The organism is Mesorhizobium sp. ESP-6-4 (assembly GCF_020164735.1).
Lineage (GTDB): Bacteria > Pseudomonadota > Alphaproteobacteria > Rhizobiales > Rhizobiaceae > Mesorhizobium.
The window spans coordinates 55,996-111,424 of the sequence record NZ_JAIUGS010000013.1; the positions used below are offsets into that span (position 1 = coordinate 55,996).

Consider the following 55,429-nt stretch of genomic DNA (forward strand, 5'->3'; position numbering starts at 1 on the left):
GAGGTCGCCGGGCGGTCCGCCGCGCAGGCCCGCCTCGCCCTCATTGGCCAGCCGGATGCGGGTGCCGTCCTCGATGCCGGCCGGGATGTTGACCGACAGCGAGCGTTCCTCGGTGACGCGGCCCTGGCCGGCGCATTTCGGGCAGGGGTCCTTGATCGTCTGGCCGCGGCCCTGGCATTGCGGGCAGGTGCGCTCGATCGAGAAGAAGCCTTGCGTGGCGCGCACCTTGCCGTGGCCGTGGCACATCGAGCAGGTCACCGGCTGCGTGCCGGGCTTGGCGCCGCTGCCGGAGCATTCCGAGCAGGAGATCGAAGCCGGCACGCGGATCTGCGCCGTCTTGCCGGAAAAGGCTTCTTCCAGCGTGATTTCCATGTTGTAGCGCAGGTCGGCGCCGCGCTCGCGGCCGCCCGACGAACGGCGTTGGCGGCCGCCCATCATGTCGCCGAAAATATCCTCGAAGATGTCGGCGAAGCCGCCGGCGCCGAAACCGTGCGCTGCGCCGTTCATACCGCCTTCGAAGGCGGCGTGGCCGAAACGGTCATAGGCGGCGCGCTTCTGCGGGTCCTTCAGCGTCTCGTAGGCTTCGTTGATCTCCTTGAACTTGTGCTCGCAGGCGTGGTCGCCGGGGTTGCGGTCGGGATGGAACTGCATGGCGAGCTTGCGGAAAGCGCTCTTGAGTTCCTTGTCGTCGGCGCCTTTTTGCACGCCCAGCGTTTCGTAGAAATCAGCTTTCATTTTTTCCCGCTGTCCGGATGCTCAATGTCTTCAAGCATTGTTGGCGACGTTTGCCGGCACGTTCTTGGATTTAGGAGCGATGTTTCCCGGATGCTAGTACTAAGCCGGGCCGCTCCGGGTTTTTCTGTCACTTTTTCGACTGGGGTTGCAAAAAAGCCCGGCCTTCCGCCGGGCTTTTCGCATGATCCGCCGTCAGCCGGCTCAGGCCGACTTCTTCTTCTCGTCGTCTTCGTCGATTTCCTCGAAGTCGGCATCGACCACGTCCGAATCCTTGGCGGCGTCCGCCTTGGCGTCGGCTTCGGCCGCTTCCTTCTGCGAGGCCTCGTACATGGCCTGGCCGAGCTTCATCGACACTTCGGCGAGCGACTGCGACTTGGCCTCGATGTCGGCCGGGTCGTCGCCCTCGGCTGCGGTCTTCAGCGCGGCGATCGCATCCGAGATCGCGGTGCGGTCAGCCTCTGAGACCTTGTCGCCATAGTCCTTCAGCGACTTCTCGGACGAATGCACCAGCGCTTCGGCCTGGTTGCGGGCCTCGACGAGGGCACGGCGCTTCTTGTCCGCGTCGGCATTGGCCTCGGCGTCCTTCACCATCTTCTCGATGTCGGCGTCGGACAGACCGCCCGAAGCCTGGATGCGGATCTGGTGCTCCTTGCCGGTGCCCTTGTCCTTGGCCGAGACGTTGACGATGCCGTTGGCGTCGATGTCGAACGTGACCTCGATCTGCGGCACGCCGCGCGGGGCCGGCGGGATGCCGACCAGGTCGAACTGACCGAGCATCTTGTTGTCGGCCGCCATCTCGCGCTCGCCCTGGAAGACGCGGATCGTCACCGCCGACTGCGAATCCTCGGCGGTCGAGAAAGTCTGGCTCTTCTTGGTCGGGATCGTGGTGTTGCGCTCGATCAGCCGGGTGAACACGCCACCCAGCGTCTCGATGCCCAGCGACAGCGGCGTCACGTCGAGCAGCAGCACGTCCTTGACGTCGCCCTGCAGCACGCCGGCCTGGATGGCGGCGCCGAGCGCCACGACCTCATCCGGGTTGACGCCCTTGTGCGGCTCCTTGCCGAAGAACTGCTTCACGATCTCCTGGATCTTGGGCATGCGGGTCATGCCGCCGACCAGCACCACCTCGTCGATCTCGCCCGCCTTCAGGCCGGCATCCTTGAGCGCCGCCTTGCAGGGGTCGATGGTGCGCTGCACGAGATCCTCGACCAGGCTTTCGAACTTCGCCCGGGTGAGCTTCATCGTCAGGTGCTTCGGGCCGCTGGCATCGGCGGTGATGAAGGGCAGGTTGATCTCGGTCTGCGTCGTCGACGACAGCTCGATCTTGGCCTTTTCGGCGGCCTCCTTGAGGCGCTGCAGCGCGAGCTTGTCGGCCTTGAGGTCGATGCCCTGCTCCTTCTTGAACTCGGCCGCCAGGTACTCGACGAGGCGCATGTCGAAGTCCTCGCCGCCGAGGAAGGTGTCGCCATTGGTCGACTTCACCTCGAAGACGCCGTCGCCGATCTCCAGCACGGAAATATCGAAGGTGCCGCCGCCAAGGTCATAGACGGCGATGGTCTTGCCGTCCTTCTTCTCCAGGCCATAGGCAAGTGCGGCGGCCGTCGGCTCATTGATGATGCGCAGCACCTCGAGGCCAGCGATCCTGCCGGCGTCCTTGGTCGCCTGGCGCTGGGCGTCGTTGAAATAGGCCGGAACGGTGATGACCGCCTTCTCGACCTTCTCGCCGAGATAGGCTTCCGCCGTCTCCTTCATCTTCTGCAGGATCATGGCCGAGATCTGGCTGGGCGACTGCTTCTTGCCGCCGGCCTCGACCCAGGCGTCGCCATTGTCGCCCTTGACGATCTTGTACGGGACAAGCTTCTTGTCCTTCTCCGTCACCGGGTCGTCATAGCGGCGGCCGATCAGGCGCTTGACCGCGAAGATGGTGTTTTCCGGATTGGTGACCGCCTGGCGCTTGGCCGGCTGGCCGACGAGACGTTCGCCGTCGCTCGAAATGGCGACGATGGAAGGCGTCGTGCGCGCGCCTTCAGCATTCTCGATCACCTTGGGGTCCTTGCCATCCATGATGGCGATACACGAGTTGGTGGTGCCGAGATCGATACCGATAACTTTTGCCATTGTTCTAATCTCTCCTCTAAGCAGGCTCTCTGGACCCTTCAAAAGGCGTTCCGACGAAAGCCCCTGTTCACAAGAAATCCCGTCATGGTCCCCGCTTTTTAGGGCTGGACGGCTGGCGCGTATATAAGAACAGGCGACACAAGGCGCAAGCATCCTGCGCAAGCTGTCCGTCGTCTCGGCAGCGACCCGGAAGAGACCCGCAGCGCTCTGCGCCCGAGCCGGTCTGAGGTCGACCTATCTCACTGTTCTGGCTTGGTTTTTTTGAAACGGCGTCGCTTAGGGCACACAGATCTGCCGACCGCGAAGGTCAGGACTTGCTGTTTCGGGCGTGACTTTCGGTCGCGAAAGAGCGGAAAACCAGCATTGCGGCGACGCTTCGCGCATCCGGCGGCAAGCTGTGGGGAGCGCCTGGCGCTCGGGCAAACCCCTGCCGGGCGCGTGGCCCGGCAGGGGTTGCGGACTTCAAGCAATTCCACGAAAAGCCGCAGCGGTTTTCCGTTCGGAATTGCGTCGAACAGAACCTAGAGCCCGTTGTCCTTCAGGATCTTGGCGGCGTTGTCCTTGGTGATCTTTTCCGTCGGCAGGGTGATGGTCTTCTCGACCTTCTCCCCTTTCAGGAACTTGATCGCCTGGCGCAATCCCTCGGCGCCCGGCGTGACATAAGTGAAGGTCGCCGTCAGCTCGCCCTTGTTCACCATCTGCACGCCTTCATTAGGCAGGCCGTCGATGCCGATGAACTTGATGTCCTTCTCGCGCCCGACATCCTTGGCCGCGAGATAGGCGCCATAGGCCATCGGATCGTTGTGGCCGTAGACGAGGTCGATCTTCTCGTTGGTCTTCAGCGCGTTGGCCATGATGTTATAGGCCTGGTCCTGCTTCCAGTCGCCCGACTGCTGGTCGAGCAGGTACTTGATGCCCGGCTCTTTGTCGGTGAATTCATGGAAGCCGTCATGGCGGTCATGCGCCGGCTGCGTGCCCATGCCGCCCCAGATCTCGACGACGTTGCCGGCCGCCTTGCCCTTGCCGCCCAGGAGCTCGACAGCATATTCGCCAGCCGCCCGGCCGATCAGCTTGTTGTCGCCGCCGACGAACTGCGTGTAGTCCTTGGTTTCGACATTGCGGTCGAGCACGAAGACCGGGATCTTGGCGTCGATCGCCTGCTGCACCACGCCGGTCAGGCCGGCCGATTCCTTCGGCGAGACCAGCAGCGCGTCGACCTCCTGGCGGATCAGGTTCTCGACGTCGGCGACCTGCTTTTCGGTCTTGTCCTCGCCGTCGGTGATGATCAGCTCGACCTCCGGGTGCTTGGCGGCTTCCGCGATGATGTCCTTGTTGAACTGGGCGCGCCAGGGTTCGATGGTCGTCACCTGCGAGAAGCCGATCTTCCACTTCTTGTCCTGGGCAAAGGCATGGTTGCCGGAAAAGAGCGCGGTGGTCGTCACAAGCGCCGCCGCGAAGGTGGCGAGCTTCAGCATATCACGTCGTTTCATGGTCCTGTTTCCTCCGGATTATAGAGACGAGGTCTCCTGTGACGGCCGCTTTGCCGCGGCCGTTTCCTTTTGCGCCGCCCGTCCGCCGGGCAGGCGCAGATAGCTGAGAAGATCGCCGGCGTTGCGCTCCTGCACGAGCACGGTGCCGATGATGATCGCCCCCTTCAGCACCAGCTGAAGGTTCGAATTGATGTTGTGCAGCTGCAAGATGTTTGACAGCAGGCCGAAGATCAGCACACCGCAGAAGGTGCCAACCAGGCTGCCGCGCCCGCCCATCAGGCTGGTGCCGCCGATGACCACGGCGGCGATGGCGTCGAGCTCCAGTCCGGCGCCGGCATCGGGCTTGCCTTGGCGGTATTGGGCCACGTAGAGCACCGCCGCGATGCCGGCGAGCAGGCCCGACACCGCATAGGTGGCGATCTTGACGCGCCCGGCGGCGATGCCGGAAAGCCGCGCCGCCTCCTCATTGCCGCCGATGGCGTAGACATAGCGGCCGAAGGGCGTGAAGCGCAGCACCGCGCCGTAGATCACGACCGCGCCGAGGAAGAACAGGCCCGGCATCGGCACGATGCCGAACACCAGCGAGCGCAGGATCTCGAAATCGGCGGTGGCGTTCGAGCCGGTATAGACCGGCAGCACCGCGTTGTTCTGGCCGGCGGTGAGCCTGGCGATGCCGAGTGCCGTCACCATCATCGCAAGTGTCACGATGAAGGGCTGCAGCCGGCCGGCGACGATGATGAAGCCGTTGATGGTGCCGAACAGAAGGCCGACGCAAGGCGCCACCAGCAGCACGCCGAGCACGCCGAACTTGGTCTCGACCTGCGGCAGCAGGTACCACAGCGAAAGGCAGCACAGCGCCACGCCGACGACGCCCGGAATGATCAGCCCGCGCGCCTTGTCCAGTCGCGCGTCGCGCCCGGCTTCCGCCCCGGCGCGGGATTTCTCGATGTTGAGCAGGATGAAGCGGGTGGCCAGCACTCCGAGGCAAAGCGCCGCCAGCGCGGTCGTCGGCACGCCGAGCGCCGCCGACGGCGTGACGCCCGGCACGGTGAGCAGCATGGCGCAGACGACCGAGCAGATCGCCATCAGCGAGCCGACCGAAAGATCGATGCCGCCGGTCAGGATCACCGCCGTCATGCCGGTGGCGATGAGGCCGGTGGTCGACACCTGGCGCAGCACGTCGAGCAGGTTGCCGTAGGACAGGAAGATGTTGTTGCCCTTGGAGCTGATCGGCGAGCCGAACACGCCGATCAGGAAGATGGCGATCAGCCCCCAGTACAGCTTGGTGCGGGAAACAAGGCTGATAAGGTTCATGCGGCTGGTCTCGCTGCCCGTCTTGGTGTGGCAAGTCTTGGCGCGGCAAGCCGCATGATCGCCTCCTCGCTGGCCTCGGCGCGGGACAGGATTCCACGCTGGCGGCCCTCGGCCATGACCAGGATGCGGTCGGCCAGATGCAGAAGCTCGGGCAGTTCGGAGCTGATCACGGCAATCGCCAACCCGTCGCCGGCCAGCTTGAAGACGAGGTCGTAGATTTCGCGCTTGGCGCCGACATCGATGCCGCGCGTCGGCTCGTCGAGCAGAAGCACGCGCGGCCGGGTCGCCAGCCACTTGCCGATCACCACCTTCTGCTGGTTGCCGCCGGACAGCGTGCCGGCGGCCTGCTCGATGCTTTCGCAGCGTATGCCGAGCGCGCCGACCGCATCGCGTGCCAGGCCGCGCTCGCCCGAGCGCGAGCGCAGGCCGAAGCGCGCCAGCGCGCCGACCAGAGGCAGCGCGACATTGTCGGTGATCGAGGCTTGGAGATGCAGGCCTTGCGTCTTGCGATCCTCGGTCACCAAAGCAATGCCGAGCCGGCGGGCCTCGCGCGGCGAGCCGATCTCGACCGGCACGCCGTCGAGCCGAATCTCGCCGCCGGTGCGGCCGTCGCTGGAGCCGAAGATCGCCTCCAGGATCTCGGTGCGGCCGGAACCCAGCAGCCCGCCGATGCCGAGGATCTCGCCGGCCGCAAGGTCGAAGCTGACGCCGTCGATCATCGTGCGCCAGCCATGCCGGTCGGGCTTCGACAGCGACAGGTCCCTGACCGAGAGCACCGCTTCGCCGCCGGGGGCGCGCTCATGATCGGAGGAAGCGAGAAGGTCGCGCCCGACCATGGCCGTGATGATGGCGTCTTCGTCCAGCCTTGCCATGTCCCGCGTCAGCACGTGGCGTCCGTCGCGCAGCACCGTCACCCGACTGGCCAGATGCATCACCTCGTCGATGCGATGCGAGATATAGACGATCGCAACGCCGCTTGCCGCGAGCTGGCCGATGATGCGGAACAGTCTCTGGCACTCGGCCGGCGACAGCGCCGAGGTCGGCTCGTCCATGATCAGGATGCGCGCCGACTTCGACAGCGCCTTGGCGATCTCCACCAGTTGCTGCTCGCCAACCCTGAGCGTGCCGACACGCGCCTCGGGATCGAGTTCGATGCCGAGACGCTGCAGCAGCGCGCTGGCAGTGCGGCTGCTCGCCTTGCGGTCGACGACCAGCCCGGCGATCAGCTTTTCGCGGCCGAGGAAGATGTTGTCGGCGACGCTGAGCTCGGGAACGAGGTTGAGCTCCTGGTGGATGATGGCGATGCCGGCGTCCTCGGCGTCGCGGACGCCGGTGAAGCGGACTGCCTGACCGTCGATCGCCACGGCGCCTTCGTAGTCGGTATAGACGCCCGACAGGATCTTCATCAGCGTCGACTTGCCGGCGCCGTTCTCGCCCATCAGCGCATGCACCTCGCCGGGCCTGAGGTCCAGGCTCACATCGGACAGCGCGGCGATGCCGCCGAACCGCTTGGAAATGCCGGTCGCGCTCAGGACGACGGTTGGACCGTCGGCGGCCGCATTGCCAGTCGTGGTGGAATCAACGCGCTGCATGGCAAAGGACGGCCTCCCTCCGTCGTCTTCGATGGTTTGAGACGCTAATCTAAACGTTTCGAATGTGTCAAGCGCATATCTGGTTGCTGAGGATTGATGCATTTCAATTCTTGCGAAAAAAGCCGGGTTTGCGTAGGTTTGGCCAAATAGGGGCGGTTAAACGTTTCGAAAATGACGGTGTCAGGGCGGAAAAAACAGCGGAAATCCACGGCGCCGACCATGCTGCATGTGGCTGAGGCGGCGCGTGTGTCCGTGGCCACCGTGTCGGCAGTGCTCAACGGCACCGCCACCGTCAGTCCGGAGCTTACCCAGCGCATCGAGCAGGCGATCCGCGACATCGGCTACAAGCGCAACGCCATTGCCCGCAGCCTCAAGATGGGCACCACTCGGACCATTGGCCTGACCGTGCCGCATATCACCAACCCGTTCTTCACCGATGTCGTTTCGGTCATCCAGCAGGCGTTCGACCGCGCCGGCTACGCCGTCATGCTGTGCTGCACGGACGAGGACCTGAACACGCAGGACGACCAGATCCGGCTGCTGCTCGACCGCATGGTCGACGGGCTGATCGTGGCGCGCGTCGGCGACGGCGGCATCCTGAAGGGCATCGTCGGGGACGCCAACGTGCCGGTGGTGCTGCTCGACCGCCTCTGCGAAGGCGTCGACACCGATGCGGTGGTGCTGGACAACCAGCGCGCCGTGTTCGACGCCGTCACCTATCTGATCCATCTCGGCCATCGCCGCATCGGCTATATCACCGGCGCCTCCGACATATCCCCCATGCATGACCGCATGATCGGCTACCGCGAGGCGCTGCAGGCCGCCGGCCTGCCGGTGGCGGAGGAGCTCATACGCTCCGGCAATTTCCACGAGATCGACGGCTATAACGCCACAATGCAGCTGCTTTCGCTGCACGACCGGCCAAGCGCGATCTTCTCGGCCAACAATCCGATGGTGATCGGCACCATGAAGGCGATCCGCGACATCGGTCTCAGCTGCCCCGAAGACATTTCGGTCGCCTGTTTCGACGATTTTCCCTGGTCGGACGTGTTCGTGCCGCAGCTGACCACCGTGGCGCAGCCGGTGCAGGCGATCGGCGAGCAGGCGGCGAACCTCCTGCTCGACCGGCTGGCCGGCAACAGGGAGGCGCCGCCGCGCAAGCTCGTGCTGAAGGGCCGGCTGATGATCCGCAATTCCTGCCGGCCGCTCGGCGCGCTCGCGCAGAGCGTCAGCGCGTAAATCCGAAGGAGCTCTCGCCTAGCAGCTGCAGCCTTGGAAAGATGCCCCGGCCGCCGGCGACCACACGGGTGCCTTTGCCGATCACCGTCTTGGGATCCGCTTTCAGCACCGTGCCGCCGGCCTCTTCGACCAGCAGCATGCCGGCCAGGCAATCCCAGGCGTTCATGTGCTCCTCGAGATAGCCGAGCAGCCGGCCGGCCGCCGCATAGGCAAGCATGAGCGCTCCGGAAGCATTGCGGTAGAAGACGCCGCCCTCGCCCATGATCAGGCCGATGAGAATGACGACATTCGTGGTCGAGGCGCGGTTGGAGAGCCCGGTGCCGACGGCGCCGTCGGAAAGCGACGCCGCATTGCTGGCCTTGATCGGCTTGCCGTTGAGGAAGGCGCCGCCGCCGCGGCGGGCGTAGAACGTTTCGTCGGTCGAGGGTTCGTGGATAACGCCGACGATCGTCTCGCCATCCCTGGCGCAGGCGATCACCACGCACCAGGCGGGAATGCCGCGCACGAAATTGGCGGTGCCGTCGATCGGGTCGATCACCCAGACATGACCGGTTGTTCCGGTCACCGCCGCGTGCTCCTCGCCGACGATGCCGTCTTGCGGATAGGCCTCGGCAATCGCGGCGCGGATGAACAGCTCGACCTCGCGGTCGGCCTCGGAAACCAGGTCCTGGTGGCCCTTGCTCTCGACGGCCAGGTTGTCGAGGTCGCGAAAATATTTCAGCCCCAGCTCGCCGGCGCGCCGCGCCAGGTCGATGGCAAAATGCATGCGGTCGTCGAGATCATGGGTCATGTGCAGGCTCGCGCGTTGGCGGTGAGCCTGCCCTTAACAGATGGATATGTCAGAAGCCATGGCGCCGTCAGGCCGCCTTCGACATCGATTTGTGCACGTCAGCGAGGATCTCGAAGGAACGCACGCGCGCCGCATGGTCGAAGCACTGCGCCGTCACCATCAATTCATCGGCGCCGGTGCGGCTTATGAAGGCGTCGATGCCTTGGCGCACCGTCTCCGGCGAGCCGACGACGGCGCAGGACAGCGCCTGGGCAAGCATGGTTTTCGCCGCAGGGTCGAGGTCGCGGTCGTAATTCTCGACCGGCGGCGGCAATTGGCCGGGCCGACCGCTGCGCAGATTGACGAAGGCCTGCTGCAGCGAGCTGAACAGAAGCTTCGCCTCGGCGTCCGACGGCGCGGCGAAGACATTGAGGCCGAGCATGACATAAGGCTTGTCGAGTTGCGCCGACGGCTGGAAGCGCGTGCGATAGACCTCCAGCGCATGATCGAGCTCGGCCGGGGCGAAATGCGAGGCGAAGGCGTAAGGCAGGCCGAGAAGGGCTGCGAGCTGCGCGCCATAGAGGCTGGAGCCGAGGATCCAGACCGGCACGCTCTGGCCCTCGCCGGGCACGGCGCGGATGCGCTGGCCTTCTTCGGCTGGCTGGAAATAGCCCATCAGCTCGACGACGTCCTGCGGGAAATTGTCGGCGCTTTCGAGATTCCGTCGCAACGCCCGGGCGGTCAGCATGTCGGTGCCCGGCGCGCGGCCGAGGCCGAGATCGATACGGCCGGGGAAAAGCGCCGCCAGCGTGCCGAACTGCTCGGCGATCACCAGCGGCGCATGGTTGGGCAGCATGATGCCGCCGGCGCCGACGCGGATCGACTTGGTGCCGCCGGCGACATGCGCGATCACGACGGACGTCGCCGCGCTCGCAATGCCCGGCATGTTGTGATGCTCGGCCAGCCAGTAGCGCCGGTAGCCCAGCCGCTCGGCATGGCGGGCAAGGTCGAGCGAATTGGCAAGCGACTGCGAGGCGGTGCTGCCTTGCGTGATCGGCGACAGGTCGAGAACCGAAAGGGCCGTCATTGGTCAGGTCTCCACGATGCGTTTTTCCCGCAGTTTCGCCTCGAAGGCGGCGCGGTCGGGAATGACGATGGCGAGCTGCATCTCCAGCACGCCGGCGAGCTCAGTGGCCGTCGCGATCTCGCGCTGCTCGCTGCTACCGCCGGCATGATGTGTCGACAGCCGGTTGTTGCGCAGCGCATGGCGCCGGTCGGGCAAGGCGAGCGCAGCAACCAGGGTCGACAGGAAATGCGAGCTCGGATGCGTCGACAGGAAATGGCTTCCGACCAGGTAGTCGACCTCATAGGCCTGGCTCATGTCGAAGCGGTAGAGCGTGCGCCAATCGCTGCCAATGCCTGCTTGCAGGCGAAGATCGTCGCCGGTCTCGACGATGCGGAAGGCCTCGTGCGGTGTCTGCTGCACCAGCCCGGGCTCAAGCAGCAGCGGCGCCGTCAGCGTCAGGCCGCCGAAGCCGACATCGGCAATGTAGGTGCGGCCGCCGAGCTCGACGCACAGCAGCATATGGCTGCGCGCGGTGACGGCATCGTCGGGCTGGCCCCACAACACGCGCGCCGCCAGCCCGCTGGTCGTGAAGCCGAGCGCCTTCAGCGCATGCATGAAGATGAGATTGTGCTCGAAGCAATAGCCGCCGCGGCCCTGGCCAAGAATCTTGTCCTGCAGCGAGGCGATGTCGAGCCCGACGGAAACGCCCATCAAGGCGTCGATGTTCTCGAACGGGATCGCCTGCGGGTGGATTGCGTGCAGCCCCTGCAGCGTGGCGAGCGAAACGTCGGTCGGCCCGTCATAGCCGATGCGGGCGAAATAGCCATCGAGATCGAAGTCGCTCATTCAGGGGCAGGTCCGGCTTGACCGGCCCGATATAGGCACTGCCCGCCAACGCTGCAAATAACGGCCACGCTTTGCGATTGGGCCACATGCCAATGCATGTCGCCCGGAAGTGCGCAGCGGTTCTCGGACTTTTCAGCGCGACGTGCTTCAGGCCGGTTTGTGATTGTTTTCGGCCGGCTCTTCCTCGATGGCCATGGACTGCTGCGCCGCCAGGAAGTTGCCGACATGGCTCAGGCCCTCGAAATGGTCGCAGAAGACCTTGATGACGACCAGCAGCGGCACCGCCATCAGCGCGCCGACGAAGCCCCACAGCCAGGACCAGAAGGCGATGGCGATGAAGATCGCCACCGCATTGATCTCGAGGCGCCGCCCGACCACCGTCGGCGTCACGAACTGGCCTTCGATGATGTCGCACAGCACCACGAAGGCCGGCGCCAAGAGCGCATAGGCGATCGTGTCGAAGCTGATCAGCGCGATGATGGCGACAATCACGACCGTCATCAGCGCGCCGACATAGGGCAAGAAATTCAGCAATGCCGCCATCGCCCCCCAGACGAGCGGGTTGGGCATGCCGAGCCCCCACAAGCCCAGCCCGATCACCGTCCCGAGACTTACATTGATGATGGAGACCGTGAGCAGATAGTGCGAAATCTCGCGCTCAACGTCATAGACGATGCGCAGCGCCCGCTTCTTCTGCGTCATGCTGGCGAAGGATTGGACGATCTTCTCGTAGAACAGCGTGCCGGAGGCGAGCAGGAACAGCGACAGCACGAAGACGATGGTGATCGCGGTGCCTGCTTCCAGGATGTTGCTGGCCGCCGTGGACAGGATGCCGGAAGGCGCTACCGCGACCCGCTGAAGGCCGGGTTCCTGAGACGTCTCCGTCAGCGCCTCCAACTGATGTGCGAGGTCCGTCATTCGTTCGAGCGGCCGCTTGAACGGCGCCAGCCGCTCGGTGAGCTGCTGACCGATCGAATAGCTGTTGTTGATGAGGTCGATGACCGGACCGCTGAGCAGATAGCCTGCGGCGGCGAAGACGCAGATCGAAAGCAGCACCAGCAGCGTCGCCGAGACAACCTCAGGGATGCCGTGCTTGCGCAGCAAACGCACGATCGGCGTCAGCGTCAGCGCCAGCAGGAAGGCGAGTATCACCGGCATGAAGAAGGCGCGCGCGAAGTACAGCGCCGCCGCCGTCATCAGAATGAAGATCCCGATCACCAGCGACCGCGTCAAGCGCATGTCCGCCCGGGCGCTGGCACGCGGATCAGGGCTTTCGGCAACGCTCGCGCCCGAAACGATCGGCTCGGCTTTCATCGGTTCCCCTTGCAAGCCCACCACCCAAACAATGAATGCATGGCAGGCTTTCGGGCGAAACGCGGGAGTTCCGGGCAAGGTTCCATGAGCCGGCTGTCCGCGGCATCGCACATGCGGTCGCGCTATTACATGACGTGTAATTGAGCCGCTGCGCCGGCCAGGCCTAATACGGGCAGGCTTTTGCGACGACAGAGCAGAAGGCTGGCGCGGCGACGACTTCGTCCGCGCGATCACATCCGATTTTGCAAGAGGACGTTACAATGCAAAGGTTCAACCTCCAGACGATCGGCTCGGCACCCGAAAAATCCAGGCCTGCGCTCAAGGCGTTGGAAGAGAAGTTCGGCTTTCTTCCGAACGTCATGGCGACTATGGCCAACAGCCCGGTGCTTCTCAACGGATTCGTCGCCACTTTCGGCAGTTTTCACGGCGGCAGCTTCGATGAAATCGAAAAGCAGGTCCTGCTGCTTACCAATGCGGTGACGATCAAGTGCCCCTGGACCGTTGCCGCGCATTCGACATTCGCCATCGAAGACGGCATCGACGAGGGCGAAGTCCAAGCGATCCGAAAGGGCAGGCTGCCAGCCAACCCGAAATACGCGGCGCTCTCGGCGTTGACGAAGACGTTGATCGAAAAAAAGGGAAACGTCACCGATGCCGACATCGATGCCTTCACCGCGGCGGGTTACTCGAAAGCCCAAGTTCTGGAGGTGGTGACCGGCGTCGGCGTTTCGACAATGGCGGCAATCACGACCAACATGGCCGGTACGCCGACCGAGGAGCGCTTCCGGGCGCAGGCATGGTCTCCGCTCGCGGTGGCAGCCTGACCCGCATAAAAACCGAGACCTGGAGCGCGACGCACTTCAGCGTGATTGGCGGCGCATGGATCGGCACGATCCCTGCGCCGCCAAAACCTGAGCCGGATTGAAGCGTATCGCAGCGGCGGTGCCCGAGGATTGCTGACCATGAACCCGTCGAATATCAGGACAGGCATGACGCCCGATCTGGGTGTGCTCTTGCGCCACTGGCGCGATTTGCGCGGCACAAGCCAGCTCGATCTGTCGCTTGATACCGGCATCTCCCAACGACAGATCAGCTTCATCGAAAGCGGACGCAGCGTGCCCAGCCGCGAAACCCTGATGGCTATCGCCCGGGGGCTCGATGTGCCTTTACGCGAGCGTAACACATTGCTGCTCGCCGCGGGCTATGCGCCGATGTTTTCCGAAAGCGCGTGGGATTCGGTGGAAATGAAAAGCGTTACCGACGCCCTGACGCGCATCCTGCGGCAGCACGAGCCCTTTCCAGCAGTCGTGATGGATCGCTACTGGAACGTGCTCATGGCCAATGAATCCGCGCCGCGCTTCTTCGGCTGCTTCATCGACATGTCCGCCCGCCAGGGACCGCGCAACATGTTGCATCTGATGTTCGATCCGCAAGGCATGCGTCCGTTCATCGCCAATTGGTCCGATGTCGCCAGGAGCTTGTTCGAGCGTGTCTATCGCGAATCCATCGGCCGCGTTGTCGACGAGAAGACGAAGGCCCTGCTGGCGGAATTGCTCGCCTATCCGGATGTTGAAACCCAATGGAGAAACCCGGTGGCACTGGGCTTCACGCCAGTCATTCCGCTGGGATTCGTCAGGGAAGGCAGGGTTCTCAACTACTTTTCGATGGTCACCACGGTCGGGACGCCGCAAACCGTCGCTGCCCAGGAACTGCGTGTCGAGTGCATGTTCCCGGCCGACGAGGCAACCGAGGCGCTTCATGCCGAAATGATGGCCGTCGGCGCCGGGCATCCAGCGGCCTAGCATCTGGAGACCGGCGTCGACTACCGCTCAGTCGACCGGCGCCGCGATGGCGGGCGCGGTTTTGGCCGTCTCCTTGCGCACGATCGGCGCCACCCTGGTGCCGTAAAGCTCGATAGCCTTCATGATCTTGGCGTGCGGCATGGTGCCGATCGCCATCTGCAGCAGGAAGCGGTCGTTGCCGAAGATCTTGTGCTGGGCGACGATCTTTTCCGCCACGGCCTCAGGATTGCCGACGAAGAGGGCCCCACTGGGACCCCGCGCGTGATCGAAATGCGCGCGCGAGGTCGGGCCCCAGCCGCGCTCGCGGCCGATGCGGTTCATCACCTCGGCCTGCGGTCCGTAGAAATCGTCGGCCGCCTGTTCGGTCGTCTCGGCGATGAAGCCGTGCACGTTGATGCTCGTGGCGAGCCAGGCCGGATCGTTGCCGCCGCGCCGCGCCGCCTCGCGATAGATATCGAACAACGGCGCGAAACGCGCCGGCTCGCCGCCGATGATGGCCAGCGCCAGCGGCAGGCCGAGCACGCCGGCGCGCGCGGCGGATTGCGGCGTGCCGCCGATGGCGATCCAGACCGGCAGTTTTTCCTGCAACGGACGCGGATAGACGCCGCGGCCGTTGATCGGCGCGCGCAGCTTGCCCTGCCACGTCACTGTCACCTGATCGCGGATGGCCAGCAACAGGTCGAGCTTCTCGGCGAACAGCTCGTCATAGTCCTCGAGATTGTAGCCGAACAGCGGGAAGGATTCGATGAAGGAGCCGCGCCCGGCCATGATCTCGGCGCGGCCGCCGGACAGAAGGTCAAGCGTCGCGAATTGCTGGAAGACGCGCACCGGATCGTCGGAGGAAAGCACCGTGACCGCGCTGGTCAGACGGATGCGCTTCGTGCGCTCGGCCGCCGCGGCCAGCGCCACCACCGGCGCCGAGGCGGCATAATCTGGACGGTGATGCTCGCCAAGGCCGAACACGTCGAGGCCGACCTGGTCGGCCAGCTCGATTTCCTCGATGAGGTTGCGCAGCCGCTCATGCGGGCCGATCGCGCCGGGGCCCGGCTCCGGGCTGACATCGGCGAAAGTGTAGAGACCGAGTTCCATCTGGTTGCGTCCTCAATGTTCACGTGGGCTTTTGCTGTCGGCGCTAGAGGTAGCCATCCGCCGTTCTGCCCGCCAGACGCGCGATCTGTGAACAGTGCATCGTGCTGCCGGGCCGTATCCCTGCGGCAACAAGCCCGGATTTTTCATGGCTGCCATACCGTTTTGGCGCTTGAACTTACCGCTTTCACGCGTATGTAAGCGTCGCGAATAGACTGCAGGGAAGTACACTTGGCTATCTACAGGGAAAAAGACATTTTCGAGCGGCGCAATGCCGCGAACGAGGCAAAGAAGGCGCTGCTCGAGCGCTTCAAGGCAAAGCCGGCGGCGGATGATCCGACAGTGCTGGCTCGCCAGGCCGAACGCAAGGCGATCCTTGAGGCCCGCGCCATCCGCGAGGCGGAAAAGGCAAGGCTGAAGCAGGAAAAGCTGGCACGCGAAGCGGCCGAGAAGGCCGAGCGCGAGGCGATTGCCGAAGCGGCGCGTCTTGCCGCGGAAGCGGCGGCGGCCGAAGAGGCCAAGCGCCGCGAGGCCGAGGAATCCGAGCGCATCGCTTTCGAGCTTGCCGATGAGGCCGCGCGCAAGGCCAAGCGTGACGCACGCTACGCCGCCCGCAAGGCACGTGTCGGCCGTACGCCTCCGGGCTTCTCCGCCCGCTAGGTTCGGATTCGTTGGAACATTAAGTCAGGGTCGCCGAAAGCGGCCCTGAACGTGTTTGTGCTACGGATAGCAGGCTAGGCGACCAGTTTCAGCCCGACGATGCCGCAGACGATCAGGCCGATACAGGCGAGCCGGACGATCGTCGCCGGCTCGCCGAGCAGCCAGATGCCGAGCAGCGCCGTGCCGACGGTGCCGATGCCGGTCCACACCGCATAGGCCGTGCCGACAGGCAGCGTCTTCAGCGCCAGCCCGAGCAGGCCGAGGCTTACGATCATCGAGGCGATGGTGAGAAGGGTCGGCAGCGGCTTGGAGAAGCCGTCGGTATATTTGAGGCCGATGGCCCAGCCGATCTCGAACAGGCCGGCGAAGAAAAGAAAAATCCAGGACATCGAAGACACTCCGTCATTCCAGCATCGCCTGAGATGCTTGGCGGCGGGTCGTCCCGGCCGGTTTTCGGGGAAGCGAGGTCGTCCTCGCCCTTTGATATGGGGTGGCCTCGATCAACAAAACACCGGCAGCATTGTCATGCCGCCGGTTCAAAGTCAGCATTGAGCCGGGTCGGCCGAATTCGGCCGCTTACTTTTCCTTGATACGCAACGCCTTGACCGGCGGCGCCTTCGGAGCCGGGGCCGCGGCGGGCTTCTTGGCGTCCTTCTTCGGCTTGCGGGCTTCCTTGCCCGCCTTCATCGCACCTTTAGCCATGATTCGCTCCTCCGATTGTGGACGTGCGAGTGAAACAAGAGAAATGCCCGGCTGCAAGAGGCTGTGCTGCTTTGCGAAGCCGGTCGACCGGCTGTCAACCGATTTCCGGGCACAGCGCGGTTCGAAACCTCGCACGGGCTGGTGCATTGTCTGTGAGGCGGGCCGCTAGGCTCGGGCGCGGGGCAGCTCGGAGATCGCATGGCAGGACATAGCGGGTCGAGACGGGTGATCTACGCCGCGCTCGCCGGCAATTTGGCGATCGCGGCGACCAAATTCGCGGCGGCCGCCCTCACCGGTTCGTCCGCCATGCTGTCGGAAGGCGTGCATTCGCTGGTCGACACCGGCAACGGCGCGCTGCTCCTCCACGGCATGCGCCGCGCCGCACGGCCGCCCGACCGCACCCATCCGCTCGGCCACGGACGCGAGCTCTATTTCTGGAGCTTTATCGTGGCGCTTCTGGTGTTCGCGCTCGGCGCCGGCATTTCCTTCTATGAAGGCGTCATCCACATCATGGCGCCCGAGCCGTTCGTCAACGCCAAGGTCAACTACATCGTGCTTGCCCTCTCCTTCGTCTTCGAAGGCAGCTCATGGCTGTTAGCGCTGAAGGAGTTCCGGCAGCAGAAGGGCAAGCAAGGCTGGCTGCAGGCCGTGCAATCGAGCAAGGATCCCAGCGTCTACACGGTGCTGTTCGAGGACAGCGCCGCGCTGCTCGGGCTGGCAGTCGCTTTCGCCGGCATCCTGTCGGCCCAGCTTCTCAAAATCCCCGAGCTCGACGGCCTCGGCTCGATCGGCATCGCCATCATCCTCGGCGCGACCGCCATCTTCCTGGCGCGCGAGAGCAAAGGGCTGCTGCTTGGCGAACCTGCCTCATCCGAAGTGCAGAAGAAGGTGCTGGCGATCGTCCAGGACGATCCGGCGGTGCAGCGCGCGAACGGAATCCTGAGCGTCCATATCGGGCCGGAGGAAATCGTCGCGGGCTTGAGCATCGAATTCGAGGATCATCTCAGCGCGCCCGATATCGAGGCCTGCGTCGAGCGCCTGGAAGCCAGGCTCAAGAAGGAAATGCCGCAAATATCGAGGCTCTTCGTCAAGCCGCAGGCAACTGGCACATGGGAGCGGCGGCGCAAGGCCATGGCCGAGGCCTCGGAGGAGGGATAGATTTTGACAGCGCGAACTTGTCAGGAGGAAGGCCTATGAAGATCGACGGCGGATGCCATTGCGGCGCGATCGCCTATGAGGCGGAGGTCGATCCGGAAAAGACCTCGATCTGCCACTGCACCGACTGCCAGCAGCTGACCGGCACGGCCTTTCGCGTGACCGTCGGCGCGCCGGAAGAGCATTACCGGATTACCAAGGGCACACCGAAAGTCTATATCAAGACCGGATCCAGCGGGGCCAAGCGCGCACAGGGGTTTTGCGGCGAATGCGGGTCGCATCTTTATGCGACGTCGGTTGGCGACGGACCGAAAATCTATGGCATCAGGGTGGGGACGGCGCGCCAGCGCGACCAACTGGTGCCGAGAAGACAGGTCTGGCACCGCTCGGCGTTGCATTGGCTGCCGGAGTTTGAAGGCATGGCGACCATCGAGGAGCAGTAGCACTGTCGGATCGGCCCGTTGACGGAAGCCTCGGCGATTGGCTGACTGTTTCGCGCCTTCGTCATCCTCGGGCATGACCCGAAGATCCATGCCGTGACCGATATGAGGGGCTCGGCGGAGCAAAATTCTTAGCCGTCTCAATGCGTTAGCCTCATGGCATGCAAGTGATCGGCGTTCCAGACAATCTCCAAGGGATGCGACCTCGCCAGCGAAGGAAGAATCGGTCGTTCCAACGTCGGCGTCGAGCGACTACTCGTCGCCCTCGACGACGCGCAGCCTGAGCTGACCCGTCTTGGAGTCTGCTACCCGCGAACCGCCTTCGGCCTTTGGCGCGGCACCTCGTGCGGCCTCGGTCTCGCCTTCCGCGAATTCCAGCGCCTCGATCTTCTGGCCGCGCTTGGTCACCTTCGACGTCGACACCAGGATGTCGTCGATGTCGCGCGCCGCCTGGCCGAAATGTGTCTGCAGCCGACGTACCCGCTCGTCGACCCGACCCACATCTTCCATCAGGCGGATGACCTCGCCCTGGATCAGATGCGCCTGCTCGCGCATGCGCGCGTCCTTGAGGATCGCCTGGATCACCTGGATCGACAGCATCAGCAGCGAGGGCGAGACGATGACGACGCGGGCGCGATGCGCCTTCTGCACCACCGCCTCGAAATTCTCGTGGATCTCGGCAAAGACCGATTCCGACGGCACGAACATGAAGGCGGTGTCCTGTGTCTCGCCCTGGATCAGGTATTTTTCGGCGATATCGCGGATATGCACCTCGATGTCGCGGCGGAAAGCCTGCGCCGCCGCCTTCTGCATGGCCTCGCCCTCGGCGGCGCGGATGGCGTTCCACGCCTCCAGCGGAAACTTGGCGTCGATGGCGAGTGACGGCGCGCCGTTGGGCATCCGCACCAGGCAATCGGGCCGGCTGCCGTTGGAGAGGCTGGCCTGGAACTCGTAGGCGCCGTGCGGCAGGCCGTCGGCGACGATCGCTTCCATCCGCGACTGGCCGAAGGCGCCGCGCGTCTGCTTGTTGGAGAGGATAGCCTGCAGCTGCACGACCTGGCCGGCCAAGGACTGGATGTTGCCTTGCGCGGTGTCGATCACCGCCAGCCGCTCCTGCAGCTTGGCCAGGCTCTCATGCGTCGACCTGGTCTGCTCGGCCATGGTCTGGCCGAGGCGCCCGGTCATGGCGTCAAGCCGTTGTCCAAGCGACTGGGTGAGCTCGGCCTGCCGCGCCCCGAACACCTCGGCGATCGCCCCCATGCGCCCCTGCATCTCGGCCTGCGCTTGCATGATGTCGGCCATCCTCGCCTCAGCATCGCGGGCATGGTCGGCGGCTTCGGCAGCCGCCGCCGCGCGTACCCCGGCCGCGCGCCACAAGGCGACGACGAGCGCCACGGACAGCGCAAGCAGAAGGATCGCGCCGAAAGCCAGCGCCTGGCCAAGCGTCACGGTCGTGGCGCCAAGCCGCGCGATGGGCTCGGAAAGGACGGAGGTCATGTCGTTCATTTGGGCAGCATAACCGATTCGGCCTCCTGGCACAGATCAAAACGTGAACAGGTCAAAGATGCCCCGGTTGACGCTTTTCAAGCGAGGTCTTAGGTGAGACGCCATGTCGATCAAGCCGCTCATTATCCTTCCCGATCCCGTCCTGCGCCAGGTTTCCAAGCCGGTCGAGCGCGTCGATGCCGATTTGCGCAAGCTCGCAGACGACATGCTGGAGACCATGTATGACGCGCCGGGCATCGGCCTCGCGGCGATCCAGGTCGGCGAGCCGCGGCGGCTGCTGGTCATAGACCTTGCCAAGGAAGGCGAGGAGCCTCAGCCGCATGTCTTCATCAATCCGGAAGTGCTCGAAAGTTCCGACCAGCGGTCCGTCTATGAGGAAGGCTGCCTGTCGATCCCCGACTATTACGCCGAGGTCGAGCGCCCGGCTTCGGTGCGGGTGAAGTATCTCGACCGCGACGGCAAGCTGCAGGAGATGCAGGCAGAAGGCCTGATGGCCACCTGCCTGCAGCACGAGATTGACCATCTCAACGGCGTTTTGTTCATCGACCACATCTCGAAGCTCAAGCGCGACATGGTGGTGCGGAAGTTCAAGAAGCTCGCCAAGGACAAGGCGCCGGGCAAGATGGTGGGCTAGGCGACGCCTTTCCGCGCCTGAAAGAACCCTGGATCATGATATCAGTCGAAGGTTTCGATGGGCGACACCCCGATCAGCAACATTCCTGAACCTGGCCCAAAGCCACAAGTCTCCACATGGGATGCGATCCGCAGCGCATTCGTGTCTCAAGACGCGATCAGCGACGAGTTTGCCGATATGATGAATGAGATCGAGGCTCAGAGGAAGCGCGATTTCGGCCGCGATTTCGACGATTGATCGAGATTCGCGAAAGCAAGCGCCAAAGCGGGCGGTAGGAACAGGAGCACATCCGTCATGCCGCTTCGCGTCATCTTCATGGGCACGCCGGATTTCTCAGTGCCGACCTTGCGCGCCATCGCCGAGGCCGGCCACGAGATCGCGGCCGTCTACACCCAGCCGCCGCGCGCCGCCGGCCGGCGCGGGCTGGAACTGACGCCCTCGCCTGTGCAGCGCGAGGCGGAGCGGCTGGCGCTCGACGTTCGGACGCCGACGTCGCTGAAAAGCGAGACCGAGCAGCAGGCTTTCGCAGCCTTGCAGGCCGATGTCGCCGTCGTCGTCGCTTATGGCCTGCTGCTGCCGAAAGCCGTTCTGGACGCGCCAAGGCTGGGCTGCCTCAACGGCCATGCCTCGCTTTTGCCACGCTGGCGTGGTGCTGCTCCCATCCAGCGCGCCATCATGGCCGGCGATACCGAGACCGGCATGATGGTCATGAAGATGGAAGAGGGTCTGGACACCGGGCCGGTGGCAATGGTTGAAAAAGTCGCCATCGCGCCCGACATGACAGCCGGCGAATTGCATGACCGACTGATGATTCAAGGCGCTTCGCTGATGGTTGAGGCGCTTGCGCAGTTGGGGATAAATTGTCTGACATTTACCCAACAGGCAACGGCAGGGGTGACCTACGCCCGAAAGATCGATAAATCGGAGACACGCGTAGACTGGACGCGGCCTTCTGGCGAAGTCCACAATCACATTCGCGGCCTCTCGCCCTTTCCGGGCGCGTGGTGCGAGGTCGACATTGGCGGCCGCATGGAGCGGCTGAAACTGCTTCGCTCGACGCTCTCGGATGGCGTCGGCGAGTCGGGAGGAATTCTCGATGACCGGCTGACGGTCGCCTGCGGGACAGGCGCGGTCAGGCTGGTCGAAGTTCAACGGGCGGGCGGAAAGCCTGCCACCGCGCAGGAGTTTTTGCGCGGAGCCAAGATCGAAAAAGGAACGAAACTCACATGAGCATGATGTCGATACGCGCGGCGACGCCGCGGGATCGCGAGGCGATCCGCCTCGTCGAAGAACATGCCTTTGGCCAGCAGGCGGAAGCCGGCCTGGTCGACGCGCTTGTCACCGGCGGCGATGCCGTCGTCGAGCTGGTTGCAGAGGAAGACGGGCAGATCGTCGGCCATATTCTTTTCTCGCGACTGTTCGTTCAGAACGGCACCAAGCAGTTCGCCGCCGTCGCGCTGGCGCCGCTGGCGGTCGAGCCGTCGTTCCATGGCACCGGCATCGGGGGCGCGCTGATCCGCGAGGCGCATGTCCGCCTCAAGGAAGCCGGCGAGATGCTGGCCGTGGTGCTGGGCGATCCGGTCTATTATGGCCGCTTCGGCTACAGCCATGCCCGTGCCGAGAAGTTCGAGAGCGAGTACCAGGGCGAGGCGCTGCAGGCGCTGGCCTGGGGTGACGCGCCCGAGACCGGCAGACTGGTCTACGCTTCCGCCTTCACCGCCTTAGCCGCCTAGGCGAGCGGCAAGCGCCGCAGCATGCCGCGTTTTCGGCTCGATATCGAATATGACGGCAGCCAATTCGCCGGCTGGCAGCACCAGGCCGACCAGCCCTCGGTGCAGCAGGCGATCGAGCAGGCGATCGAGAAGTTCTGCGGCGAAGAGGTAAGAATACGTGCCGCCGGCCGCACTGATGCCGGCGTGCACGCCACTGCGCAGGTCGCCCATGTCGACCTGGCCAAAGCGTGGTCGGGCGACAAGGTGCGCGACGCCGTCAACGCGCATCTGCATGCGGCCGGCACGCGTGTCGCCATCCTGAAAGCTGCCGTCGTCGCCGACGGTTTCGACGCGCGGTTTTCGGCCACCGGCCGCCACTATCTCTATCGCATCCTCAATCGCCGGGCGCCGGCGGCGCTGGAAAAGGGCAAGGTCTGGTGGGTGCCGAAGCGGCTCGACGCCGAGGCCATGCATGAGGCGGCCAAGGTGCTGCTCGGAAAGCATGACTTCACCACCTTCCGCTCAACCCAGTGCCAGGCCGAAAGCCCGGTCCGCACGCTTGACCGCCTCGACGTCAGCCGCGATGGAGACTTCATCGAGCTGCGCAGCTCGGCGCGCTCTTTTCTGCACAACCAGGTTCGCTCGATGGTCGGCTCGCTGAAGCGCGTCGGCGACGGCTCCTGGAGCGCCGCCGATCTCAAGGCGGCGCTCGAAGCGCGCGACCGCGCCGCCTGCGGCCAGGTAGCGCCGCCGGACGGGTTGTTTCTTGTCGGGGTGGATTACCCGGAGACAGAGACGGCCAAGTGAAAGCCTCTCATTCCGCCAATGACGCGAGGCAATTGTTTCAGCTTCGAACTTGTGCTGGAGACGGGAATTGTCGGCGTCGGCGCTGCCCTCATCGCCCTGCCGGGCACTTCTCCCCGTATAGTGACGGGGAGAAGGGGCTGGCCGCAGCGCCGGCTTCCTTCCTGCACCGTTAGCAATTGGCGAAGCCGCGGATGACGGCGCTCCTCTCCCCGTCACCATACGGGGAGAGGATGCCGGCAGGCAGGTGATGGGCAGCGCTGACTTTGAATGGTGAAAAACGAGGGTGGATTCAAATCCGAAGCGACTGTTCTGGAAACAGCCGCCCCCGCTGCAACGTCAACCCGTCGTGCCGTCCGGTATGTCGATGCCGAGCAGCGCCTGCAGGCCGAACAGGACCAGCAGCGAGGCGACGAACATGCCGATGAACACGGCCGTGCCCACCGCGGCGCCTTTGCCGATGGTTGTGTTGGTCATGCGCCAGGTCAGCACCATCGACAGGGCGAACAGCGCCAGCGACACCAGGCTGCTGACCTCGCTGGCGGAAGGCAGGAGCAGCCTGAGCAGCGCCGAGGGCAGCATCAGCCAGGCGATGATTGCCGACGCCCAGTTGGACGCGACGACATAGTGGACGAAGCGGCCGCCGATGCCGGCGCGCGGCGCCACCAGCGCAAGCACGACCAGCGGCAGCACCCAGGAGCCGATATCGACGGTCGCCAGCCTTACCAGCATGCCGAGGCGCCCGGCGAAGGCATCGGGGTCGCCGACCTCATTGGCTATCCCGACCCAGCCGACGATCAGCGCCGGCGCCGCCACGACGATGGCAAAGAAGGAATTCCAGAAACCGTCGGCCGAAAGGTCGAGCAGGCGCAGGCCATCAGCCTTGCCGAACATCAGGCGCCAGGCGCCGGCCAGCGAAGCATAGGTTTCGTCTGCCGAAAGCATGGTCACGAAAGGCCTTGTCCGAACCAGTCTTCGATAAAGCGTTCGTAGATTTGCGTCAGCGTCTCGAGATCGGCAAGCGCGACGCGCTCGTCCACCATATGCATGGTCTTGCCGACCAGCCCGAACTCGACCACGGGGCAATAATCCTTGATGAAGCGCGCGTCCGAAGTGCCGCCGGAGGTGGAGAGCGCCGGCCTCTTGCCGACCACCGCCTTGACCGAACCGCTCAGCGTATCGATCAGCCTGTCGTCGCGGGTAAGGAAGACATGGCTCGGCCGGTCGCGCCAGACAAGCTCGTAGTCGACCGGCGCCTTCTTGCCCGGCCGGTATTTCTTGCGCCCGGCGGCCTGGTCGAGCCGGTTGTGGATCTCGGCCTGGACCGATTCGGCGTCCCAGGTGTCGTTGAAGCGGATGTTGAAAATGGCCGTCGCCTTCGCCGGGATGACGTTGGTCGCCGCATTGCCGACATCGATCGACGTCACTTCGAGGTTGGTCGGCTGGAAATCCTTCGTGCCCTTGTCGAACACCGGATGGAGCAGCGCGTCGACCAGGCTCATCAGGCCACGCACCGGATTGTCGGCAAGCTGCGGATAGGCGGCATGGCCCTGGCGTCCGTTGACGGTCACGCTGCCCGACAGCGAGCCGCGCCGGCCTATCTTGATCATGTCGCCGAGCGCATCGGGATTGGTCGGCTCGCCGACGATCGAGGCGTCCCACTTCTCGCCCTTGGCCGCTGCCCAGTCGAGCAGCTTGGTGGTGCCGTTGATGGCCGGACCTTCCTCGTCGCCGGTGATCAGCAGCGACACCGAGCCTTTCGGGCCGCCATTCTGCGCGACATGGCGCGCAACCGCGGCGATAAAGCAGGCGATGCCGCCCTTCATGTCGACGGCGCCGCGGCCGTACATCTCGCCATTGGCGATTTCGGCGGCGAAGGGCGGATGCGTCCAGGCCGCCTCGTCGCCCACCGGCACCACATCGGTATGGCCGGCAAACATCAGATGCGGCCCGTTGCCCGAGCGCCGCGCATAGAGGTTTTCGATGTCCGGCGTGCCGTCTTCCGAGAAGATTGGACGCTCGACCGAAAAGCCGAGCGGCTTCAGCATGTCTTCAAGGGCCGCAAGCGCGCCACCCTCGGCGGGCGTCACGGACGGGCAGCGGATCAGGGCGGCAAGATTCGCGGCGGGATCGGTAGGCAATGTCATGGGCAAAGCGATAGTCGAAAGCGTTTGTCGTGTCACGGTGGCAGATGATCGCCGCTCATGCCGCCGACAATATGGTTTTCATGGCGGTAAATGCATGTCGCCCGCAAGTGTGCGGCAGTTCTGGGAGAACGACATGCCTAATAGTAAGGTGGCGGCCAAGCGAGGACGAGTGCATGGTCCGTGAAACGAAGACGATCGCAATAGCCGGCGCCGGCAGCATCGGCTGCTATGTCGGCGGCTGCCTGGCGCTCGCCGGACGCAAGGTCGTCTTCCTCGGCCGCGGCCATGTCGTCGCGGCCATGCGCGAAAGCGGGCTGCGCGTCAGCGATCTTGATGGCCACGAACGCCGCATCGAAGCGCAAGCGATTTCGGCCACCGACGATCCGGCGGCAGCGCTCCCCGATGCGGATGTCATCCTGGTGACGGTGAAGAGCGGCGCGACCGGGGAGATGGCCGGGCTGATCGCCGCCCACGGACGCGCTGATGCCGTGGTGGTCAGCCTGCAGAACGGCGTCGACAATGCGGACAGACTGCGCGCCGCGCTTCCTGGACGGCGGGTGCTGACCGGCACGGTGATGTTCAACGTCGTCCTGTCGCCCGATGGCGAGGCGCCGTTGCGTGCGCATCGCGCCAGCCAGGGCGAGGTGATGATCGACCACGGCGTCGACGGCCTTGTCGATCTGCTCGACGTCGATGGGCTTGCCGTCGAAGCGCGCGCCGACATGAAGGCGGTGCAGTGGGGCAAATTGCTGATGAACCTCAACAATGCCCTCGTCGCGCTTTCCGACCTGCCTCTGGCGAAGCAATTGGCCGACCGAAGCTGGCGCGTCATCCTGGCCGGCCAGATCGATGAGGCGCTCGCCGCGATGCGAGCGGCGGGCATAGCGCCGGCGCGCATCACCGGCCTGCCGCCGTCGCTGCTGCCGAAAGTGCTGCGGCTGCCCGACTGGCTGTTCGGGCTTCTGGCGCGCCGCATGCTTGCGATCGACCCTCAGGCGCGCTCGTCGATGTGGGACGACCTGAAACGCGGCCGCCCGACCGAGATCGACGAATTACAGGGCGCCGTCATTCGCCTGGCCAGGCAAACGGGCACCCCGACGCCGATCAACGAACGCGTCACCGCGCTGGTGCGTCAGGCGGAAGCGGAAAAGCGCGGTCCGCCCGGGCTCGGGCCGGAAGCGGTCGGCGGCGGTCATCGATCAGCGTGATCTTCTGCCAGATCTTGCGCGACAGGTTGGAGCTAAGATTCTCGATATCGTTGACGGCATTGACGACCACATCGTCATTGACCGATTGCGCGAACAGCGCCGCGACCTTGCCGGCAATCGACAGCATTTCGGAGCAATAGTCGAGATAGCGCGCCAGGTCGGCCGCGTCGGTGATGCGGGCGGGCGAGTGCGAGGTCGGCTTGAAATCGGCCGACAAGGTTGCCGGATCCTTGGTCAATTGATGCATGTCGATGACATGGATCAGCGAGCGCAGCCCGTGCAGCTGCCGGAAAACCTTCTTGCGCTTGATCCGCTCCTCGGCGCGGATCAGCGCCAGCAGCCCGAGCGCGGCGAGGATGACCGTGTTGATCGTCGCCTCGATGCCTTGCATCGACTGCACGGCATCGTCGGCGCCCGAAATGCGGTCGAGCGGCAGGATGGTGCCGACGAACAGGAACATCGCCACGCCGGCGACGAAGGCCGCGACGATGGCGCCGCGCAGCCACCAGATCGGCGCTTCCAGTTCCTTGGCGGCCTTGGTGAGGTCTTGCGACAGCGACACCAGTTCGGCGGCAACGGCGCGCAGGCCCCTCTCCGGGAAACGCTCCGCGACGCGCTCCTCCAGCCTTTGCGCCGTCTCGATGATCCGCGCCGGGTCGAGCGTGCGATAGCGCATGCGACCTCAGCTATCACCCGGGGCGTTGGTGCGCCTGCCGTAGCGGTTCGGTCCGGGATCGCTGCGGAAACAGGCCAGGATGATGAGCAGGATGGGACCGATGATGAGCGAGATCAGCGCAAAATAGGTCGGCTTGCCGAAATCATGAAAGCGCTTCGCCGTCACCGCGAACGTGGCCCAGGCCGAGATCAGCAGCACGCCCCAGCATATCATGGCCCAGTTCTGGCTGGCGGTCGTGTTCAGCTCCACCCGCGCGAACTGGTAGAACGGGAAAAACTGGACAAGGACCAGCAAAATCCCGGCCAGCGCATAGGCGACCGGGCTCAGCCGCCCCGAAAGGCTGAAGAACAGCCAGAGGAATTGCGATCGTTCAGCCAATGGCTTCCGCTCCGTCGTGGAGGATCAATCGCGCAGCAATTCGTTGATCGAGGTCTTCGACCGGGTCTTGGCGTCGACGCGCTTGACGATGACGGCGCAGTAGAGGCTCGGGCCCGGCTCGCCATTGGGCAGCGGCTTGCCGGGCAGCGATCCGGCGACGACCACCGAGTTCGGCGGCACCTCGCCGTAAAAGACCTCGCCGGTGGCACGGTCGACGATCTTGGTCGACTGGCCGATGAACACGCCCATGCCGAGCACCGAGCCTTCGCGAACGATGCAGCCTTCGACCACTTCGGAGCGCGCGCCGATAAAGCAATTGTCCTCGATGATGGTCGGGCCGGCCTGCATCGGCTCCAGCACGCCGCCGATGCCGACGCCGCCGGAAAGATGCACGTTCTTACCGATCTGGGCGCAGGAGCCGACCGAAGCCCAGGTGTCGACCATGGTGCCGGTATCGACATAGGCCCCGACATTGACGAAGGACGGCATCAGCACGGCGCCCGGCGCGACATAGGCCGACCGGCGCACGATCGAGGACGGCACGGCGCGGAAGCCTGCCTTCTCGAAATCGACGGCGCTCCAGCCGTCGAACTTGGACGGCACCTTGTCCCACCACACGGCTTGGCCGGGACCGCCCTTGATGATCTCCATCGGGTTCAGCCGGAAGGAGAGCAGCACCGCCTTCTTCAGCCACTGGCTGACGTGCCACTTGCCGTCGTCCTGCCGTTCGGCGACGCGGGCGACGCCGCGGTCGAGCAGGTCGAGCGCCGACTGGATGGCGTCGCGCGTCTCGCCGCGCGTCGCGGTCGAAATCGCGTCGCGCTCCTCGAAGGCCTTCTCGATGGTTCTTTCGAGGCTCGCCAGATCGGGCTTCGACATGATTTCGCTCCATTACCAAGCTGTTAAGGGGCCACGCCTTAACCTGTTTAAAAGTCGCGCGGACCCTATGTTAAGGCTCAATGGGGGTCAATCGCGCCTGCGGCACGGGACGGCGCAAGTGAAGGAATTGGACGGGTGGATTCGATGACTCCCATGGAAAAGGCAGGGTGGACGCCGCTGCCGCATTCGGACGAGGATCTGGAGCGCTCGAAAGGCGTGCCGGATACCCCGCAGACGCGTGCCGAGACCTACCGGCTGGCCTGGAACGATCCCGAGTTCATGACGCGTCGCGAATTGCGCGCCGTGCGGCTGCAGCTCGAGCTCCTGAAGCCGGAAATGATCCTGGCCGAACGCGGCATTCATTCGACGGTCATCCTGTTCGGCGGCGCCCGCCTGCCGGAACCCGGCGGCGAAGCCTGGGCGGCCAAGAACGAGACACAGAAGAAGAACCTCGAGGCGAACAGCAAATATTACGAAGAAGCGCGCAGATTCGCGCGTCTGTGCTCGCAGCAGTCGGCCACCTCCTATTATCGTGAATATGTCGTCGTTACCGGCGGCGGGCCCGGCGTCATGGAGGCAGGCAACCGCGGCGCCGACGATGTCGGCGCGCCGTCGATCGGGCTGAACATCGTATTGCCGCACGAGCAGGCGCCCAACGCCTATGTCACGCCGGAGCTCTGCTTCAACTTCCACTACTTCGCCGTCCGCAAGATGCATTTCGTTATGCGCGCCAAGGCGGTCGCGGTGTTTCCGGGCGGCTTCGGCACGATGGACGAGTTCTTCGAGACGCTGACGCTCATCCAGACGGGACGCATGGAGCGCGTCCCGGTCATCCTATTCGGCAAGGCGTTCTGGCAAAGGGCGATCGATCTCGATTTCCTCGCCGAGCAGGGCACGATCTCGCCCGGCGACCAGGACATCATCGATTTCGTCGACACGGCCGAAGAGGCCTGGGAGATCATCCGCCGCTTCTACAAGCTTTAAGGGCGGGAAGACAAACCTGCCCGGTCTGCCTACGCCGGCAGCTCGACCAGCCAGCCATTCGAGTGCGCGAAACGCACGATGGCCGCCCGTGAGTGCAGCGCGAGCTTCTCGGTTGCCCTGGTGCGGTAGGTCTCGATCGTCTTTATGCTGAGGTTGAGCCGGGACGAGATTTCCTTGTTGCTGTAGCCGAGCGCCACCAGCTGGATGACCGACCGTTCCCGTTCGCTGAGATTGCCGGGACCGCCCTGGGTGGCGCCGCGCGGGCTCAATATACGCGCGGCGAGCGCCGGATCGACATAGTTGTCGCCGGCCAATACGCAGCGGATGGCCTGCAGCAGGTCCGTCGCCGTCGACCGCTTGACCACGAAGCCGCGTCCGCCGGCCGCAAGCACCTGGCGCAGGCAGCCTGGGTCCTCATGCGCCGTCAGCGCTATGCAGCTGACCTCGGGAAAGCGTTCGCCAAGCCGTTCGATCAGCGTGACCCCGTTGACGCCCGGAAGCGATATGTCGACCACGGCGACATCGGGTAGCGTCTTGCCGATCCCTTCAAGGGCATCCTCGGCATTTCCGGCCAGTCCGACGATCGTCAGATCGTCCTGGCTGTCGATCATCGCGCCGACCCCCGACAGGATGATCGGATGGTCATCGACCACGAATATGCGCCTGCAGCACACCTTAACCTCCATCAGTCTGCCAAAGGCCCTGTCACGCGGAAAGGGTCCTCTTGTCCTTGATGGTCTAGGCAACTGGCCCGCCTGGCGCGGGACGCCCGTCTGTTCTGGCGGCCTGAACGGCCGCAACGGGTAAGCCATCCCCCGCCTAACCCAATGAAGCCGGACTGTAAGCCACCGCTAATGTCCGGGATGTGCAGCGCTTCACGTAACCCCACCTGACGCCGAAGATGCCGTTTCAGACTTGTTCGCGTCTTGTCGGCCGGACCGCCGATCAGCAGGCCAGAGGCACATCGGCGTAAATGGTGGTCCCCTTGCCCCTGGCGGTTTCAACCGACAATTTGCCACCGACCAGCGCCAGCCGCTCCCTCATTCCGGCAAGGCCCAAATGGCCCGGACCCGGTTCGGCGCTGGCGTCGAAGCCGCGGCCGTCATCCTCGATCGTCAGGCGTATCCGATCGTCCTGGATGTGCGCCGTGACGCTTACGCGGCCCGGCGCGGCATGCTTGCCGATATTGGTGAGCGCTTCCTGCGCAACGCGGTACAAAATGAGCGCGATCTCGGCAGGCGGCGGGCTCGACAGGGCTTCAAGATCCATCTCGCATGCAATGCCAAGTTGACCGCAAAGCATGGTAGCCAGGTCCTCGACCGAAGCTCTGAGTCCTTGGCGATCGAGGTCTGCGGGTCGCAGGCTCCAGGCGGCGTCATGCACCCTGGCACTCAGCTCGTCGATAAGCATCGCGGCGCGCTCGAGGCGGACGTCCATCTCCGGCGAACCGGCGCGAACGATGTGCAATTCGAGCGCGACGCTGGCGAGCAGCTGGCCAAGATCGTCATGCAACTCGCGCGACAGGCGCAGGCGCTGCTCTTCCTGCACGGCAACCAGATGCCGCGCCAGACCACGGCGCTTTCCCGAGCTTTCACCTTTGCCGGTGTCGATGCCACCCTCCACCGTCAACGCCGCGCCCGCGAGGAGAGGCACAAGGGTTGATGCTGCGCGCAATATACACCCAGCATACGCCTTTATGCCTGTCAGTTTTTTCCCGATTGCTTCAACTTTTCCTGACACGGGGTCAGCAGAAAAACCGGCGGCACCTGCCGATCAGCCCGAATTCATGGGCGCTATTTCCGCGTGCATCCTTAGGGCGTCCTCCCGGTCACCTTGAACTGGCCGGGAAGCTCAACACCAACCAAGGAGAACGTCATGAGAAAGATCATCCTGGCCGCGGCCGTGCTGTCGGCTCTGACCGGTTCGGCATCCGCATTTTCGGTCGGTAGCGGCAACGGCAACGGCAACGGCAATGTCGGCGTCGGCAACGGCAATGGCAACGGCAACGCCAACACCGGCGCCTTCAATGGCAACTTCAACGGCAACGGCAATTTCGGCTTCGGCAACGGCAACGGGAACGGCAACGCCAATATGGGCGCCTTCAACGGCAACTATAACGGCAACCTCAATGCCGGCGCCGCCAACGGCAACGGCAACGGCAACGGCAATTTCGGCCTCGGCAACGGCAACCTGAACGGCAACGGGAACTGGGGTATCGGAAACGGAAGCGCCAACGGCAACGGCAACGCCGGTGTCGGCAACGGCAACGGAAACGGCAACGGGAACCACTAGTCCCGCCCAACCGCCGGCGTCGCCAAGCTTCAGTTTGGAAAGACGCTGATGGCTCTGGGACCGTCGAGCCAAGCGCCCGTCCCCCGCGCAAGGCTACCGCGACATGTCGCCGACGGTCCCAGTCCTTTTCGCCCAATCCTTTTTGCAACAGATCCCAATTTCAAAAGCTAAGCCATGGAAGGAGCTCGCAGATGAAACGCTACGTCATACCGGCGCTATGCCTGGGGTTGTTGAGCGCAACCGCGGCGAAGGCTGACACCACGACGGGCAGCCAGGCCTTCGGCATGTCGGCCGTCCAGGGAGCGGTCGGCAAATACGGCCAATCCATCGGCGCGAACGTCAGGGGCATGAACCCGCTCGGCAATTTCGGCGGCAATGTCGGCTACAAGAACAGCGGTACGGGCAATGTCGGCGCCTTCAACAGCGGCACCGGCAATGTCGGCGCTTTCAACGGCAACAACAACACCTCGCCGACAAGCGGCAACGGCAACATTGGCGCCTTCAACGGCAACTCCAACACCGGCCAATATAACGGCAACAGCAACATCGGTGCCGGCAATGGCAACTTCAACGGCGGCAACTTCGACGGAAACGGCAATGTCGGCGCCTTCAACGGCAACTCCAACGGCCGGGGAAACCGCTGATGACTGGCTTGAGCTCATCCACCCGGCCTCGCAGGCGCCGGGTGGCGGCGAGGCTGCTTGACGGCAACCGCCTCGCGCTGGGCACGCTGCTTGCCGCGTTCCTGGCCGCCGACGCCTCGACCCTGGTCAGGATTGCCGAGCTTCCAATCGGGGCCGGTGTCGCAAACGGTCTTGGCGATACCGGAAATTTCAACGGCAACGGAAATTCCGGCAACTTCAACGGCAATGGCAACAGCGGCAATTTCAACGGCAACGGCAATGCCGGAAGTTTCAGCGGCAACTTCAATGGCGGCAGCTTCAACGGCAACGCCAATTGCGGCAATGGCCACGGCAATGGCTATGCGTCGGACGGTAATGGCAACAGTACGAGAGCAGCAGGCAATCCGGACCTGTGCCGGTTTTTGAAGGAGCTGAACGGCCGACTGGGACTGCCGCCCGGCACGATTCCGGATTTCGATTAGAGCAATTCCAGGAAAGTGCGCAGCGGTCTTCCGCCCGGAATTGCGTTTCGCCGTTTCCGTGAGACGGCCCTAGGTCTTCGATACAAGGTCGCAGGCCTAGGCCAGATATTCACCGCCCATTTCCGAAATCAGCGCAAACGCCGGCGATTGGCTGAAGTCGCCCGAACCTCGTCATTCCAGGGCGGAGCAGCCGCGAAGCGGCGTCGCGGAGACCCTGGAATCCATTCCGTGACCCTGATCAAAGAGTGCAGTGGAGCAGAATTCTGCGGCAGCGCTCATACGTCACGGAATGGATCCTCGGGTCTACGCGCGTCGCTTCGCTCCTTGCTCCGCCCGTGGATGACGATCGCGATGGGCGTTTCGGCCAATCGCCGAGGCATGCCTAGGCAAACACCGTTCAAGCCACGACGTCGACGATCGCGGTCAGGAAGCCCGCGAGGTCGTCGGTGACGAAATCGACGTCGTCCTCGTTTGCGGGGTCGCGTTCCCAGATCTCCGAGAAGGTCGGCTCGAAATTGCGCGGCACCACCAGCACGGTCGTCATGCCGAGCGTTTTCGGCACGGCCAGATTGCGCGCCAGATCCTCGAACATCACCGCATTGTGCCCGGTCACCGAGTGCAATTCGGCAAAACGCTCATAGGTCTGGCGCTCCGGCTTGGGGCTCAGCCCCGCCGCCACGATGTCGAAGATGGCGTCGAAATGTTCCAGTATGCCGAGCTGGCGCGCGGTGCGTTCGGCGTGCCTGCGGTCGCCATTGGTGAAGATGAACTTGCGCCCGGGAAGCTGGCGGATCGCCGCGCCCAGCACCGGATCCGGCACCAGCCGCGAATAGTCGATGTCGTGCACCTTCTCGAGGAAATCGTCGGGATCGATGCCGTGCCGCTTCATCAGCCCGTTCAGCGTCGTGCCGTATTCCAGGTAGAGCTCCTTCTGCAGCTTGCGCGCGTCGTCGCGCGAAAGCGTCAGCAGCTCGCCGACATAGGCGGTCATCTTCACGTCGATCTGCGCGAACAGGTTCGAGTGATGCGGATAGAGCGTGTTGTCGAGGTCGAATACCCAGTCCGTGACATGGGCGAAGCGGGCGGGATCGGGTGTCGTTGTCATGGGTTTCTTATGGCATGCCGACGCTGGATTTATCCACAACTTATGCGCGTCACGAAATGTGAAAATGGCGCCTCGCTTCAAATTTTAAAAGTCCTGGAAAGGTCGCCTTTAACGCTTGCTGGCACACAAGCTGACCCTTGGGAGCAAGTGATGAGTCGCATAATTTTGAGGGCCGCTGCCGTGGCGTTCGCTTCGGTCGCTGCCTCGCTGTTGTTGACGCTGATTGTGATGCCGGCGATGGGCTTTCCGATGAGCCGCACGGTCTGGCTGGCGTCGACGGTTTGTCCGCTCGTGCTCGCCTGGGCCGCCAGCGCCAGCAGCTTCTGGCAGAGCGATCGGTTGCAGAACGCTCATCGCGAGCTTGCCCGGGCTCACGCGCAGCTCGCGGCGGCGCACAGGCGCCTGTCGGAAAAGGCAAGCCGGGACGACATGACCGGCATGCTCAACCGCGAGACCTTTTTCGCCGCGCTCGACGGTTCGCGGCGCAAGAGCGATCGCGGCGCGCTCCTCATCATCGACGCCGATCACTTCAAGAGGATCAATGACAGTTATGGTCATCTGACCGGAGACGAAGCGCTGCTTTTGATCGCCGGCGCCATCGAACGCGGCATTCGCAGCGGCGATCTGCTCGGCCGCATCGGCGGCGAGGAATTCGCGGCTTTCCTGGTTGGCGCCAGCGAACCGGAAGCCAAGCATATCGCCGAACGCATCCGCCGCGAGGTCGAGCTGATCCGTTTCCGCCCGGTCGACGAGCGGACCGTGCCGCTCACGGTTTCGATCGGCGGGGTCTGCTGCGGCGAGAGCGCGACCGTATCCGATTTGATGCGCGCCGCCGACCGCAGGCTTTACGAAGCCAAGAGCCGCGGCCGCAATCTTTCGATCCTCGACCGCGAATTGCCCGAGGCGGCATGAAGCCTCGCCGCAGGCGTTAGGAATGCCCTAACCATGTCCATATTCAACCGCGCTAAACTTCCTGGTGTAACGCCGTTTTCACCTGGGTCTGGCACGGAATTGGCCTCCCAGGCGGCACATGTGCCGTTGAGGAACGGCATGCGTGGATCGAGGCCCCAGTCGAGAGCAGGTTCATGAGAAAAATGTCGCGCCGCGCGATCGTGCACGCGCTGATCGCGCTGCCTGCCCTGTCGCTGTTCCGCAGCCAGCAACCCCTGGTCGATGCCGATGATATCGTCGAGATCAATGGCTGGATCCTGCGGCGAAGCGACCTCGCATGATCTTCGACAGCTACGAGGCCTACAAGCAGGCCGGCTTCAGACCCAAAGCCTGCATTCTCGGCTCCGGCCCGGCCGGCACGACGATCGCCAGGAAGCTCGGCGCAGCCGGCATCCCGGTGGTCGTGCTGGAGGCGGGTTCGCGCGAGTTCAGCGATGAGTCGCAGGATTTCTACCGCGGCAAGACGGTTGGCGATTTCTATTTCGACCTCGACATCACCAGGCTGCGCTTCATGGGCGGCTCGTCCAATCACTGGGCCGGCTGGTGCCGCGTGCTCGACAAACAGGACTTCGAGCCCAAGGCCTGGGCGCCGGACACCGGCTGGCCGATCGGCCGCGCCGACATCGAGCCCTATCTTGGCGAAGTTCACGATATCCTCGAGCTGCCCGATTTCCGTCCCGACGTCCCGGTTTCGGACGACATCCGCTGGGTTCAATTGATCAAGAGCCCGGCGGTTCGCTTCGGCGAGAAGTTCGCCGACGAGCTCGACAAGAGCAGGAACATCGCCGTCGTGCTCAATACCTACGCGACCGAGCTCACCGGCGACGGCAAGCGCGTCACCGGCGCGAAGCTCTGGTCGAACGGCCAGGATGCCGGCACCTTCGCGGCGGATTATTTCGTCACCTGCACCGGCGGGCTGGAGAACTCGCGGCTGCTGTTGTGGTCGAATGAGCGCTCGAATGGCGGCGTGGTGCCGAACGCGGCGGCGCTCGGCCGTTACTGGATGGAGCATCCGACCTTCCAGGGCGGCAATGCCATCCTCGCCAATTACTCGGAGTTCGAGGTCGACGCCTCGAAAGAAGCCTTCTTCTCGCCGACGCTTGCCGCGATGGAGCGGCTGCAGATCATGAATTTCGGTATCCGCCTGATCGAGAGCCCCTATCCCAATGTCAAAAAATTGATCGCCGATCTCGCCTGCACGGCGCCCAATATGGCGGAATGGATGTCTTCCCAGCTGGACCAGAGGCTGCACTGCGCCGCCCAGCTTTACGTCGCCTGGGAACAGGCGCCGCTTGCCTCCAACCAGATCGCGCTGTCGAAGTCCGATGTCGACCACGCCGGCGTGCCGCGCATCGAATTGCACTGGAAGAAATCGCCGCTCGAGCGCCGCACGCTGCTCGAAGGCCTCAGGCTTTTCGGCACGACCATGGCGCAGAAGAATCTCGGCCGCGTCCGCATCGACGACTGGATCGGCAATGGCGGCGATTACCCGACCAATGAGGAAACGGCCGGCCACCACCATATGGGCGGCACCCGCATGGGCACCGACGTCTTGAAGAGCGTCGTCGACGCCAATTGCAAGGTGCATGGCATGGACAATCTCTATGTCGGCGGCTCGTCGGTGTTCTGCACGTCGGGCCAGTGCAATCCGACGACGACCATCACCGCGCTCGCCTGCCGCCTCGGCGAGCATCTGGGCAAGCTGATCGTCGTCTGATCTCGACCGTGCTGCGCATTCATCAATGCGGCACATGCCCTGCAGAGCGAGCAGCTGGCCAGGATCAAGCCCGAGCCTGACAAGGCATAGCCAGAGGATCAGCGCAGGATTTTGAAAAATTGCCGTTTATCGACGGGCACGATTTTCACCGTTTCTTTCGGTGACGTTGGCGATTGGCGGAAGCCTTCCAACCTCGTCATTCCAGGGCGGAGCAGCCGCGAAGCGGCGTCGCGGAGACCCTGGAATACATTCCGTGGCTCTGATCAAAGAGTGCAGCTGAGCAGAATTCTGCACCGCGGCAGCGCTCATGCGACACGGAATGGATCCTCGGGTCTGCGCGCGTCGCTTCGCTCCTTGCTCCGCCCGTGGATGACGACTGGGTGGGCGTTTCGGCTACCGCCAAGGCATGGCATCTGCCAACGCAAACATAGCCAACCGGTCAAAATCCCTGTGCTGGGGAACTAATTGCAAAAAGGCACAAAGCGGCCCAGCCGCCTGTCGGCAGCTGAACCGCGCTGAATGTCGGTTGGGCGAAAACCGACCTCAGATTGTTGACGGGTCGAGCGCCGGCTGGCCCTTGAACCGCGCCACGATGCCGGCGAGGTCGCCATGGGCGAAAGCATCGCGCAGCGCATCGAAGGACGGCAGCACGAAATAGACGCGCTGGAACTTGTCGATCTCATAGCCGGTGCGCATCACCGTCTCGAGGTCAAACGGCACATGGTGCGCGTCCTTGCTCTCGACCGCGAATTGCAGCTCGGTGAAGGACGACATCAGCCCGGCGCCGAAAGCTTTCAACGGCTGGCCGGCTTCCTGGATGAGGCCGTATTCGGCGCTGTACCAGTAAAGCCTCGTGATCATCTCGTCGCCGCCGAGCGCGATCAGATCTTCCGCCTTCCGGCCATACATCTGCATGAAATCGGCGAACACCGGCTGGGTCAGGATCGGCACATGGCCAAAGAAATCGTGGAACATGTCCGGCTCGACGATGTAGTCGAGCTCTTTCTTCGTCCGCAGCCAATTGGTCACCGGGAAGCGCCGATTGGCGAGATGATCGAAGAAGGGGCCGGCCGGAATGAGGCCGGGCACCGCAACGATCTCCCAACCCGTCAGCTTGGCAAGCTTTTCGCTGACGGCATCGAAATCCGGAATCCTGTCGAGCAGGCCGAGCGCCGCGACGCCGTCCAGATACGAGTGGTGCGCGAGCTTCCGCGTCAGCTTCGTCTGGCGGTCGCAGAGCGTGCGCCACACCGCCTGCTCCTCGGCGGAGTAGCCGTAGCCCTGCGCCACGGTGAAATCGCTGCGGCAGACCGAATAGTCGCCCCGCAGACCCTGCGCCGCGCATTCGGCGGCATAATCGGCAACGCTGATCGTCATCATATCCTCCTCAAGATCGTGATCGGCGGATCGTGAAGGGGAGTTTAGAAGCGACCGCTGAGGCAAATCAGCTTTGTTTATGGCACCCTAGCTGTTTTGGGGGTAAAAACGCTCAGTTCAACGCAAGCCTGAGAAAAAATGCCTCAATTCGACGATTTCGAGATAAGGATGCTCGACATCCTGCAGCGCGACGGCCGCAAGCCCGTCTCGGAGCTGGCGCAAGAGATCGGCCTGTCGACCACGCCTTGCGCGCGCCGCTTCGAGGCCCTGCAGGAAGCCGGTATCATCAAGGGCTTTGCCGCCGTGCTCAGCCGCCGCGCCGTGGGCTTGACCGTCGAGGTGTTCATCCAGGTGCGGCTGGTCAGCCACAGCGACGGCTCGCCCGAAAGCTTCATCGCCGCCGTGCAGCGCATGGACGAGGTCTCGTCCTGCTGGACGATGACAGGCGATTACGATTTCCTGCTGCATGTCTTGGTGCCGTCGGTGGACGACTTGAACGCCTTCGTCATGCACCGGCTGATGCGTCTGCCCGGCGTGCGCGACGTCCATACGCAACTGGTGCTGCAGAACATCAAAGGACCCGGCCACGTGCCGCTCAGCCATCTACGGCGCTGATCCGGTCAAATCTGGCGAAAAGCTGCGTGGAAACTGCTGAACCGCGCCAAGGCGGCTTCGGCATTTGTCATTAGCACAAGCGGACCAATATGGAGGTCCGCCTTGAACATCGTGCTTATCAATCCGCCGCACACCGCCATCGGCAGCCGTGTGCCCGACGACCACCTGCCGCCGCTCGGTCTTTTGGCGATCGGCGGGCCGCTGATCGATTCCGGCCATCAGGTACGCCTGGTCGACGCCGAGTTCGGTCCGATGCCACTTGCGGCGGTGGTGGACGAGGCGCTGCGCGGCGATCCGGATTTCGTGCTGATCGGCCATTCCGGCTCGACCTCGGCGCATCCGACCGCCTTGAAGATCGCCGAAATGATCAAGGCCCGCGCGCCGGGCGTCGTTGTCATCTATGGCGGTGTCTTCCCGACCTATCACTGGCGCGATATCCTCGCAGCGACCGACGTCTTCGATTTCATCGTGCGCGGCGAAGGCGAGGCGACCGCGACGGCGCTGGTCGAGGCAATCGAGATGCGCCAGCCGGTGGCAAGCGTCGCCGGCATCGCCTATCGCGACGATTTCGGCGGTCCTGTCGCGACGCAGGCGGCGATGACCATCGCCGACCTCGATGCCTGGCGGGTCGGCTGGGAGCTGATCGATCACCGCCGCTACTCCTATTGGGGCGGCAAGCGGGCCGTGGTCATGCAGTTCTCGCGCGGCTGCCCGCATCTGTGCAACTATTGCGGCCAGCGCGGTTTCTGGACCCGCTGGCGCCACCGCGACCCGGTCAAATTCGCCAGGGAGATTGCCCGGCTCTATCGCGAGCACGGCGTCGAGCTGATCAATCTGGCCGACGAGAACCCGACTTCCTCGAAAAAGGCCTGGCGCGCCTTTCTCGACGCCATGATCGCCGAGAACGTGCCGGTGCTGATCGTCGGCTCGACCCGCGCCGACGATATCGTGCGCGATGCCGATATCCTGCATCTTTATCGCAGGGCCGGCGTCATCCGCTGGCTGCTCGGCATGGAGAACACCGACGAGCAGACGCTGTCGCTGATCCGCAAGGGCGGCAGCACGAAGTCCGACCGCGAGGCGATCCGGCTGCTCAGGCGGCACGGCATCCTGTCGATGGCGACCTGGGTCGCCGGCTTCGAGGACGAGACCTTGCGCGATCTCTGGCGTGGCTTTCGCCAGCTCATCGCCTATGACCCCGACCAAATCCAGGCGCTCTATGTCACGCCGCGTCGCTGGACGCCGTTCTTCCGCATCGCCAAGGACCGCAAGGTGATCCAGCAGGATGTGCGCCTGTGGGATTACAAGCACCAGGTTCTGCACATGACCAGGCTGAAACCCTGGATGCTGTTCTTCGCCGTCAAGCTGATCGAGGTGGCGGTGCAGTCGCGGCCGAAGGCGCTGGCGCGCATCCTGTTCCACCCCGATCCCGAGCAGCGCCATTCGATGCGCTGGTACACGAAGATGGGCCGCCGCGTCTGGTTCCGCGAGGTCTGGGGATTTCTGGTCCGCGACGGCCGCATCACGGATGGGCCGACATTAGCCGAATTCTGGGGCGCGCCGCAGGACGCCGAGGAGGAATCGATGATCGTCGGGCGTCAGCCACGCAAGTCCGTCGCGCCGGTCATTGAAGATCGAGGCGCGCCGGCGACAAGAAAGTTAGCCGGCTGACATGGCGGCTCACCATTGCATGGAAATGGTGAACTTGCCTTCCTTACGGAACGATCAGCGTGCCGGCGCCGTGCTCGGTAAACAGCTCCAGCAGCACCGAATGCGGCGTCTTGCCGTTGAGGATGACGACGCCTTCGACGCCGCGCTCGATCGCCTCGATGCAAGTCTCGACCTTCGGGATCATGCCGCCCGACACCGTGCCGTCCTTGATCAGCGCCCTGGCCTCGGCGACGGTCAGCTCGTCGATCAGCTTCTTGTTCTTGTCGAGGACGCCCGGCACGTCGGTGAGGAAGAGCAGGCGCGAGGCGCGGCAGGCGCCGGCGATGGCGCCGGCAAAGGTGTCGGCATTGATGTTGTAGGTGTGGCCGTCGCGGCCGGGCGCCACCGGTGCCAGCACCGGGATCATTTCCGAGCGCGCCAGAAGGTCGAGCAGCGTGCGGTCGACCTCGACCGGCTCGCCGACGAAGCCGAGATCGAGCACCCGCTCGATGTTGGAATCCGGATCGACCATGGTCTTGCGCGCCTTTTCGGCGAACACCATGTTGCCGTCCTTGCCGCAGAGCCCGATCGCCCACTCGCCCTCGGCGTTGATCAGCGCCACGATCTCCTTGTTGATCGAGCCCGCCAGCACCATCTCGACGATCTCGACCGTCTTCTGGTCGGTGACGCGCAGGCCGCCCTCGAACTTGGATTCGATGCCCATCTTGGTGAGCATCGCGCCGATCTGCGGCCCACCGCCATGCACGACGATCGGATTGACGCCGGATTGTTTCAACAGCGCGATGTCGCGGGCGAACGCCTTGCCGAGCTCCGTATCGCCCATGGCATGCCCGCCATATTTCACCACCACCGTCTTGTTCTCGTAGCGCTGCATATAAGGCAGCGCGCGAGAGAGCAGCGCGGCCTGCATTTCGGCGTTGGCGGCGATGTCCGTCATCGGTATCGATCCCAGCTAGCGTGAATGGCGGCCTCTTAGCTGGAATTGCCGCAGGTCGCAAACGGCTTTGCGGTCACAATAACGATATCTGCCAGTTCCCCAGCACACGGATTTTGACCGGCCGGCTGCCTTTGCGTTGCAAGCGGCATGCCTTGGAGACTCGCCGAAACGGCCCTGCCTCGTCATCCACGGGCGGAGCAAGGAGCGTAACGACGCGCGCAGACCCGAGGATCCAATTCCGTAACGTCCGAGCGCCGCCGCGGTGCAGAATTCTGCTCCGCTGCACTTTTGACTAAGGTCACGGAATGGATTCCAGGGTCTTCGCGACGCCGCTTCGCGGCTGCTTCGCCCTTGAATGACGAGGTTGGAAGGGCTTCAGCAATCGCCGGCGTTTGCGCTGGTTTCACCGACACAATGACGAAATCTGCTAGCTCCCAGCACAGTAATTTTGCCCGGGGTAGGCCGTGTTGGTGTTGGCAGGCGGCATGCCTTGGAGATTGGCCGAAACGGCCCAACCTCGTCATCCACGGGCGGAGCAAGGAGCGAAGCGACGCGCGCAAACCCGAGGATCCATTCCGTAACGTCCGAGCGCCGCTGCAGTGCAGAATTCTGCTCCGCTGCACTTTTGACTAAGGTCACGGAATGGATTCCAGGGTCTTCGCGACGCCGCTGCGCGGCTGCTCCGCCCTGGAATGACGAGGTTGGGAGGCTTCAGACAATCGCCGGCGTTTGCGCTGGTTTCACCGACACAATGACGAAATCTGCTAGCTCCCAGCACAGTAATTTTGCCCGGGGCAGGCCGTGTTTATGTTGGCAGGCGGCATGCCTTGGAGATTGGCCGAAACGGCCCAACCTCTTCATCCACGGGCTGAGCAAGGAGCGACGCGACGCGCGCAGACCCGAGGATCCATTCCGTAACGTCCGAGCGCTGCCGCGGTGCAGAATTCTGCTCCGCTGCACTTTTGACTAAGGTCACGGAATGGATTCCAGGGTCTTCGCGACGCCGCTGCGCGGCTGCTCCGCCCTGGAATGACGAGGTTGGGAGGCTTCAGCCCGCCGCTTCAGCCGTCCTGAAAGCTTCTCCATCGAGCCGCGTAGGATCGGCCCGTGGCCGCTGGTGGACAACGCTTCCGCCGCCGTTGCAATTAGATCGCAATCTTCTAATTTGCCTGCATGGCGCCGCAGGATATCAGCAAGCTGATCGTCCGGACTTCGATGAAGGACCGGGCGGCGTTCGATCTGCTCTACAAGCAGACCAGCGGGAAACTTTTCGGCGTCTGCCTTCGTGTCTTGAGGGACCGGGGTGATGCGGAAGAAGCGCTGCAGGAGGTCTTCGTCAAAATCTGGACGAAGGCGGATCGTTTCGCGGTTTCCGATTTGAGCCCGATTTCCTGGCTGGTGGCCGTTGCGCGCAATCATGCGATCGATCGCATCCGGTCGCGGCGCAGTCCTTCTGCCAACATCGATACGGCCCTCGACGTCGCCGATCCGGCGCCGGGACCCGAGGCCATGGCTGTGGCGGGCGGCGAGACCGAACGCATCTACCATTGCCTCGACGAACTGGAGCAAGACCGGGCGGCAGCCGTCCGGGGCGCCTATCTGGGCGGCGAGAGCTATGCCGAGCTGGCGGAGCGCTTCAAGGTTCCGCTGAACACGATGCGGACCTGGCTGCGGCGAAGCCTGCTGAAACTGAGAGAATGCCTGGAAAGATGACGCTGGCAGAGGACAACGGACCGGAACGTGGAGGCGACGACCTGCTCGCCGCCGAATATGTTCTCGGTGTCCTGGCAGCCGACGAGCGCCAGATCGCTTCCCGTCGCATCGATGCCGAGGCGTCGTTCGCCCGCCTGGTCGACGCCTGGGAAGCCCATTTCGCGCCCATGGCCGCCGCCTATGCCGCGGTCGAGCCGCCGGCTTCCGTGAAAGTGGCAATCGACCGCCGCCTGTTCGCGTCGTCCGCGTCCACGGCGCCCAGCGGCGGCCTGTGGGCGAGCCTCGCCTTCTGGCGCGGCCTCGCCGCCGCGGCCATCGCCGCTTTGGCCGTCTATGTCGCCCTGCCTTACGTCAGGCCGCCGGTCCAGCCGCCCGAGACCAGGCTGGTCGCCTCTCTGGCCGCCGACAACAGCAACGTCAAATATCTTGCGGTCTATGACGCCGCCCGCCATGAGGTCGGCCTGTCGCTGGTCTCCGGCGACCGCGGCGCCGGCAAGGATTTCGAGCTGTGGATGATCGAGGGCAAGAACGCGCCGGTTTCGATGGGTGTCATCCCCGCCGGCCCGACCGCGCGCATGGCGGTCACGCCGGCCGTCCAGCGGAAGCTGGCGCAAGGCGCCGTGCTCGCCGTCAGCCTCGAGCCCTCTGGCGGTTCGCCGACCGGCCAGCCTACCGGTCCGGTCGTCGCCGCGGGTGACCTGAAGGGCATCTGACCCTGGTCAGCCGGTTACCGAAGACTAACTGAAGTCTATATCCTGCCCTTTCTAGGCGGGAAAATTTCGCTGCCGCCATCAGTGACGCAGACGCAATAAAGCACCGGAATAAAAAATCGCGCCCTTCGTGAAACTAACGTTTTTCGGACCCGTATCTCCTCGCGTTCCCAAGGACGGGAAGAAAATAACCCGAGGAGACTGACACCATGCGTAAACTCGCTACCCTTTTGCTTGCCGCTACACTTGGTCTTTCGGCGCTCGGCGCCGTTGCCTACGCTGCCAATCCGATGGTCGGCGGCGCGCCGATGTATGCCAAGAAGAACATCATCGAGAATGCCGTCAATTCGAAGGACCACACCACGCTGGTCGCCGCCGTCAAGGCCGCCGGCCTGGTCGACACGCTGCAGGGCGCCGGCCCCTTCACCGTCTTCGCGCCGACCAACGAGGCCTTCGCGGCGCTGCCCGCCGGCACGGTCGACACGCTGCTCAAGCCCGAGAACAAGGACAAGCTGACGAAGGTGCTGACCTGCCATGTCGTCGCCGCCAAGGCGCTGGCCGCCGACGTCGCCAAGATGGCCAAGGCCGATGGCGGCGCCCACCAGGTCAAGACGGTCGGCGGCTGCGAGCTGACGCTGAAGGCGGAGAAGGGCAAGGTCACCGTCACCGACGAGAACGGCAACGTTGCCCATGTCACCATCGCCGATGTCCGCCAGTCGAACGGCGTCATCCATGTCATCGACAAGGTTCTCTTGCCGAAGATGTAACAAAGCGGGCCTGGCCGGCGAAGACATGGCTGAGCGCTGGCCGTATCATTCAAGATCCGCGCCGCCGGCAGGGGTGTGCTCCGCGTCCGTCCCGCAAGGGCGGCGCGGAGCAGCATCCGGAGCGTTCCAGGAAGGTTCTGTCCGGAATTGCTCGAACGAAGAGATGGGGCGTCACCGGCTTTTGATTTCCGGCCTGGGCTCTATCTTGGCAAAATGCGTCAGGAGGAACGGCCATGAACCGTCGCGATTTTCTCTGGAGCGGGGCCGCCGCCACCGCTCTCATCGTCGGGTCCGCAGCGATGCTGCGTGCCGGCGGACCGAAGCCCGCTCTCGCCGCCGAGACGTTCGAAATCACCAAGACCGATGCCGAATGGCACGCCATCCTTTCGGACGAGGCCTTCGATGTGCTGCGCAAGCAAGGCACCGAATATCCCGGCACCAGCCCGCTGCTCAACGAGCATCGCAAGGGCATCTTCGCCTGTGCCGGCTGCGACCTGCCGGTCTATTCGTCGGAGACCAAATTCGATTCCGGCACCGGCTGGCCGAGCTTCTGGCAGGAAATCCCCAACGCCATTGGCAAGACCGAGGACCGCTCGCTCGGCATGACCCGCACCGAGGTCCATTGCCGGCGCTGCGGCGGTCATCTCGGCCATGTCTTCGATGACGGCCCGCCGCCCACCGGCCTGCGCCACTGCATCAACGGCGTGGCGCTGAGCTTCAAGCCGGCTTCAGCCTGAGGTGGGTTGAGATTCAGGTGAGGCCGGCCTGCAAATGGCGGCTTCCTGCGCTTCCGGTGCTCACGTACGGAAAGTACGCTCCGCTCCGGTTCTCGGAACCACCATTTTCGACTCGGCCTGACCTGAATCTCAACCCACCTTGGAGCCACTTTCAATCTCTCCAAAAAGAATGACCCCGGAAATCGTCACCGATTTCCGGGGTCACGCGTTGAGGACGCCAGGCGGGGGTTCCGGCTCCTCAATGGCCTCCGCCGCCACCGCCGCCCTGCGGGGCCGGCTTGTTGATGAACAGCACGAAAAATCCGAGCGAGGCGAACAGGACCGTCAGCATCATGAACACATCCATGAAGGACAAAAGCGCCGCCTGCTGGTGCACCATGCCGGACAGTTTCGAGACCGCAGCGCTCGCGGCGTCGAGACCGGCGGTCTGCTCGAAATTCTGCGTCATGTTCTGCAGCTTGGTCTGCGCCGCCTCGCTGCCCCACTGCACATGCTCGGAGAGCCGCGCATAGTGAAAGGCGTTGCGGTCGATCAGCACCGTGTTGATCACCGCGAGGCCGACGGCGCCGCCGAGGTTGCGGGTCAGGTTGAACAGGCCTGACGCATTCTTCAGCCGTTCCGGCGGCAGCGTGCCGAGCGCGATGTTGTTGATCGGCACCATGCACAGCATCATCGAGCAGCCGCGCAGGATCTGCGGGATCAACAGCTCATAGAAATCCCAGTCGGCGGTAAGATGCGTCATCCACCAGGTGCCGGTGGCGAAGCCGACGAAGCCGATCATCATCATCAGCCTGAGGTCGATCTTGTTCGACAGGATGCCGGCAACGGGCGCGGTGAAGAACATCGCCAGGCCGCTGACGAACAGCGCCTCGCCGATCATCATCGAATCGTAGCCGCGGATACGCCCCAGGAACACCGGATAGAGATAGGTGAGCCCGTAGAGGCCGATGCCGACGACGAAGGAGAACAGCGAGCCGAAGGCGAAGTTGACGTTGCTGAAGGCCCTGAGGTCGACAATCGGCTCCTCGGCGGTGAAGACGCGCCAGAAGAAGATGACGCCGCCGATGGTCATGATGATGGCGCAGGCGAACACCGCCGGCTCCTGCAGCCAGTCGTGGTTCGGGCCTTCCTCCAGCACATATTCCATGCAGCCGAGGAAAGCGGCCATGCCGACCAGACCCCACCAGTCGAACTTGGAGAACAGTTTCAGGTTGGGCTTGTCGAAATCGATCAGCGACCAGGCCGCCGTCGCCACCAGGATGCCGGGCACGACGTTGATCAGGAACAGCCAGTGCCAGGACATGGCGTGGCTGATATAGCCGCCCACCGTCGGGCCGATCGTCGGCGCCAGCGTCGCTACCAGGCCGATCATCGGCGAGACGACGGCGCGCTTGGAAGGCGGGAAGATAGTGAAGGCGGCCGCGAAGACGCTGGGGATCATGCCGCCGCCGATAAAGCCCTGGATGGCGCGGTAGACGATCATCTGGTCGATATTGGTGGCGGTCGCGGCGAGCGCGCTGGCCGCGGTGAAGCCGGCCGCCGCGGTGGTGAACAGCACGCGCGTCGACAGCATGCGGCTGAGGAAGCCGGACAGCGGGATCATCACCACCTCGGCGATCAGGTAGGCGGTCTGCACCCACGGGATCTCGTCGGAGCTGGCGCTCAGGCCCGCCTGGATTTCCGAGAGTGAGGCCGAGACGATCTGGATGTCCAGGATCGCCATGAACATGCCGAACACCATCGCCAGGAAGGCGACGACGCGGCGCACAGGCATATGGTCCGCGGACAGGGCCGGCGCGGCAGCGACCGGACGTCCGGGCGTTGATCCTGCGGTGATGGTTGCGGTTGCCATGTCATGGCCTCCCTGGGCAATTCCCGGGACAAGCGCGTGGCGGTCCCGAATTGCGTCGAAAACGATAAGGCAGGCTGGACGGCCCGGCGCTCAATCGGCCGCCGGGCCGCCCCCCCAATCAGTTGGTCGTCGAAGCCGGCGCGGTGCGGCTGTCGACCGCGACGACGACGCTCAGCCCGGCGCGCAGCTTGCCGGCCTTCAGCACGTCGGCCGGCACGTCGATGCGCACGGGCACGCGCTGCACCACCTTGGTGAAGTTGCCGGTGGCGTTTTCCGGCGGCAGCAGCGAGAACACCGCGCCCGAAGCCGGCGCCAGCGAGGAAACCGTGCCTTCGAAGGTCTGGCCGTCGATAGCGTCGACGGTGATGCGGACCTTCTCGCCAGGCATCATCCGGCCGAGCTGCGTCTCCTTGAAGTTGCCGACGATGTAGAGCTTGTCCATCGGCACGACGACGGCGAGCTTCTGGCCGGGGCTGACGAGATCACCCTGCTCGACCGAGCGGTTGCCGACGACGCCGTCATAGGGCGCCTTCAGCACGGTGAAGGACAGATCGCGCAGGGCCTTGTCGCGGGTGAGTTGCAGCGAGGCGAGCGTCGAGGCCGACTCGGCGCGCTGCGCTTCCAGCACGCCGATATTGGCCTGCGCCGCCGCGATCTGCGCATCGGCGCCGACAAGCGCCGCCTTGGCCTGGTCGAGCGCGGTCTGGGCGTCGTCGAGCTGGGCCTGCGTGCCGACATGGGTCTTGACGAGTTGCGCCGCCCGCAGCTGGGCGCGCGCCGCATTGTCGGCGGCGGCCTGGTCCGCGACCTTCTGCGCCTGGGCCTGCGACAGCGAAGCCTGGGCCGCCTTGGTCTGGGCGTCGATGCGGTCGAGCGTCTTGCTCAAGGTGGCGATCTGCGCCTCGGCCTGCGCCACGGCGATCTTGTAGTCGCCATTGTCGATGACGAACAGAGGATCGCCGGCCTTCACCTGCTGGTTCTCGCTCACCAGCACCTTGTCGATATAACCGGATATTTTCGGCGACACGAACGACATGTCGGCCTGGACATAGGCGTCGTCGGTGGAGATCATGAACCGTCCGTCGGTCCAATAGTTATACCCATACCAGGAACCGGCGCCGAGCAGGGCAAGCCCGATGATCGGTAACAGGAAAGAGCGGACAGAGCGCTGCTTCTTGGCGGGTGCTTCAGCCGCCGGCGTCGCAACGGGAGCGGCGGGCTGGACAGGAACTTCCGGCGCTTCGGTCGAAGGCTGGACCTTGGCGTTGGGAAAAGAGCGGACTTCGGCGGTGGCGGGCGCGTTCGAGGACATAGCGATCTCTCTGGATGTCAGTCATACTGAACCGTTCGGTTCGAATTGGAGATTGACATAGCGCGGAAAGAGGACCATATCAAGAGGAAATCGAACCGAGCGGTTCGAAATATTTTTCAAGGAACGACTTCCATGGTCGACACGACAGCCGATAGCGATCTGCTCGACTTACGCAAGGGCCGCCCGGCGGCCGGGCAGGATCCCGTAAAACGGGCCCAGATCATCGAGGGCGCCCGCCGCGTCTTTATAGACAAGGGTTTTGAAGCGGCCTCGATGAACGACATCACGCGCGAGGCCGGCGTCTCCAAGGGCACGATCTACGTCTATTTTCAAAACAAGGAAGAGCTGTTCGAGGCGCTCATCGAGGAAGAGCGCGGCACCATCTTCAAGAACATGTATGAAGTGCTCGACCATTTCGACGACCTGCGCAAGACGCTGGTGAAGTTCGGCACCGTGCTTTCGCTGAAGATCACCTCGGCCAAGGTCATCCAGGCCCAGCGCACCGTGGTCGGCGCGGCCGATCGGATTCCGGAACTTGGCGCGCGCTTCTACGAACGCGGCCCCAAGCGCGGCCACGACAAGGTGATGGCCTTCCTCAACGAAGCCGTCGAACGCGGCCTGCTTCAGATCGCCGACGTCGACCTTGCCGCCTACCAGTTCACCGAGCTTTGCCTCGCCGGCCTGTTCCGCCAGTGCATCTTTTCCTATCGCACGAAAGCGCCGAGCCAGGCGGAGATCGAGCACGTCGTGACGTCCGGCGTCGAAGTGTTTCTCAAGGCCTATGCCACGGAAAAATTCTTCGCCGAGGAACGGGCGTTACAATCGGCCTGACCGTTCGGGCATGCGGATTCCGGAGCGCAAAGGGCGAAGCTGAAGGGGTCGCTAGGCGTCGCCGCGAAATCCATCGGTGCGGTCCGCCTCGACCGCGAAGACCGGCCTGAAGATCCCCCTCTCAAAATATCGATCGGCATCGTCCGGCAGGCGCTTTCGGAAGGACCTGTTAACCATCGCTTCCTATGTCTCGGGAGACGTTCAATCGGCGAGTCTCGAGTATGACATCCATGCGTTTCCCCCGTGCCAATCATCCCGGCGCCTCAGCCCACGACAGCGACGACGAACATCGCAATCCGCGGGAAACCGGGCGCCATGGCGCGGTCCCGCAAGCAGGGCAGGTCGTGCCGCTGCGAGTCCTGCCCGGGGCCGAATCGACCGCCGCTCGTAACGCATCGCCCGAATCGGCCGGCGATTCGGCCGGCGACGATTTCGGCCTCCCCGCCTGGCAGAACTATTTCTTCCTTGCGCCCAATGTGCGTTTCACGCGCACGCCGGACACCGACCTCGCCAGGCGGGCCGCTCCGCCGGAGGATGCCGCTCAGAGCAAGGCATCCGCGGCCGAGCCCGTCCGGCCTGCGCCTCCGGCTCCGCCGCCAGCCGCTCCGGTCCGGAAAAGTTCCGCCGCTCCCGCCTCGGCGCCGATGCAAACCGGGTCGATCCGCGCACCAGCCACTGTTGCCCCTGCCATCGTCCCGGCCGCAGCGGCCGCGCCGAGCCAGGCTGCTGCTCCGACACCAAAACCGCGCCTGAGCGGATTGCGCTGGTCCTATCTTTCCGATCATGCCTTTTTCGAGTTCGGCATGCCTTTCCTGGCCGAGCGCCTGGCGCGGGCGCGTCTGAATGAGGCCGGGCAGGCGCCTGCCGTTCCGGCGCAGCCTCTGATGCAGCCGGTGCCGGCGCAGCGTCCGGTCGCGCAACCGGTCCAGCCCCGTGCCGCCTTCCCGGGTGAGGCGACGTCATTTTACCGGGTCATCGAATGGCGCTCCAACACGGCGGAGGCAAGTCCGATCTTGGCGCCCGTGCCGGCTCCGGCGGCCGCCCAACCGGCGCCTGCCAAGCCCATGCCGATCTCCACCCCGGTAAGCGCCAGGAAAGCCAGGCAGGCACCATCGTTGCCCATGGCCGGCGAGGTCGAGCCGCTATCCGCGATGAGCGGCTACGAGCTTCCTTCGGAAGAGCTTTTGCAGATGCCGCCCGAGGGCCAGGGCTTCTACATGTCGCAGGAGCGGATGGAGCAGAATGCCGATCTGCTCGAAAGCGTGTTGGAGGATTTCGGCGTCAAGGGCGAGATCATCCATGTCCGGCCGGGGCCGGTCGTCACGCTCTACGAGTTCGAGCCGGCCCCGGGTGTGAAATCCAGCCGCGTCATCGGGCTCGCCGACGATATCGCCCGCTCCATGTCGGCCGTCTCGGCGCGTGTCGCCGTGGTGCCGGGCCGCAATGTCATCGGCATCGAGCTGCCCAACGAGACGCGCGAGACGGTCTATTTCCGCGAGCTGATCGGCTCGGCCGGCTTCCGCAACACCTCCTGCAAGCTGGCGCTCGGCCTCGGCAAGACGATCGGCGGCGAGCCGGTCATCGCCGAGCTCGCAAAGATGCCGCATCTGTTGGTGGCGGGCACCACCGGCTCCGGCAAGTCGGTCGCCATCAACACCATGATCCTGTCGCTGCTCTTCAGGATGAAACCGCAGGAATGCCGTCTCATCATGGTCGACCCCAAGATGCTGGAGCTCTCCGTCTATGACGGCATCCCGCATCTTCTGACGCCGGTCGTCACCGATCCGAAGAAGGCCGTCACGGCGCTGAAATGGGCGGTGCGCGAGATGGAGGACCGCTACCGCAAGATGGCGCGCCTCGGCGTGCGCAACATCGACGGCTACAACCAGCGCGCGGCAGGCGCCCGCGACAAGGGCGAGGTCGTGACCATGCAGGTGCAGGCCGGCTTCGAGAGAGGCACGGGCGAGCCGCTGTTCGAGGAGCGCGCGATCGACCTGGCTCCGATGCCCTATATCGTCATCATCGTCGACGAGATGGCCGACCTGATGATGGTGGCCGGCAAGGAGATCGAAGGCGCCATCCAGCGGCTGGCGCAGATGGCACGCGCCGCCGGAATCCATCTGATCATGGCGACGCAACGCCCGTCGGTCGATGTCATCACCGGCACGATCAAGGCCAATTTCCCCACCCGCATCTCCTTCCAGGTGACGTCGAAGATCGACAGCCGCACCATCCTCGGCGAGCAGGGCGCCGAGCAGCTGCTCGGCCAGGGCGACATGCTGCACATGGCCGGCGGCGGGCGCATTTCGCGCGTGCATGGCCCCTTCGTTTCCGATGTCGAGGTCGAGCATGTCGTGGCGCATCTGAAGGCGCAGGGACGTCCCGAATATCTCGACACCGTTACCGCCGACGAGGAAGAGGAACAGGAAGCGGCCGACACTGGCCCGGTCTTCGACAAAAGCGCGATGGCCGCGGAGGATGGCGACGCGCTCTATGAGGAAGCCGTCAAAGTGGTCAAGCGCGACAAGAAGTGCTCGACCTCCTACATCCAGCGCCGCCTCGGCGTCGGCTACAATCGCGCCGCCTCGCTGGTCGAGCGCATGGAGAAGGAAGGCCTGGTCGGCGCTCCCAACCATGTCGGCAAGCGCGAGATCCTCAGCGGCCGGCGCGATCGCGAGCCGGAACGCGACGAGATGGATTGATCCTGAGGGATCGGTCCCTGGCGGGCGGCATCAGCCGCCGTTCGCAACAAGGGCGATGGCGGCGCGCAGCTCGTCCAAGCCCTCGGCTTTTTCCGACGAGATGGCCAGCACCAGCGGAAACGCCGCCGGCCGCTTCTTGATCTTGGCCAGCGTCTCCTCGATCAGCCTCGGCACGCCCACGGCCTTGATCTTGTCGGTCTTGGTCAGCACCACCTGGTAGGACACTGCCGCCTTGTCGAGCAGGGTCAGCACTTCCTCGTCCTTGGCCTTGATGCCGTGGCGCGCGTCGATCAGCACATAGACGCGCTTCAGCGTCACGCGGCCCTGCAGATATTCGTAGATCAGCTTCGTCCACTCATCGACCTTGTCCTTCGGCGCGCTGGCATAGCCGTAGCCCGGCATGTCGACCAGCGCCATCGGCGGCAAGTCGGCGCCCTCGCCGGAAAAGCCGTCGGGCACGAAATAGTTGAGCTCCTGCGTGCGGCCCGGCGTGTTCGACGTCCGCGCCAGGCCCTTATGCCCGACCAGCGCGTTGATCAGCGACGATTTGCCGACATTGGAACGGCCGGCGAAGGCGATCTCCGGCGGGCCTTCCGGCGGCAGGAACTTCATCGACGGCACGCCGCGGATGAAGACCCAGCCGCGGGTGAACAGCTCCGGGCTGATCGCCGTTTCGTTCGGGGTCTTGTCGTTTGTCATTTTTTCGGGCGCGCTCAAACCGCCGCCTCCAGCCTGGAAATGTCGGCGCCGCGGATGGCATTGAGGTTGCGGCTGATCTTGTCGACCGGCCAGTCCCACCAGGCCGCCTTCAATAGCCGCCGCACCGTGAACTCGTCGAAGCGCATCTTCACCACCTTGGCCGCATTGCCGGCCACGATCGCATAAGGCGGCACGTCGTGCGTGACAACCGATTTCGCCGCGACAATGGCGCCGTCACCCACCGTCACGCCCGGCATGATCACCGCATCCATGCCGATCCACACGTCATTGCGGATCGTGGTGTCGCCGCGGATCTCCTTCGACCAGGTCTGCGGGTCGAAGCCTTCCTCCCAGCCATGGCCGAAGATGTTGAACGGATAGGTCGAGAAGCCCGACATGGCGTGATTGGCGCCGTTCATGATGAAACGCGCGCCTTCGGCTATGGCGCAGAACTTGCCGATGATCAGCTTGTCGCCGATGAAGTCGTAGTGATGCAGCACGCATTTCTCGGCGAATTTGTCGGGACCGTCGGGGTCGTCGTAATAGGTGAAGTCGCCGATCTCGATGTTGGTCGACGTCACCAGTCCCTTCAGGAAACCGACGCGCGGATGCATCGCAATCGGATGCTTGACGTTGGGATTGGGTCCGGTCATCGCGGTCCTTTGCGGGCGGGTTTGGGCGCGGTCGTCGCGCGCGATCAAACTAACGCGATCCTTCGACGGGACCAACCGTTCAATGGCTGCCGCGACAGATCGCGATCGGATTGGAAAGGGCGCTGTCTCCAAGGTCAGCGCCAATAGCGCCCGATCAACCCACCGCCACTTTCAGCCACAGCGCCTTTTCGCCGAGCGTCGCGACCAGCCCGGCATGCGCCGCTCGATCCGTTTCACTGAGCCGCGGCGGCAGGGCGATCGGCCGGGCGCCGATCGAGATGTCGATATCGGCCACCTCGCCGGCGCCATTCATGTGCACCGCCACGGACTCCAGCACCAGCGCCGCCTGCTTGCCGCCGATGAGCTCGATATAGACCTCGGCCAGCAATTCGGAGTCGAGCAGCGCGCCGTGCTTGGTGCGGCGTGTGTTGTCGATGCCGTAGCGCCGGCAGAGCGCATCGAGCGAGTTTGGGCCCATCGGATGCTTGCGGCGGGCCAAAGCCAGTGTGTCGACGATGCGGCCGGGATCGATGGCCGGATGGTCGAGCCGGCTATATTCGAGGTTGAGGAAGCCGAGGTCGAAGGCGGCGTTGTGCGCGATCAGCTTGGCGCCGTCAGTGAAGGCCAGCCACTCATCGACGATCTCGGCGAAGGTCGGCTTGCCCATCAGGTCGGCGGCGCTGATGCCGTGCACGGCCTGCGCCTCGGCATGGATGGCGCGGCCTTGCGGATTGATGAATTTGTGGAAGGTGCGCCCAGTCGGAAAACGGTTGACCAGCTCGACGCCGCCGAGCTCGATGATGCGGTCGTCGCGCAAATCGAGGCCGGTGGTTTCCGTATCGAAGATGATCTCACGCATTCGAATCAGTTCGCTTCCCAAACGAGCAGAATCATACACCAGAACAAAATGGCAATGGGGACTGGTGACGGCCTAACGCCTGACCTCCGAAAATCGGAATCGATTTTCGGAAAAGGATCATGCGCAAATTCAAAGCGTTACAGCGTCCTTTGCGCGTCCGAACGGGCGCGCGGCGCTGTAATGTCAGGAGCCGGCTTTGCCGGACTTTTCCCCTGAGAGTTCGGCGACGATCGCCTCGACCGCCTTTCGCGCGGCGTCGAAGCCATGGCCGGTGTCGATGATGAAATCGGCCAGGCGGCGCTTTTCGGCGTCGGGCACCTGCCTGGCGAGGATGGATGAAAACTTCTCCTCGCTCATGCCCGGCCTGACGAGCACGCGTTCACGCTGGATTTCGGGCGACGCGGTGACGACCACGACCTTGTCGACGCGGTTGCGGCCGCCGGTTTCGAACAGCAGCGGGATGTCGAGCACGGCAAGCCGCGCGCCGGCGGCGCGATGCGTTGCGAGAAACGCGTCGGCGTCGGCGCGCACCAGCGGGTGAATGATTGCCTCCAGCCGCTTCAGCGCGGCCGGATCGGCGAGCACTTTTTCGGCGAGCTTGACCCGGTCGACCGCGCCCACCTGCGTCGTGCCCGGAAAGGCCGCTTCGACCAGAGGGGCGGCCTTGCCGGAATAAAGGCGATGCACGGTCTCGTCGGAATCATGCACCGGCACGCCGGCTTCGGCGAACATTTTCGCCGTGGTGGACTTGCCCATGCCGATCGATCCGGTGAGGCCAAGCACGATCATCAGCGGCCCTCGATGTCGGCGACGATCATGCGCCGCAATTCGGGCGTCACTTCGGGTTTCCTGCCGAACCAGCGTTCGAAACCTGGCACGGCCTGATGCAGCAGCATGCCGAGACCATCGACCGTCTTCAGGCCGCGCGCCCTGGCGGCGGCAAGCAAGGGCGTTTCCAACGGCACATAGACAATGTCGGTGACGATGGCGTGGCCGGGCAAGCCTGCCGGATCGGCGGAGAGCGTGGCGTCACCATGCATGCCGAGCGAGGTGGTGTTGATCAGCAGGCCGGCATCGGCAAGCAGCTCACTGAGCGCGCCCGCGCCATGCGCCGAGACCCCGGCGCCGAAATGGCGGCTGAGTTCCTCGGCTCTCGCGAGCGTCCGATTGACGATGCGGATATCCTTGACGCCACGCTCCTTCAGCGCGTGGATGACCGCGCGGGAGGCGCCGCCGGCGCCCAGAACCACGGCCGGCCCATTGGCCGCCCAGCCCGGCGCATGCTCATCGAGGTTGGCGGCGAAACCGTAGCCGTCCGTGTTGCCGCCACACAGAATGCCATCCTCGAACCACAATGTGTTGACCGCGCCGATTTCATCGGCCGCATGGTCGCGTCGGGCCACTCCGGCGAAAGCGGCTTCCTTATGCGGAATGGTGACGTTGCCGCCGCGGTAGCCGTTCTCGCCGAGAGATTTCAGAAAGGCGGCGAAATCCGCCGGCGCGACGTCGATCGCTCCATAGCTGCCGTCGATGCCGTATTTGGCCAGCCAGTAGCCGTGGATCTTCGG

The 55,429-nt window shown here is 64.2% G+C and carries 57 protein-coding genes (2 of these 57 running past the window's edge); 27 read left to right on the top strand and 30 right to left on the bottom strand.

Going from position 1 to position 55,429, the window contains the following annotated elements:
- From dnaJ to LB523_RS21170, 5 genes are all read right to left on the bottom strand, one after another.
- Window positions 1-735, bottom strand: partial view of a molecular chaperone DnaJ gene (gene dnaJ, locus LB523_RS21150; protein ID WP_095769451.1) — the 5' portion only. It extends 393 nt beyond the left edge of the window; the window shows 735 of its 1,128 coding nt (coding positions 1-735); it begins with the start codon at window positions 733-735; its stop codon lies off the left edge, out of view.
- A 201-nt stretch (window positions 736-936) separates the two neighbouring features.
- Window positions 937-2,853, bottom strand: a complete 1,917-nt coding sequence (dnaK, locus tag LB523_RS21155) for a molecular chaperone DnaK (protein ID WP_140845306.1) — start codon at window positions 2,851-2,853, stop codon at window positions 937-939.
- A 521-nt stretch (window positions 2,854-3,374) separates the two neighbouring features.
- Window positions 3,375-4,343: a substrate-binding domain-containing protein gene (locus tag LB523_RS21160; protein WP_095769453.1), complete on the bottom strand. Its 969-nt coding sequence runs from the start codon at window positions 4,341-4,343 to the stop codon at window positions 3,375-3,377.
- Between the two features lie 18 nt (window positions 4,344-4,361).
- Window positions 4,362-5,657 carry an ABC transporter permease gene (locus tag LB523_RS21165; RefSeq protein ID WP_224532183.1) on the bottom strand — a complete coding sequence of 432 codons (1,296 nt, stop codon included), beginning with the start codon at window positions 5,655-5,657 and terminating at the stop codon, window positions 4,362-4,364.
- A complete protein-coding gene (locus tag LB523_RS21170) occupies window positions 5,654-7,249 on the bottom strand; it encodes a sugar ABC transporter ATP-binding protein (RefSeq protein WP_224606640.1) in 1,596 nt (531 codons plus the stop codon). The genes LB523_RS21165 and LB523_RS21170 overlap by 4 nt, the downstream gene beginning before the upstream one ends.
- 219 nt (window positions 7,250-7,468) lie before the next feature.
- Between LB523_RS21170 and LB523_RS21175 the strand changes: the two genes are divergently transcribed.
- Window positions 7,469-8,488 carry a LacI family DNA-binding transcriptional regulator gene (locus LB523_RS21175; protein ID WP_095769456.1) on the top strand — a complete coding sequence of 340 codons (1,020 nt, stop codon included), beginning with the start codon at window positions 7,469-7,471 and terminating at the stop codon, window positions 8,486-8,488.
- Here LB523_RS21175 and LB523_RS21180 read toward each other — a convergent pair.
- The 4 genes from LB523_RS21180 to LB523_RS21195 all read right to left on the bottom strand — a co-directional run bounded on the left by LB523_RS21180 (window position 8,478) and on the right by LB523_RS21195 (window position 12,483).
- The gene (locus LB523_RS21180; RefSeq protein ID WP_140845309.1) at window positions 8,478-9,278 is read right to left on the bottom strand and encodes an inositol monophosphatase family protein; all 801 of its coding nucleotides are present in this window, start codon (window positions 9,276-9,278) and stop codon (window positions 8,478-8,480) included. The genes LB523_RS21175 and LB523_RS21180 overlap by 11 nt on opposite strands.
- A 67-nt stretch (window positions 9,279-9,345) precedes the next feature.
- Entirely contained in the window at window positions 9,346-10,344 is a 999-nt protein-coding gene (locus LB523_RS21185) for an LLM class flavin-dependent oxidoreductase (RefSeq protein ID WP_224548866.1), read from the bottom strand.
- Window positions 10,345-10,347: 3 nt separating this feature from the next.
- Entirely contained in the window at window positions 10,348-11,169 is an 822-nt protein-coding gene (locus LB523_RS21190; RefSeq protein ID WP_224606643.1) for an arylamine N-acetyltransferase family protein, read from the bottom strand.
- Between the two features lie 147 nt (window positions 11,170-11,316).
- On the bottom strand, window positions 11,317-12,483 hold the full coding sequence (locus tag LB523_RS21195; RefSeq protein WP_224606645.1) for an AI-2E family transporter: 1,167 nt from the start codon (window positions 12,481-12,483) through the stop codon (window positions 11,317-11,319).
- Window positions 12,484-12,743: 260 nt separating this feature from the next.
- On the opposite strand from LB523_RS21195, the gene LB523_RS21200 reads away from it, so the two are divergent.
- Window positions 12,744-13,307, top strand: coding sequence for a carboxymuconolactone decarboxylase family protein (locus LB523_RS21200; RefSeq protein ID WP_224606647.1), 564 nt, complete (start codon window positions 12,744-12,746; stop codon window positions 13,305-13,307).
- A 138-nt stretch (window positions 13,308-13,445) separates the two neighbouring features.
- Entirely contained in the window at window positions 13,446-14,285 is an 840-nt protein-coding gene (locus LB523_RS21205) for a helix-turn-helix domain-containing protein (protein WP_224606649.1), read from the top strand.
- 27 nt (window positions 14,286-14,312) lie between these two features.
- Here LB523_RS21205 and LB523_RS21210 read toward each other — a convergent pair whose 3' ends face one another.
- Entirely contained in the window at window positions 14,313-15,374 is a 1,062-nt protein-coding gene (locus LB523_RS21210) for an LLM class flavin-dependent oxidoreductase (RefSeq protein WP_224606651.1), read from the bottom strand.
- 228 nt (window positions 15,375-15,602) lie between these two features.
- Between LB523_RS21210 and LB523_RS21215 the strand changes: the two genes are divergently transcribed.
- On the top strand, window positions 15,603-16,031 hold the full coding sequence (locus tag LB523_RS21215; protein ID WP_095769468.1) for a DUF6481 family protein: 429 nt from the start codon (window positions 15,603-15,605) through the stop codon (window positions 16,029-16,031).
- A gap of 74 nt (window positions 16,032-16,105) precedes the next feature.
- On the opposite strand, the gene sugE is transcribed toward LB523_RS21215, so the two are convergent.
- Both sugE and LB523_RS29290 read right to left on the bottom strand, forming a co-directional pair.
- Window positions 16,106-16,420, bottom strand: a complete 315-nt coding sequence (gene sugE / locus LB523_RS21220) for a quaternary ammonium compound efflux SMR transporter SugE (RefSeq protein WP_140544826.1) — start codon at window positions 16,418-16,420, stop codon at window positions 16,106-16,108.
- Between the two features lie 187 nt (window positions 16,421-16,607).
- Window positions 16,608-16,733 carry a hypothetical protein gene (locus tag LB523_RS29290; protein ID WP_095769470.1) on the bottom strand — a complete coding sequence of 42 codons (126 nt, stop codon included), beginning with the start codon at window positions 16,731-16,733 and terminating at the stop codon, window positions 16,608-16,610.
- A gap of 198 nt (window positions 16,734-16,931) precedes the next feature.
- Between LB523_RS29290 and LB523_RS21225 the strand changes: the two genes are divergently transcribed.
- A complete protein-coding gene (locus tag LB523_RS21225) occupies window positions 16,932-17,891 on the top strand; it encodes a cation diffusion facilitator family transporter (protein WP_224606653.1) in 960 nt (319 codons plus the stop codon).
- Window positions 17,892-17,926: 35 nt separating this feature from the next.
- Window positions 17,927-18,331 carry a GFA family protein gene (locus LB523_RS21230; protein WP_140845317.1) on the top strand — a complete coding sequence of 135 codons (405 nt, stop codon included), beginning with the start codon at window positions 17,927-17,929 and terminating at the stop codon, window positions 18,329-18,331.
- Between the two features lie 249 nt (window positions 18,332-18,580).
- Here LB523_RS21230 and LB523_RS21235 read toward each other — a convergent pair whose 3' ends face one another.
- Window positions 18,581-19,834, bottom strand: a complete 1,254-nt coding sequence (locus LB523_RS21235) for a DNA recombination protein RmuC (RefSeq protein ID WP_224606655.1) — start codon at window positions 19,832-19,834, stop codon at window positions 18,581-18,583.
- A gap of 103 nt (window positions 19,835-19,937) precedes the next feature.
- On the opposite strand from LB523_RS21235, the gene def reads away from it, so the two are divergent.
- From def to truA, 5 genes are read left to right on the top strand one after another with little or no spacing between them, the layout of a single operon-like run.
- Complete coding sequence (def, locus tag LB523_RS21240; protein WP_040984875.1) at window positions 19,938-20,468, top strand: peptide deformylase; 531 nt, start codon at window positions 19,938-19,940, stop codon at window positions 20,466-20,468.
- Between the two features lie 57 nt (window positions 20,469-20,525).
- Entirely contained in the window at window positions 20,526-20,705 is a 180-nt protein-coding gene (locus tag LB523_RS21245; RefSeq protein ID WP_224606657.1) for a hypothetical protein, read from the top strand.
- 57 nt (window positions 20,706-20,762) lie between these two features.
- Window positions 20,763-21,698, top strand: a complete 936-nt coding sequence (gene fmt / locus LB523_RS21250) for a methionyl-tRNA formyltransferase (RefSeq protein ID WP_224606660.1) — start codon at window positions 20,763-20,765, stop codon at window positions 21,696-21,698.
- Entirely contained in the window at window positions 21,695-22,201 is a 507-nt protein-coding gene (locus tag LB523_RS21255; RefSeq protein WP_224606663.1) for a GNAT family N-acetyltransferase, read from the top strand. The genes fmt and LB523_RS21255 overlap by 4 nt, the downstream gene beginning before the upstream one ends.
- Before the next feature lie 21 nt (window positions 22,202-22,222).
- On the top strand, window positions 22,223-22,987 hold the full coding sequence (gene truA, locus LB523_RS21260; protein WP_224606666.1) for a tRNA pseudouridine(38-40) synthase TruA: 765 nt from the start codon (window positions 22,223-22,225) through the stop codon (window positions 22,985-22,987).
- A 336-nt stretch (window positions 22,988-23,323) separates the two neighbouring features.
- Here truA and LB523_RS21265 read toward each other — a convergent pair whose 3' ends face one another.
- Both LB523_RS21265 and dapE read right to left on the bottom strand, forming a co-directional pair.
- Complete coding sequence (locus LB523_RS21265; RefSeq protein WP_140845368.1) at window positions 23,324-23,929, bottom strand: transporter; 606 nt, start codon at window positions 23,927-23,929, stop codon at window positions 23,324-23,326.
- 2 nt (window positions 23,930-23,931) lie between these two features.
- Window positions 23,932-25,131, bottom strand: coding sequence for a succinyl-diaminopimelate desuccinylase (gene dapE / locus LB523_RS21270; RefSeq protein ID WP_224606669.1), 1,200 nt, complete (start codon window positions 25,129-25,131; stop codon window positions 23,932-23,934).
- 173 nt (window positions 25,132-25,304) lie between these two features.
- Here dapE and LB523_RS21275 point away from each other — a divergent pair, with 173 nt between their 5' ends.
- Window positions 25,305-26,339 (top strand): 2-dehydropantoate 2-reductase, encoded by a 1,035-nt coding sequence (locus tag LB523_RS21275; RefSeq protein ID WP_224606673.1) that lies wholly within the window; start codon window positions 25,305-25,307, stop codon window positions 26,337-26,339.
- On the opposite strand, the gene LB523_RS21280 is transcribed toward LB523_RS21275, so the two are convergent.
- From LB523_RS21280 to dapD, 3 genes are read right to left on the bottom strand one after another with little or no spacing between them, the layout of a single operon-like run.
- Window positions 26,248-27,015 carry a hypothetical protein gene (locus LB523_RS21280; RefSeq protein ID WP_224606675.1) on the bottom strand — a complete coding sequence of 256 codons (768 nt, stop codon included), beginning with the start codon at window positions 27,013-27,015 and terminating at the stop codon, window positions 26,248-26,250. The genes LB523_RS21275 and LB523_RS21280 overlap by 92 nt on opposite strands.
- A 6-nt stretch (window positions 27,016-27,021) precedes the next feature.
- The gene (locus tag LB523_RS21285; protein ID WP_140635861.1) at window positions 27,022-27,393 is read right to left on the bottom strand and encodes a DUF805 domain-containing protein; all 372 of its coding nucleotides are present in this window, start codon (window positions 27,391-27,393) and stop codon (window positions 27,022-27,024) included.
- A 24-nt stretch (window positions 27,394-27,417) separates the two neighbouring features.
- Window positions 27,418-28,272, bottom strand: coding sequence for a 2,3,4,5-tetrahydropyridine-2,6-dicarboxylate N-succinyltransferase (dapD, locus tag LB523_RS21290; protein WP_224606678.1), 855 nt, complete (start codon window positions 28,270-28,272; stop codon window positions 27,418-27,420).
- 144 nt (window positions 28,273-28,416) lie between these two features.
- On the opposite strand from dapD, the gene LB523_RS21295 reads away from it, so the two are divergent.
- Window positions 28,417-29,256, top strand: a complete 840-nt coding sequence (locus LB523_RS21295) for an LOG family protein (protein WP_095769522.1) — start codon at window positions 28,417-28,419, stop codon at window positions 29,254-29,256.
- A 29-nt stretch (window positions 29,257-29,285) separates the two neighbouring features.
- Here the strand turns inward: LB523_RS21295 and LB523_RS21300 are convergent, their stop codons facing one another.
- Window positions 29,286-29,909: a response regulator gene (locus tag LB523_RS21300; protein WP_246680236.1), complete on the bottom strand. Its 624-nt coding sequence runs from the start codon at window positions 29,907-29,909 to the stop codon at window positions 29,286-29,288.
- 292 nt (window positions 29,910-30,201) lie between these two features.
- Window positions 30,202-30,909: a sensor histidine kinase gene (locus LB523_RS21305; protein ID WP_224606681.1), complete on the bottom strand. Its 708-nt coding sequence runs from the start codon at window positions 30,907-30,909 to the stop codon at window positions 30,202-30,204.
- A gap of 222 nt (window positions 30,910-31,131) precedes the next feature.
- On the opposite strand from LB523_RS21305, the gene LB523_RS21310 reads away from it, so the two are divergent.
- The 3 genes from LB523_RS21310 (at window position 31,132) to LB523_RS21320 (ending at window position 32,653) form a co-directional block, all read left to right on the top strand.
- On the top strand, window positions 31,132-31,548 hold the full coding sequence (locus LB523_RS21310; RefSeq protein ID WP_176477154.1) for a hypothetical protein: 417 nt from the start codon (window positions 31,132-31,134) through the stop codon (window positions 31,546-31,548).
- Window positions 31,549-31,739: 191 nt separating this feature from the next.
- Window positions 31,740-32,192, top strand: a complete 453-nt coding sequence (locus LB523_RS21315) for a hypothetical protein (protein WP_224606684.1) — start codon at window positions 31,740-31,742, stop codon at window positions 32,190-32,192.
- Window positions 32,192-32,653 (top strand): hypothetical protein, encoded by a 462-nt coding sequence (locus LB523_RS21320; RefSeq protein ID WP_224606687.1) that lies wholly within the window; start codon window positions 32,192-32,194, stop codon window positions 32,651-32,653. Before LB523_RS21315 ends, LB523_RS21320 begins: the two co-directional genes overlap by 1 nt.
- Before the next feature lie 397 nt (window positions 32,654-33,050).
- On the opposite strand, the gene LB523_RS21325 is transcribed toward LB523_RS21320, so the two are convergent.
- Window positions 33,051-33,758, bottom strand: coding sequence for a pyrimidine 5'-nucleotidase (locus tag LB523_RS21325; RefSeq protein WP_095769490.1), 708 nt, complete (start codon window positions 33,756-33,758; stop codon window positions 33,051-33,053).
- A 150-nt stretch (window positions 33,759-33,908) separates the two neighbouring features.
- Here LB523_RS21325 and LB523_RS21330 point away from each other — a divergent pair, with 150 nt between their 5' ends.
- The 3 genes from LB523_RS21330 to LB523_RS21340 all read left to right on the top strand — a co-directional run bounded on the left by LB523_RS21330 (window position 33,909) and on the right by LB523_RS21340 (window position 36,426).
- Window positions 33,909-34,670, top strand: coding sequence for a GGDEF domain-containing protein (locus LB523_RS21330; protein ID WP_224606757.1), 762 nt, complete (start codon window positions 33,909-33,911; stop codon window positions 34,668-34,670).
- A 173-nt stretch (window positions 34,671-34,843) separates the two neighbouring features.
- Window positions 34,844-34,990, top strand: coding sequence for a hypothetical protein (locus tag LB523_RS21335; RefSeq protein ID WP_224606690.1), 147 nt, complete (start codon window positions 34,844-34,846; stop codon window positions 34,988-34,990).
- Entirely contained in the window at window positions 34,987-36,426 is a 1,440-nt protein-coding gene (locus LB523_RS21340) for a GMC oxidoreductase (protein WP_224606694.1), read from the top strand. The genes LB523_RS21335 and LB523_RS21340 overlap by 4 nt, the downstream gene beginning before the upstream one ends.
- A 543-nt stretch (window positions 36,427-36,969) precedes the next feature.
- Here the strand turns inward: LB523_RS21340 and phhA are convergent.
- Window positions 36,970-37,806 carry a phenylalanine 4-monooxygenase gene (gene phhA / locus LB523_RS21345; RefSeq protein WP_224606698.1) on the bottom strand — a complete coding sequence of 279 codons (837 nt, stop codon included), beginning with the start codon at window positions 37,804-37,806 and terminating at the stop codon, window positions 36,970-36,972.
- 135 nt (window positions 37,807-37,941) lie between these two features.
- Between phhA and LB523_RS21350 the strand changes: the two genes are divergently transcribed.
- Together LB523_RS21350 and bchE are read left to right on the top strand one after the other, a co-directional pair.
- Window positions 37,942-38,418, top strand: coding sequence for an Lrp/AsnC family transcriptional regulator (locus LB523_RS21350; RefSeq protein ID WP_095769494.1), 477 nt, complete (start codon window positions 37,942-37,944; stop codon window positions 38,416-38,418).
- Window positions 38,419-38,520: 102 nt separating this feature from the next.
- Window positions 38,521-40,089, top strand: coding sequence for a magnesium-protoporphyrin IX monomethyl ester anaerobic oxidative cyclase (gene bchE / locus LB523_RS21355; RefSeq protein WP_224606700.1), 1,569 nt, complete (start codon window positions 38,521-38,523; stop codon window positions 40,087-40,089).
- A 43-nt stretch (window positions 40,090-40,132) separates the two neighbouring features.
- Here the strand turns inward: bchE and argB are convergent, their stop codons facing one another.
- A complete protein-coding gene (argB, locus tag LB523_RS21360; RefSeq protein WP_140845333.1) occupies window positions 40,133-41,026 on the bottom strand; it encodes an acetylglutamate kinase in 894 nt (297 codons plus the stop codon).
- A gap of 1,173 nt (window positions 41,027-42,199) precedes the next feature.
- Here argB and LB523_RS21365 point away from each other — a divergent pair.
- From LB523_RS21365 to msrB, 4 genes are all read left to right on the top strand, one after another.
- The gene (locus LB523_RS21365) at window positions 42,200-42,739 is read left to right on the top strand and encodes a sigma-70 family RNA polymerase sigma factor (protein ID WP_095769497.1); all 540 of its coding nucleotides are present in this window, start codon (window positions 42,200-42,202) and stop codon (window positions 42,737-42,739) included.
- Window positions 42,736-43,452 carry an anti-sigma factor domain-containing protein gene (locus tag LB523_RS21370; RefSeq protein WP_224606759.1) on the top strand — a complete coding sequence of 239 codons (717 nt, stop codon included), beginning with the start codon at window positions 42,736-42,738 and terminating at the stop codon, window positions 43,450-43,452. The genes LB523_RS21365 and LB523_RS21370 overlap by 4 nt, the downstream gene beginning before the upstream one ends.
- Before the next feature lie 206 nt (window positions 43,453-43,658).
- Window positions 43,659-44,216: a fasciclin domain-containing protein gene (locus tag LB523_RS21375; protein ID WP_224606703.1), complete on the top strand. Its 558-nt coding sequence runs from the start codon at window positions 43,659-43,661 to the stop codon at window positions 44,214-44,216.
- A 233-nt stretch (window positions 44,217-44,449) separates the two neighbouring features.
- Window positions 44,450-44,953, top strand: coding sequence for a peptide-methionine (R)-S-oxide reductase MsrB (msrB, locus tag LB523_RS21380; RefSeq protein WP_140845337.1), 504 nt, complete (start codon window positions 44,450-44,452; stop codon window positions 44,951-44,953).
- A 238-nt stretch (window positions 44,954-45,191) separates the two neighbouring features.
- On the opposite strand, the gene LB523_RS21385 is transcribed toward msrB, so the two are convergent.
- Complete coding sequence (locus LB523_RS21385; protein ID WP_224606706.1) at window positions 45,192-46,805, bottom strand: DHA2 family efflux MFS transporter permease subunit; 1,614 nt, start codon at window positions 46,803-46,805, stop codon at window positions 45,192-45,194.
- A 118-nt stretch (window positions 46,806-46,923) separates the two neighbouring features.
- A complete protein-coding gene (locus LB523_RS21390; RefSeq protein ID WP_224606709.1) occupies window positions 46,924-48,117 on the bottom strand; it encodes an HlyD family secretion protein in 1,194 nt (397 codons plus the stop codon).
- Between the two features lie 132 nt (window positions 48,118-48,249).
- Here LB523_RS21390 and LB523_RS21395 point away from each other — a divergent pair, with 132 nt between their 5' ends.
- Both LB523_RS21395 and LB523_RS21400 read left to right on the top strand, forming a co-directional pair.
- On the top strand, window positions 48,250-48,948 hold the full coding sequence (locus LB523_RS21395; protein WP_095769503.1) for a TetR/AcrR family transcriptional regulator: 699 nt from the start codon (window positions 48,250-48,252) through the stop codon (window positions 48,946-48,948).
- 230 nt (window positions 48,949-49,178) lie between these two features.
- Window positions 49,179-51,650: a DNA translocase FtsK gene (locus LB523_RS21400; protein WP_224606712.1), complete on the top strand. Its 2,472-nt coding sequence runs from the start codon at window positions 49,179-49,181 to the stop codon at window positions 51,648-51,650.
- 30 nt (window positions 51,651-51,680) lie between these two features.
- Here LB523_RS21400 and yihA read toward each other — a convergent pair whose 3' ends face one another.
- The 5 genes from yihA to LB523_RS21425 all read right to left on the bottom strand — a co-directional run.
- Window positions 51,681-52,349, bottom strand: coding sequence for a ribosome biogenesis GTP-binding protein YihA/YsxC (gene yihA / locus LB523_RS21405; RefSeq protein WP_224606715.1), 669 nt, complete (start codon window positions 52,347-52,349; stop codon window positions 51,681-51,683).
- A 14-nt stretch (window positions 52,350-52,363) separates the two neighbouring features.
- Complete coding sequence (locus LB523_RS21410) at window positions 52,364-53,002, bottom strand: CatB-related O-acetyltransferase (protein ID WP_224606718.1); 639 nt, start codon at window positions 53,000-53,002, stop codon at window positions 52,364-52,366.
- Window positions 53,003-53,156: 154 nt separating this feature from the next.
- Complete coding sequence (gene dnaQ, locus LB523_RS21415; RefSeq protein ID WP_224606721.1) at window positions 53,157-53,861, bottom strand: DNA polymerase III subunit epsilon; 705 nt, start codon at window positions 53,859-53,861, stop codon at window positions 53,157-53,159.
- 183 nt (window positions 53,862-54,044) lie between these two features.
- On the bottom strand, window positions 54,045-54,650 hold the full coding sequence (coaE, locus tag LB523_RS21420; protein ID WP_224606724.1) for a dephospho-CoA kinase: 606 nt from the start codon (window positions 54,648-54,650) through the stop codon (window positions 54,045-54,047).
- A protein-coding gene (locus LB523_RS21425) for a shikimate dehydrogenase (protein WP_224606727.1) crosses the window boundary here: on the bottom strand, window positions 54,650-55,429 show its 3' portion. The gene runs 54 nt beyond the window's last position; 780 of the gene's 834 nt are visible here — the last part of the coding sequence; its start codon lies off the right edge, out of view; its stop codon occupies window positions 54,650-54,652. The genes coaE and LB523_RS21425 overlap by 1 nt, the downstream gene beginning before the upstream one ends.

Coding starts and splice junctions, on each gene's coding strand:
- dnaK (WP_140845306.1), bottom strand. CDS start 2,853: ATGGCAAAAGTTATCGGTATCGATCTCGGCACCACCAACTCGTGTATC.
- LB523_RS21160 (WP_095769453.1), bottom strand. CDS start 4,343: ATGAAACGACGTGATATGCTGAAGCTCGCCACCTTCGCGGCGGCGCTT.
- LB523_RS21165 (WP_224532183.1), bottom strand. CDS start 5,657: ATGAACCTTATCAGCCTTGTTTCCCGCACCAAGCTGTACTGGGGGCTG.
- LB523_RS21170 (WP_224606640.1), bottom strand. CDS start 7,249: ATGCAGCGCGTTGATTCCACCACGACTGGCAATGCGGCCGCCGACGGT.
- LB523_RS21175 (WP_095769456.1), top strand. CDS start 7,469: ATGCTGCATGTGGCTGAGGCGGCGCGTGTGTCCGTGGCCACCGTGTCG.
- LB523_RS21180 (WP_140845309.1), bottom strand. CDS start 9,278: ATGACCCATGATCTCGACGACCGCATGCATTTTGCCATCGACCTGGCG.
- LB523_RS21185 (WP_224548866.1), bottom strand. CDS start 10,344: ATGACGGCCCTTTCGGTTCTCGACCTGTCGCCGATCACGCAAGGCAGC.
- LB523_RS21190 (WP_224606643.1), bottom strand. CDS start 11,169: ATGAGCGACTTCGATCTCGATGGCTATTTCGCCCGCATCGGCTATGAC.
- LB523_RS21195 (WP_224606645.1), bottom strand. CDS start 12,483: ATGAAAGCCGAGCCGATCGTTTCGGGCGCGAGCGTTGCCGAAAGCCCT.
- LB523_RS21200 (WP_224606647.1), top strand. CDS start 12,744: ATGCAAAGGTTCAACCTCCAGACGATCGGCTCGGCACCCGAAAAATCC.
- LB523_RS21205 (WP_224606649.1), top strand. CDS start 13,446: ATGAACCCGTCGAATATCAGGACAGGCATGACGCCCGATCTGGGTGTG.
- LB523_RS21210 (WP_224606651.1), bottom strand. CDS start 15,374: ATGGAACTCGGTCTCTACACTTTCGCCGATGTCAGCCCGGAGCCGGGC.
- sugE (WP_140544826.1), bottom strand. CDS start 16,420: ATGTCCTGGATTTTTCTTTTCTTCGCCGGCCTGTTCGAGATCGGCTGG.
- LB523_RS29290 (WP_095769470.1), bottom strand. CDS start 16,733: ATGGCTAAAGGTGCGATGAAGGCGGGCAAGGAAGCCCGCAAGCCGAAG.
- LB523_RS21225 (WP_224606653.1), top strand. CDS start 16,932: ATGGCAGGACATAGCGGGTCGAGACGGGTGATCTACGCCGCGCTCGCC.
- LB523_RS21230 (WP_140845317.1), top strand. CDS start 17,927: ATGAAGATCGACGGCGGATGCCATTGCGGCGCGATCGCCTATGAGGCG.
- LB523_RS21235 (WP_224606655.1), bottom strand. CDS start 19,834: ATGAACGACATGACCTCCGTCCTTTCCGAGCCCATCGCGCGGCTTGGC.
- def (WP_040984875.1), top strand. CDS start 19,938: ATGTCGATCAAGCCGCTCATTATCCTTCCCGATCCCGTCCTGCGCCAG.
- LB523_RS21245 (WP_224606657.1), top strand. CDS start 20,526: ATGGGCGACACCCCGATCAGCAACATTCCTGAACCTGGCCCAAAGCCA.
- fmt (WP_224606660.1), top strand. CDS start 20,763: ATGCCGCTTCGCGTCATCTTCATGGGCACGCCGGATTTCTCAGTGCCG.
- LB523_RS21255 (WP_224606663.1), top strand. CDS start 21,695: ATGAGCATGATGTCGATACGCGCGGCGACGCCGCGGGATCGCGAGGCG.
- truA (WP_224606666.1), top strand. CDS start 22,223: ATGCCGCGTTTTCGGCTCGATATCGAATATGACGGCAGCCAATTCGCC.
- LB523_RS21265 (WP_140845368.1), bottom strand. CDS start 23,929: ATGCTTTCGGCAGACGAAACCTATGCTTCGCTGGCCGGCGCCTGGCGC.
- dapE (WP_224606669.1), bottom strand. CDS start 25,131: ATGACATTGCCTACCGATCCCGCCGCGAATCTTGCCGCCCTGATCCGC.
- LB523_RS21275 (WP_224606673.1), top strand. CDS start 25,305: ATGGTCCGTGAAACGAAGACGATCGCAATAGCCGGCGCCGGCAGCATC.
- LB523_RS21280 (WP_224606675.1), bottom strand. CDS start 27,015: ATGCGCTATCGCACGCTCGACCCGGCGCGGATCATCGAGACGGCGCAA.
- dapD (WP_224606678.1), bottom strand. CDS start 28,272: ATGTCGAAGCCCGATCTGGCGAGCCTCGAAAGAACCATCGAGAAGGCC.
- LB523_RS21295 (WP_095769522.1), top strand. CDS start 28,417: ATGACTCCCATGGAAAAGGCAGGGTGGACGCCGCTGCCGCATTCGGAC.
- LB523_RS21310 (WP_176477154.1), top strand. CDS start 31,132: ATGAGAAAGATCATCCTGGCCGCGGCCGTGCTGTCGGCTCTGACCGGT.
- LB523_RS21315 (WP_224606684.1), top strand. CDS start 31,740: ATGAAACGCTACGTCATACCGGCGCTATGCCTGGGGTTGTTGAGCGCA.
- LB523_RS21320 (WP_224606687.1), top strand. CDS start 32,192: ATGACTGGCTTGAGCTCATCCACCCGGCCTCGCAGGCGCCGGGTGGCG.
- LB523_RS21325 (WP_095769490.1), bottom strand. CDS start 33,758: ATGACAACGACACCCGATCCCGCCCGCTTCGCCCATGTCACGGACTGG.
- LB523_RS21330 (WP_224606757.1), top strand. CDS start 33,909: ATGAGTCGCATAATTTTGAGGGCCGCTGCCGTGGCGTTCGCTTCGGTC.
- LB523_RS21335 (WP_224606690.1), top strand. CDS start 34,844: ATGAGAAAAATGTCGCGCCGCGCGATCGTGCACGCGCTGATCGCGCTG.
- LB523_RS21340 (WP_224606694.1), top strand. CDS start 34,987: ATGATCTTCGACAGCTACGAGGCCTACAAGCAGGCCGGCTTCAGACCC.
- phhA (WP_224606698.1), bottom strand. CDS start 37,806: ATGATGACGATCAGCGTTGCCGATTATGCCGCCGAATGCGCGGCGCAG.
- LB523_RS21350 (WP_095769494.1), top strand. CDS start 37,942: ATGCCTCAATTCGACGATTTCGAGATAAGGATGCTCGACATCCTGCAG.
- argB (WP_140845333.1), bottom strand. CDS start 41,026: ATGACGGACATCGCCGCCAACGCCGAAATGCAGGCCGCGCTGCTCTCT.
- LB523_RS21365 (WP_095769497.1), top strand. CDS start 42,200: ATGGCGCCGCAGGATATCAGCAAGCTGATCGTCCGGACTTCGATGAAG.
- LB523_RS21370 (WP_224606759.1), top strand. CDS start 42,736: ATGACGCTGGCAGAGGACAACGGACCGGAACGTGGAGGCGACGACCTG.
- LB523_RS21375 (WP_224606703.1), top strand. CDS start 43,659: ATGCGTAAACTCGCTACCCTTTTGCTTGCCGCTACACTTGGTCTTTCG.
- msrB (WP_140845337.1), top strand. CDS start 44,450: ATGAACCGTCGCGATTTTCTCTGGAGCGGGGCCGCCGCCACCGCTCTC.
- LB523_RS21385 (WP_224606706.1), bottom strand. CDS start 46,805: ATGGCAACCGCAACCATCACCGCAGGATCAACGCCCGGACGTCCGGTC.
- LB523_RS21390 (WP_224606709.1), bottom strand. CDS start 48,117: ATGTCCTCGAACGCGCCCGCCACCGCCGAAGTCCGCTCTTTTCCCAAC.
- LB523_RS21395 (WP_095769503.1), top strand. CDS start 48,250: ATGGTCGACACGACAGCCGATAGCGATCTGCTCGACTTACGCAAGGGC.
- LB523_RS21400 (WP_224606712.1), top strand. CDS start 49,179: ATGCGTTTCCCCCGTGCCAATCATCCCGGCGCCTCAGCCCACGACAGC.
- yihA (WP_224606715.1), bottom strand. CDS start 52,349: ATGACAAACGACAAGACCCCGAACGAAACGGCGATCAGCCCGGAGCTG.
- LB523_RS21410 (WP_224606718.1), bottom strand. CDS start 53,002: ATGACCGGACCCAATCCCAACGTCAAGCATCCGATTGCGATGCATCCG.
- dnaQ (WP_224606721.1), bottom strand. CDS start 53,861: ATGCGTGAGATCATCTTCGATACGGAAACCACCGGCCTCGATTTGCGC.
- coaE (WP_224606724.1), bottom strand. CDS start 54,650: ATGATCGTGCTTGGCCTCACCGGATCGATCGGCATGGGCAAGTCCACC.